Below are 55247 nucleotides of genomic sequence, written 5' to 3'. Positions count from 1 at the left end.
GCCCGGCTCCCGAGGTCCCCGACGCGACACCCGGGGCATCGTCGACGCCCCCGAGCTGTTCACACACGTACGCTTCCGGCGCCGGGAGCCGGCCCCCGCGCTGCGCCCGTACCTGGAGCACTACTGGCTGATCGACTGGGATCTGCGCGAGCCGTACGCCTCCCATCTGGTCCCGCACCCCAGCGTCAACCTGGTCTTCGAGCGGTACGCGGGCTGTGGGGACGAGGACGCCGGGTTCGCGGAGGTCTCGGGCATCGGCCTGGAGCTCTTCACGCAGAAGCTGGAGGGGCGGGGACGGGTCTGCGGCGTGCAGTTCCGGCCGGGCGGCTTCCGGCCGTTCGCACCGGACCGGCCGGTGTCGGACTGGACGGGCCGCCGGGTCCCGGCCGCCGAGGTGTTCACGCCGCCCGCCCCGCCTTCGGCCGTACTGGACCCCGGGCAGGAGGACGCACGGGTCGCGGCGCTCGACGCGTACCTGCTGGCACTCGGCCCGGAACCGGATCCGCAGGCCGAGCGGGCGATGGCCCTGGTCGACCTCGTACGCACCGACCGTACGGTCCGCCGCGTCGGTGAACTGGCCCGCTCCGAGGGACTGTCGGCGCGTTCGCTGCAACGGCTCTTCGCCACGTACGTGGGCGTCGGACCCAAGTGGGTCATCCTCCGCTACCGCATCCACGAGGCGCTGGAGCGCGCCGAGTCGGACCCGGCGGTGGACTGGGCGGGACTCGCCGCGGATCTCGGCTACAGCGACCAGGCGCACCTGGTCAGAGACTTCACCGCGACGGTCGGCGTCCCGCCGACCGTGCTGGGTGCCCGCTGAATGTCAGTGGCCCGTCCTACAGTTCCGGCATGGAGCGCGCCGAAGCACCATCCGTAACGATCGAGCCCTGGTCGGACAGCGACCTGGAACTGCTCCGCCGTGCCAACGCACCGGAGCTGATGGACCATCTGGGCGGCCCCGAGTCGGAGGAGCAGCTCATAGGGCGTCACGGCCGCTACGTGGCGCTGAGCGCGGACCGGACGGGCCGGGGCAGGATGTACCGCATCGCGCTGCCCGGAGAGGCCGGGGCCGTGGGCACCATCGGTTTCTGGGAGCGCACCTGGCAGGGCCGCGAGGTGTACGAGACGGGGTGGGCCGTCCTCGCGGAGTTCCAGGGCCGGGGCATCGCGTCGGCCGCGACGGCGGCCGTGGCCGGGCAGGCGCGCGCCGCGCGCAAGCACCGCTACCTGCACGCCTACCCGTCCGTGGACAACGCCGCGTCGAACGGGGTGTGCCGCAGGGCGGGGTTCCTGCTGATGGGCGAGTGCGAGATCGAGTACCCGCCGGGGCACCCGCTGCTGACGCATGACTGGCGGCTGGACCTCCACCCGGAACGGGGGTAGGGCGTCCCAGGTTCGGGGAAACACTGTTCCGTCAGGCGAACCACGCATACGCTCAGCCTCCCGGGAACGGGCGCCGGCTCCCCGCCCCCGACCGAAAGGCGGCCCCATGGCCACGGCGACCCTCCTCTGTATCGCCCTGACACAACTCGTGCTGTCGGCAGTGGCTTTCGGGGCGGGACGGAGCGCCGGGCGGTGGACCTGCCTCCTGGGATGCGGCCTCGCCTATGACTCGCTCGTCGTGGCGACCGGGGCGGCCGTGGGCGAGGGGGCGCCGCTGGAGACGCTGAACGCGGGCCGGTTCGTCGTCCACGCCGTACTGACTCCGGCCGTGATCGTCTGCGGAGCGCTGCTGCTCGGCCCCCGACGGCGGACGCTGGTGGCGGCCTGGCTGGTGGCCGGAGCGTCGGCCGTCGCCGGCGCACTCCTCACGCTGCCCGGGCTCACCCTGGAACCGCGCCACTGGGCGGGCACCCTGAGGTACGTCGCCGCCGGGGACCACGGCGCACCCGCGGCTGCCGTGTTCTGCATCCTGGCGCTGCTCGGGATCGGGGTGCGGGCCTGGATCAGGGACGCGGTGCCGTGGATCGCGCTCGGCGCGGCCGCCGTGTTCGTCGCGTCCGCGTTCGCCTTCTCCGTACCGCTCCTCGGGAACGCGGGGGAGGCGCTGATGCTCGCGGGCCTGGTGGCCGCGCTCCGGGATCACCGCACGGCCGGCGCCCGACTGCCGGTGCCGTCCACCGGGTGAGGCCGACGGGCGGCGGCGCGCATCCGCCGAGGAGCCGCCCGCCCCGCACACTCCCACGACGTCCGCCGCGCAGGGACCCTTCGCGGATATTTATGTGCGCCACGCAGCCAATGTGTGGCACAGTCGATTCGGCGGTGCCGCACGGCACCCGTTCCCCGTCGCCCCACCCTGGAGATCCCTCACCATGCTCACCCTCGTCACCGGCTGCCGCGGCCGCGTCGGTTCCGCGCTCCTCTCGCTCCTGCACGGGGGCGGCCACGCCGTGCGCGCCGGATCCCGCAACCCCGCCGAACTCTCGCTGCCGGCCGGCGTCCCGTCCGTGGCCTGCGATCTCGGTGACCCCAGCACCTTCGCGGCCGCCCTGGAAGGCGTCGACTCCGTCTTCCTCTACGCCGAGCCCTCCCACATCACCGAGTTCCTCGCCGCCGCACAGAGCGCCGGCGTGACACACATCGCCCTGCTCTCCTCCAGCTCGGTCCTCGACCCGGACGCCGGGTCCAACCCGATCGCCGCCTCCCACCACACGGTGGAGCAGGCACTGACCGCCTCGCCCCTCACCACGACCCTGCTGCGCCCCGGCGCCTTCGCCGGCAACGCCTACCAGTGGTCGGAGTCCATCCGGTCGGGCCGCCCCGTCGAGCTGCCCTACCCGCACAGCGGGACCAGCCCCATCGACGAGGCCGACATCGCCGAGGCGGCACTCGCCGTCCTCACCGACGCGCGGCTCCAGGGCTCGGCGTACCACCTGACCGGCCCCGAATCCTTCACCGCCGCCGAGCAGGTCGAGCTCCTGGCCGCCGCGTCCGGCAGCCCCGTCACCGTCCGCACCGTGACCAGGGCCGACTGGAAGGCCGCCGTCTCCCCCTACATGCCGGAGGAGATCGCCGAGGGGCTGCTCGACTACTGGGCCGCCACGGACGGCTCGGCCGCCGAAGTCACCGGCGACACGGAGAAACTGACCGGACGTCCGGCCCGCTCGTTCGCGGCCTGGGCCGCCGGACACGCCTCCGCCTTCCGCGCCTGACGCCCGCGCGACCCGGCCGAATCCCGTGGCTGCGACCCCCGCCCCGATGGCATCCTGACCACGTGAACGGACCCGAGATCCACCTCGAAGTCGCCCCCGAGCTGCGCCTCTTCGTCGCGCACGAACGCCGCAGCGGCCGGACGGCCGTGACCACCGACGGCTCGTCCACCCTCGGCCACGTGGTGGAGTCGCTCGGTGTGCCGCTCACCGAGGCCGGGCAACTCCTCGTCGACGGAAACCCCGTGCCCGTGTCACACATCCCCGCGGCGGGCGAACAGGTCGAGGTCCGGGCCGTCCGGCGCCCTCAGCACGTACCGGGCGCACCCCTGCGCTTCCTCCTCGACGTCCACCTCGGCACCCTCGCGCGGCGGCTGCGGCTGCTCGGTGTCGACGCGGCGTACGAGAGCGAGGACATCGGCGACCCCGCACTGGCCACCCGCTCGGCCCAGGAGCGGCGGGTCCTGCTCTCCCGGGACCGCGGGCTGCTGCACCGGCGGGAGATCTGGGCGGGGGCGTACGTCTACAGCGACCGCCCCGAGGCGCAGTTGCGCGACGTACTGGAACGGTTCGCGCCGGACCTCGCCCCGTGGACACGGTGCACGGCATGCAACGGACCGCTGGCGGCGGCCGACAAGGACTCCGTCAGCGGGCAGCTGGAGCACGGCACACAGCAGTCCTACGACGTCTTCGCGCAGTGCACCGAGTGCGACCGGGTGTACTGGCGCGGCGCCCACCACGCCCGCTTGGAGGCGATCGTCAACGAAGCCGTCCGCGACTTCGGGAACGCCCTGGCCGGCCCCGGTCCGTCGGGCGGCTGAGCCACACCCCTGGTCAGGTGGCGCCGCCGTCGCGCAGCCGCTCGACCTGAGCGGCGCTCAGCTCCGCCGTCCGCCGCATATGAGCGATGAGGAAGGCGACCTCGTCGTCGTCGTACGCCTCGAACAGGGCCGCCCAGCCACTGTTCAACCGCTCCCAGACCGCACCGAACTCCGCCATCCGCTCCGGAATGGTCGTGACCAGCACCCGCCGCCGGTCGGCCGTGTCCCGCGCACGGGTCACATATCCGGCCCGCTCCAGCCGGTCCACGAGCCGGGTCGCCGAGCCGGTGGTGAGCCCGGTGAGCTCCGCGACGCGACCCGTGGTGACGGGCTCGGTCTCCAGACCGAGCAGATTGAGGCACTGCAGGTCGGTGGGGTGCAGCCCCAGGTGGTCGGCCACGGCCTGGTTGAACAGCGCGTACGAGGCCATGTAGCGGCGCGAGGTGACGGCCAGCTCGGCCAGCAGGGTGCTACGACGGGGGGCGGATGACTTCTGCGGCATGCAGAGAGTGTACGAAGCAGACATCACGCCCCGACCGCTCAGAACACGTACTCGTCCCCCGTCGCGGGAGCCAGCACCTCGTGCTCACTGTTCTTCGCGTTCCGGTCCGTCGCCCCGCCGTTCCACACGGTGTCGATCCGGACGATCACCTCGGCCGGCCGCCCGGCGAGCTGCAGTTCGAGGGCGAGCTGTCGCTGCTCGGAGCCGTCCGCGTGCAACGCGCCCGTCCGGCACAGCACGGTCGTCAGGTCGGCCCGCAGGCACTCCTGCGGCAACTGCTGGCGGCCCGCCAGCGGTACGGAGACCCGCAGCCGCACGGTCGCTCCGTCCAGATCAGCCGGCCCGCGGTTCTCGCTGCGCAGCCAGATCCCGAGCCCGGTACCCCACAGCGAGACATGCCCGTGGAGCGAGACATCCGCCTCCGGTGCGATGTTCCGCCCCGCGGGCGTACCGAAGGGCGCGCCGACCGCGGCGGCCGTCCCGCCCACACCGAGCGCCACCGTCGACGCCATCGCCGCCGCAGCGGCCACCCCCAGCAGAGCCTTACGCGTCACTACCATGCCCTGAAGATACAGATCATCACCAATTATCCATATTTACCCATCGGTTCGGCGCGTCTCGGGTACGCGGCCATGGCACGCTTCGCCCCATGTCCGTGATCCGCTCCATCGCCCTCTTCGTCGTTGCCGCCCTGTTCGAGATCGGCGGCGCCTGGCTCGTGTGGCAAGGGGTCCGGGAGCACCGCGGCTGGGCCTGGATCGGCGGGGGCATCATCGCCCTGGCCACTTACGGTTTCGTCGCCACGCTCCAGCCCGACGGCGAGTTCGGGCGGGTGCTCGCCGCGTACGGCGGGGTCTTCGTCGTGGGGTCGATCGCCTGGGGCATGGCCGCCGACGGCTACCGACCCGACCGCTGGGACGTGACGGGTGCGCTGATCTGTCTGGCCGGCATGGCCGTGATCATGTACGCCCCCCGCAACCACTGACCGCACCCCTGCCTATCCTGGGCCCGTACCGATCAGCTGTCCGAGGAGCCCGCCATGGCCGCCGCATCCCCCATCGCCGTCATCACCGGAGCGAGCAGCGGCATCGGTGCCGCGACCGCCAGGCAGCTGGCGGCAGCCGGCTTCCGCGTGGTGCTGACCGCCCGCCGCAAGGACCGCATCGAGGCGCTCGCCGCCGAGATCACCGAGGCGGGCCACGAGGCCACGGCCTACGCCCTGGACGTCACCGACCGCGCCGCGGTCGACGAGTTCGCCACCGCGTTCCGCACCCTCGCCGTCCTCGTCAACAACGCCGGCGGCGCGCTCGGGGCCGACCCCGTGGCCACCGGCGACCCGGCGGACTGGCGTCAGATGTACGAGACCAACGTCATCGGCACGCTCAACGTCACCCAGGCCCTGCTCCCGGCCCTCACCGCGAGCGGGAACGGCACGGTGGTCATCCTCTCCTCGACCGCCGGCCTCTCCACGTACGAGGGCGGCGGCGGCTACGTGGCCGCCAAGCACGGCGAGCACGTCCTGGCGGAGACCCTCCGCCTGGAGATCGTCGGCACCCCGGTCCGCGTCATCGAGGTCGCCCCCGGCATGGTCAAGACGGAGGAGTTCGCCACCACCCGCTTCCGCGGCGACGCCGAGAAGGCCGCCAAGGTCTACGCGGGCGTCGACGCCCCCCTCAGCGCGGACGACGTGGCCGACACGATCACCTGGGCCATCACCCGCCCCAGCCACGTGAACATCGACCTCCTGGTGGTCCGCCCCCGCGCCCAGGCCTCCAACTCGAAGGTGCACCGCACGGTGTGAGGGCACCTGAGCCCTGGCCCGGCCGTCACCCGTCCGGGGGAACGCGCACGATCGCCGAGCCGCCTTTCGCACTCTCGGCCTACGGTTGATCACAACTTCACACAGAACGGCTCCCGGCCGGATTGCAGTCCGGACCGAGAGCCTCACCACCAAGGAAGTGGAGCTTCCCCGTGGCTGAGCACGACCCTAACGCCCCAACGCTTTTCGAAGTCGACGCTCTCGTGGCCCCATCAACGGGGTACATGGATCTCACCGATCCCCGGTACGCCTACATGTTCGGCTTCGTGCAGGCGGACGGGCACCTTTCGGCCGGGCCGGGCCGGAAAGGCCGCCTGACCGTGGAGATCAACGTGCGGGACATCGCGATCCTTCGCGAATTCCAGCAGTTGACCCCGTACAACAGCAGCATCACGGAGCGCATCCGCTCCACCAACTTCTCCGAACACCATCACTCGGCGATCTGGACCGTCTGCTCCCTCGAAGCCAGGGCCTTGATCAATGAGCTGGGGGTCCCGTACGGACCCAAGTCACGGCGCATCGCACCGCCCCGTGTCGACTTCTCGGCCCGCGACTACCTCCGCGGAGTCATCGACGCCGACGGCTCGGTAGGCGTCACCGGTCAGGGGTTCCCGTTCGTATCCCTGACCACGGCCAGCACGGCCGTAGGGGCCTACCTCTGCTCCTACGCGAAACAAGTGACCGGGGCCCAGCGCTACATCAGACGCAATGCCCGTGATGGCATCTACAACGTCATGTACACCATGGAAGCCGCGGTGCGACTGGCTGAGCACCTCTACTACCCCGGCTCACTTGCGCTGCGTCGCAAGCAGGAGGCCGCCGAAACCGTCTTCGCCTGGCAGCGCCCTCCGGGAGTGAAACCCCGTGGGAAGAATCGGCGTTGGAAGGTGTGGGAGGACGAAACGCTCCTCCGGCTCGACAGCGCCGACAGCGCGGCACCCGAACTCGACCGCAGCGTGGCCAGTTGCTCGGTCCGTCTGTGGCGGCTGAAATCCGGCCAGGTCCCGGTGCCGGCAGACTCGCCACCCGGTAAGTGACCGGAGCGTGGGCGGAGGCAGCGGCCCCGAGAGGCGGACTCACCGCCCACGCTTCAGCCCTTCACGCAGATGACCTGCTTCAGCTTCGCAACGACCTCGACCAGGTCGCGCTGCTGCTGCATGACCTGCTCGATGGGCTTGTAGGCGCCGGGGATCTCGTCCACGACGCCGGAGTCCTTGCGGCACTCCACCCCCTGGGTCTGCTCCACCAGGTCACGTGTCGAGAACCGCTTCTTGGCTGCGTTACGGCTCATGCCCGCCCCGTGCGAGGCGGAATTGAACGCCTTCTCGTTGCCAAGGCCTTTCACGATGTAGGTGGCCGTTCCCATGGAGCCCGGAATAATCCCCAACTCGCCGCTGCCCGCCCGAATCGCCCCCTTGCGGGTGACCAGCAGGTCCATACCCTCGTACCGCTCCTCCGCCACGTAGTTGTGGTGGCAGCTGACTTCCTGGCCGAAGTTCACGCTCGCCTTCTTGAACTCCTTGCGAACCACGTTCTTCAGGAGCGCCATCATCGTCGCGCGGTTGTACTTCGCGTATTCCTGCGCCCAGAAGAGGTCGTTTCGGTAGTCCGCCATCTGCGGGGTGTCCGCGAGGAAGACAGCCAGGTCGCGGTCGACCAGGCCCTGGTTGTGCGGCAGCTGCTGCGCCTGACCGATGTGGAAGTCGGCAAGCTCCTTGCCGATGGCCCGCGACCCGGAGTGAAGGGTCAGCCATACGGCACCGGCTTCGTCCAGAGACACCTCGATGTGATGATTTCCCCCGCCGAGCGTTCCCATCTGCTTTGTGGCACGTTCCTGACGGAATTTGACCGCTTCGGCCACCCCGTCGAACCGCGCCCAGAAGTCGTCCCAGCGCGGCGCCGCGAGGTCGTGCAGCCGGTCCGGGTCCACCGGGTCGCTGTGCATACCCCGGCCCACCGGAATCGCCTGCTCGATCTTCGACCGGAGCGGGGACAGGTCCCCGGGCAGGTCGTTGGCGGTCAGCGATGTCTTCACCGCGGACATTCCGCAGCCGATGTCCACGCCCACCGCCGCCGGGCAGACCGCTCCGTGCATCGCGATCACCGAGCCGACCGTGGCGCCCTTGCCGAAGTGGACGTCCGGCATCACGGCCAGACCCTTGATCCATGGCAGGGTGGCGACGTTGCGCAGCTGCTGCATGGCGACGTCCTCGACCGAAGCCGGATCGGCCCACATACGGATGGGGACCTTCGCTCCCGGCACCTCTACATACGACATAACCCCTCGATTCCCCCGAAAAGACTGAAAGCGCAAAACCGGTGCCAAGGTCGGCAAATGAGTCGGTCGACCGGCGTTCACGGCGGCGCGTGCGATACACATTGTGTCCACCGGCCGCCATCGAGCGGCAACCGTTTTTCGCGCGAAGGGAGCCCAGGACCGTGCGACGAATGGCGTACGTACCCGGCGCCGTGCTGATCGTGGCACTCGTCGCCGGCTGCAGTGCCGGCACCGAGGGCGACGCATCCGCCACCGACAGCAAGCCCGGCACCCTGTCCGTCTCCGCCGCGCCCCCGGGCAAGTACCGCACCCTTCCCGAGGCCTGCCGCGCCATCCCGCTCGCCACGCTGAAGGACCTGCTGCCGGGCGCCGCGCAACTGCCCGAGGTCCAGCAGGAGCAGGTGTACGAGGGCACGCCCGCCGGAACGTTCGACACGGACCGCCGCGTCGGCTGCAGCTGGAAGTCCGAGGCGGCCGACGCCTCCCGCAGCGTCACCATCGACTTCGAGCGTGTCGTCTCGTACGACCCGGCCGTGAGCGACGAGGACCGCGCCCGCGAGGTGTACGCGAAGAAGGAGGAGGCCGCGGACCTCCCCTCCGCCTCCCTGCCGCCCGACGGCACGGGGAAGGAGACGGGGAAGGACCCGGTCCCGCCCGAGGGCTCCCCGACGGGCAAGGCGGGCGCCGACGGGAAGACGGACGCGACGCCGGGCGCCGGCGCCGACCCGGAGAGCAGCCCGAGCGCCGACGCGGCCGGGGACACGGGCAGCACCGACGCGGCCGGCGGCACGGATGACACCGCGGACGGTGGCACGGCCGGCAGCCCCGCCGAGAACCTCCAGCCCCGCGTCCTCGACACCCTCGGAGACAGCGCGTTTCTGGACGATCTGCTCACACCGGCAGGTTCCGCCGCACAGCAACGCGCGGTGAGCGTGGTATTCCGCACATCGAACGTCATCGTCACCATCCGGTACACCGCGCAGCCGGCCCTCTCCACCGAGGTCCCCGACAGCAAGGAACTGCAGGAGAAGGCCCAGGCACTGGGCGAGAAGCTGGTCGACGGACTCAGCGAGTAGCCCGGGCCCTGGCCGCCACGGGCCGCAGCCGGGACTCCCGGCCGAGGCGGCATCCAGGACCCGTCCGTCGTACCGTGGCCCTCCGGACCACCCGCCCGACCGCCGCGCCACCCGAGTGAAGGAACCATGCACCGATCAGCCTCGCGACTCACCCGCATACTCGCCTGCGCCGCCGTCCCGGTGATGCTCGTCGTCGCCGGCTGCTCGTCGGACTCCGACGGAAAGAAGGACGGCGCCTCCTCGTCGTCCGCCGCGCCGGAAGCGACGAAGACCGAAGTGGCCGTCGCACCGGCGAAGTTCGCCGAGCTGCCCGACCCGTGCAAGTCGATCACCGCGAAGACGGTCAAGTCCCTGGTCCCCTCGGCCAAGAACAAGAGCGGTACGCGCGGCAAGTCCAGCGACACCGCCGCCCGCGGCGGCTGCTCCTGGAACGGCCTCGACGACAACGGCGTCAAGGGCTCCCAGTACCGCTGGCTCGACGTCGGCTTCACCCGCTTCGCGTCCGACCAGGCCCTGGGCAGCGGCGCGGACCGGGCCCAGGCGGACTACGCGAAGCAGGTCGCGAAGGCCCAGGCGGCCGAGGGCGCGAAGAAGCTCGCCACCGCCCCCGCCCCGGCCGGCTCGATCGGCGAAGAGGCCACCAAGGTCACGTACGACCTCACCAAGACGGGTGAGGACTTCAAGTACGCGACGGTCATCGCCCGTACGGGCAACGTCGTCGTCACCGTCAACTACAACGGTGCGGGCTACGCGGGCGCGAAGACCCCGTCCGCCTCGGACATCCTGAAGGGTGCCGAGAAGGCCGCCAAGGAAGCGGTCGCCTCGGTGGCCGCCGCCAACGACGCCGGACAGCCGAGCGGCTCGCCGAAGCCCGCCGGGTCCGCCTCGGCCAAGGCCTCTGCCAAGGCCTCCGCCTCCGCCACGAAGTCGGACTGACCGCCCCCGGTCCTCTCCTGCGACGAAGCCCGGTCCTCGCCCGAGAACCGGGCTTCGCCCCTCCCCGCGCAACACCACGCTCCGGCATGTGCCAGGCTGTGCCCGCCGGATCTCGAAGTCGTCCCGCTGGAACGGACGTCGGGGACAAAGAATTGGGGAGGGGTCGCGGGTGGCCGCGATGCAGCTGACACGCACTCACCGGATACTCGTCGGGCTCGTGGTCGCCGGTGCGGTGCTCATCGCGGCGATCGGTTTCGCGGGCTCGTACGCGGCCGTGCGCGAACTCGCCGAACAGAAGGGCTTCGGCAGTTTCTCGGTCGTCTTCCCGATCGGCATCGACGCCGGCATCTGTGTCCTGCTCGCACTGGACCTGCTGCTGACCTGGCTGCGCATCCCGTTCCCGCTGCTGCGTCAGACCGCGTGGCTGCTGACCGCGGCGACGATCGCGTTCAACGGCGCCGCCGCCTGGCCCGACCCGCTGGGCACCGGCATGCACGCCGTGATCCCGGTGCTGTTCGTCGTCTCCGTCGAGGCCGCCCGCCACGCCGTGGGCCGGATCGCCGACATCACCGCCGACAAGCACATGGAGGGTGTCCGCCTCACCCGCTGGCTTCTCTCCCCCGTGCCGACGTTCCGGCTGTGGCGGCGGATGAAGCTGTGGGAGCTGCGTTCGTACGAGCAGGTCATCAAGCTCGAACAGGACCGGCTGATCTACCAGGCCCGTCTCCAGGCCCGCTTCGGCCGCAGCTGGCGCCGCAAGGCCCCTGTCGAGTCCCTGATGCCGCTCCGCCTCGCCAAGTACGGCGTCCCGCTCGCCGAGACGGGCCCCGCCGGACTCGCCGCGGCCGGCATCGAACCGGCCCTGCTCCCCCCGGCCCCCGCCCAGGCCGCCGCCGTGGAGACGGCCCCGCAACCGGAACTCGCGTACGACCCCCAGCAGAAACCACAGAACCCGCAGAACCCGCAGAACCAGCAGAACCCCCAGGCGCAGCAGCAGCCGGTTCAGCAGGAGCAGTACGCGAAGACGGTTCCCGGTGAGTGGGCCGAGGAGCAGCAGCTCGCGGAGGGGCCCGGCACGCACGACAGCCCGTGGTTCGCGGCGCAGGTCCCGGACGGGGCGTACGAGGGCTCGTACAACCCGATGTACGTCGAGGGCCTGGAGCCCACCCCGGTGATGATCCCGTCGGGTCCCGGGGGCCGCACCCGGCCGCTGGGCAACGTCGGCACGATCGGTGCGGTGCCCGGCCAGCGTACGGAGCAGCTGCCGATGGCCCCCGAGGCGGAAGAGGCTCCGGAGCCGGAGCTGAACCAGGGACCCGTGCAGGAGCAGTTCCCGGTGCAGGAGCAGCAGCCGAAGGCCGTCGTCGAGGCCGCCGACGAGTGGGCCGAGGAGTGGGCGCAGGAGGACGCGGAGTTCAGCGAGATCGCGTACGAGGTCTTCGCGGCGTTCGTGACCCAGCACAGCACGTACCCCAGCATCGAGGTCCTCGACATACATCTGTCGGACGGGCACAACGTGCGGCACCCGCGCAGTGCGGCCCTGCTCCGCCAGCTGATCCAGGGTTTCAAGAACCGCTACCACGCCGAACTCGAGGCCGACCACATCGCGTGACCGGGCCATAGAACGACGGCAACAAGCGAAGAGAACAACGGCTGAGGGCCGTCACCCGCATCACCGGGGTGGCGGCCCTCAGTCGTGCGCGTTTGCGCAGGTCCACGCGGATCTTCGCGGTCAGCGAATGTCTCGAAAGAGGCATTCCCGGTACGTCCTAGGTCCTCTACATATCGCGCGGCGGCCGACCTAGATTCGATGGTGTGCCGCAGTGGACGCGCCCCCCGGCGATTCACGCGGCACGGAATTCAAACGACCTTGCACCGTTCGCTGCGCCGCCGGAATCCGAATGCTCCGTGCCCCCTTTTCCCCTCACTTCACGGAGTCCGGATCCCGCCGACCCACCATGAGAGGAACACCGTGTCCCGCGCCCTTCCGCTAAGAGCCGTGCTCGCCTCCGCGGCCGTTCTCACGGCGATCGCGCCGATTGCCCTCCCGGCCCCCGCCCTGGCGAATTCGCCCGCCCCGGTGGCCTCGGCCGCCGGCCGACACACCGGTCCGGACGTGATCGACACCCGGGCCGCCGACGTCTACCCGGAGGGCGTCGCCTGGGACCCCACGCGCCGCGCCTTCCTGGTCGGCTCCGCCCTGAAGGGCACCCTCTCGGTGATCCGGCTGGACGGCACCGTCGAGGAGCTCGCGCCGAGCATCGGCATGGTGTCCACCCTCGGCGTCCGGGTGGACACCGCGCGCAATCGCATCCTCGTCGCGTACAGCGACTTCTGGATCCGCCAGCGCCTGGAGGTCGGGGATCAGCCCCCGACCTCGGGTGTGGCCGTCTTCGCCCTGGACACCGGCAAGCTGCAGCGCCGTATCGACGTCGCCCAGGGGCTTCCCCGGACGTTCGCCAACGACCTGACGTTCGACCCGCAGGGCAACATCTACGTCACGGACTCCGTGTCGCAGACCCTGCAGCGGATCGACCTCGCCGGCCATGTCACCCCGGTGGTGAGCGACCCCCGCTTCGCCGCGCAGATCGTCGGTCTGAACGGCATCGTGTGGCATCCGGACGGCTATCTGCTGGCCGTGCGCTACGACGACGGCCGGATGTTCCGGATCCGTCCCGACGCCCCGGCCGGCCGCAAGGTGGCCGAGGTGGACCTCGCTGAGCCGCTGGTGGGCACGGACGGGCTCGGACTGCGCCCCGACGGCTCCCTGGTCGTCGTCACCAACTCCATCGGTGCCGCCGTCGGCGCGCCGGGCGGAGTGGACGCCGTCAAGGTCGTGGGTTCGCGCGACGGCTGGCGCAGTGCCTCGGTCCGCTCGCGGGTGGATCCCTGGCCCGTCGGCGGCCCGACGACCGTGGCGGTGACGCCGTACGGCGACTACGTGCTCAGCGGTGAGGTGGGGACGGTCCTGGTCGGGGAGACCTCGGACCGGATCGTCCTGCGTCGCCTTCCCTGCTCGGGCCCGGTGCGCCACGGGCACTCCACGAGCAGCAACTCCACGAGCAGCAAGGGGATCATCCGATGACGACAACCAAGAGCCGAGGCGTTCTCTGGGCGTTGGTCGCCACCTCTCTGCCCATGTTCATGGTCTCGCTGGACAATCTCGTCGTCACCAACGCGCTGGCGGAGATCAGCCAGGACTTCGACGTGAAGCAGTCGGAGCTGCAGTGGGTGATGAACGGCTATGTGCTGGCCTTCGCCGGTCTGCTGCTGGCCGGCGCGGCACTGGGTGACCGGTTCGGGCGCCGCCGGGTGTTCCTGGGCGGCATCGCCCTGTTCACCCTGTCCTCCGTGGCGTGTGCGATGGCCGGTTCGGTCGTGACGCTCGTCATCGCCCGGGTGTTCCAGGGCGCGGGCGCGGCGGCCATTCTTCCGGTCTCGCTCACGCTGGCCGTCGGCGCGGTGTCGCGGGCGCAGCGGAACCTGGCCGTCGGTGTGTGGGGCGGTGTCAACGGTCTCGGTATCGCGGCGGGTCCGCTCGCGGGCGGTCTGGTGACCGAGAAGATCGAGTGGAGCTGGATCTTCTGGATCAACGTGCCGGTCGGTGTGATCGCTCTGCCGCTCGCCCTGTGGGCGGTCAGCGAGAGCCGCGGCAAGGAGCGGAGCCTGAACGTCCCGAGCATGGTGCTGGTGACCGCTTCGGTCGTGTCGGCGGTCTGGGGCATCGTGTCGGCGGCCGACCACGGCTGGACGCACCCCACCACTCTGACCGGGCTGTCCCTCACGGTGGTTCTGGCCGTGGCGTTCATCGTGTCCGAGCGCAACAGCAAGCACCCGCTCATCCCGACGCACATGTACCGGGCGCCGGCCTTCGTGCTGAGCAACGTGGTGTCGATCACGATGTACTTCGGTGTCTTCGGGTCGATCTTCTTCCTCACGCAGTTCCTTCAGGGCCCCATGGGCTACTCCCCGTTCGAGGCGGGTCTGCGCACCATCCCGTGGACGCTGGCGCCGATGTTCGTGGTGCCGGTCGCCAGCCAGTTCGTGGACCGGATCGGCGGCGGGGTGCTGCAGGCGGCGGGCTGCGCCCTTCAGGGTGTGGGCCTCGGCTGGATCGCCCTGGTCGTCACGCCGGACGTCGGGTACGGCGCGATGGTGCCGGCGCTGGCGCTGGCCGGTATCGGTATGGGTCTGGTCTTCGCGGGCAACCCCGCCACGGTGATCTCGGCGGTGCCGGAGAACGAGCAGAACAAGGCGTCCGGCGCCAACAACACCAGCCGTGAGTTCGGCGGCGCGCTGGGTGTGGCGGCACTGACCACCGTGTTCAGCCGCCAGTTCGCCGACAACACCTCGGGCGATCCGGCCGCGGCGTTCACCGACGGCCTGGAGGCCGCTCTGTGGATCGGTGTGGCGGTCGTGATGATCGGCGCGGTGAGCGGCATGTTCATCCGGCGGAGCGCGGAGCGGGCCGGCGACGAGGCGGCCGAGGACAGCGCGGTGTCGGTCCCGGTCGGCTGACCGGCAAGAGGCCCGGCAGACCACCCCGAGAACTGGTTCGGAGGAACCGATGACCACCCAGGTGCTGGAAGACGCCACGACGTCCGTGGCTCCGGCGATCGAGTACGGCCGCACGATCGAGCGCTCGCTCGCCCACCGTTCCGCCATCTCCGAGGTCTTCGTCACGGACGTCAGGAGTCTGCGGCCGATGGCGGTGACCGCGGGTATCCACCTGCCGCTCACCCACCTCTACTACAGCGACCACCGGCAGCAGCCGAAACTGCACGACTCCCTGCTGCTGCTGGAGGCGGGCCGGCAGTCGGCGATCGCCGGTTCCCACACCAACGCCGGTGTTCCGGCGGGAACCATGGCCATCGTCCACGCCTTCCAGTTCTCTCTGCGGAACCTGCACGCGCTGCGGATCGGCGGCGAGCCGGGGCCGCCGAGGGTCGACACGGACTTCTTCGGCAAGACCGCCCGGCACAGCGGGCGTTACCGCAAGGGCCGGCTGGAGCAGCGGATCTTCATGGGTGACGTGCATGTCGCCGACCACTCCATGGACGTGCTCTTCCTCAAGGGGGACGAGAACGAGATCCTGCGCCACGCGCAGCGCGGCACGCCCGCGCCGCTCAGCTCGGACTTCACCGAGGCGCCGGGTGACGTCGGGCGTGTGGCGCCGGAACTGGTGGGCCGTGACAACCCGTTGAACGTCGTGCTCACGGAGCCGGAGTTCACCGCGGGGTCCGTCACGGCCCGGGTCGCACCGCGGTTCGACAACCCGGCGCTGTTCGACCACGTCTACGACCATCTGCCGGCCATGACGCTGGTGGAGGCGGCCCGCCAGCTGGCGCTGCTGACGGTGGCGTCCGCCGGTACCGGCCGGGCCGCGGCGTCCGGCTCGGGCTCGCTGTGTGCCATCGGTTACGAGGGCGGGTTCGAGCGGTTCGCGGAGCTGGACATCCCCCTGACGGCGACCGCGACCCCGGCTCCCGCGGGTGCCGGGCAGCACGCGATACGGGTCCGTTTCCACCAGGACGCGCAGGAGATCGCGGAGCTCACCGTCGCCGTGGCCGATGTCTCCCACCTCCACGGATCCTCCAGGAGCCGGCATGCCTGACACCACACCACCGCGTCTGGCCGTCTGGTCGGACTTCGGCGGGGTTCTCACCCCTCCGCTCGCCCACACGATGAAGACGTTCTGCGCCTCGATGGGCCTCGACCAGGAGGTCCTCGGCCGCGCCCTGGCCACGGTCACCGCCCGTTACGGCACCTGCGACATCATGGAGCCGATCGACACCCCGGTGGTGACCGAGGAGGCGTGGCTCCAGGAGATCGGCGATGTGCTGGAGGCCGAGCACGGCGTCACGCTCCGCCTCACCACGATGGCGGACGCCTGGTTCGACGGGCGGGAGACCAACCACGACTGGGTGGCCCAGCTGCGCAAGGCGCGCGAGCGCGGGGCGTTCGTCGGGATGCTCTCCAACATGGTGCCCGCCTGGGACCCGTACTGGCGGCGCATGATCGAGCCCGACGGGCTCTGGGACGACGTGATCCTGTCGTTCGAGGTGGGCCACCGCAAGCCGTCGCCGGGCATGTTCGAACTGGCGGCGCGGCGGGCCGGTGTGCCCCCGGAGCGCTGTGTGCTCGTGGACGACCTCGCACAGAACTGCGCGGGTGCCGAGGCGGCCGGCTGGCAGTCGGTGCTGTTCGTCGACGCCGAGAGCGCCGGTGACCGGCTCGCCTCCCTGTGGGAGGACTTCGCGTGACGCACCGTCCGCCGACCTCGACCCCGACCCCGACCTCGACCCCGACCGCTGTCCGGCCCTGTCCGGCCGGCCCGCGGCACCCCACCAGGAGGAAGTGCATATGAGCCGCTCCGTACTCGTCACCGGCGGAAACCGGGGCATCGGGCTCGCCACCGCGCGGGCCCTGGCGGCCGAGGGACACAAGGTCGCCGTCACCTACCACAGCACGGAACCCCCGCCCGGCTTCTTCGCCGTACGGTGCGACGTCACCGACCCCGCGCAGGTGAAGGCCGCCGTCGAGGAGGTGTCCATCCAGCAGGGGGCCGTCGAGGTCCTGGTCTCCAACGCGGGCATCACCCGCGACCAGTTGCTGATCGGCATGCCGGAGGACGACTTCCGGGCCGTGATGGAGACCAACTTCCAGGCCGCGGTCACCGTCACCCGCGAGGTGGTCCCGGCGATGATCAAGGCCCGCTGGGGCCGGCTGATCTACATGTCGTCCATCAACAGCATGTCCGGTGCGCCGGGGCAGACCAACTACGCGTCCGCCAAGGCCGCGTTGATCGGCTTCGCCCGCTCGCTGGCCATCGAGCTGGGCCGGCGCAACGTCACCGTGAACGTGGTGGCCCCCGGAATGATCGAGACCGACATGGTCGAGCACGTCACCGACGCGCGCCGCGAGGCCGCCCTGGCCCGGACCGCGCTGGCCCGGACCGGCACCCCCGAGGAGGTGGCCGCGGCCGTGCGCTTCCTCGCAGGCGAGGACGCCTCGTACGTGACCGCCGGGGTCATTCCGGTGACCGGCGGTCTGGGCGCCGGGCACTGAGCAGCCGCGCCGGGCAAGCGAACGCCAGATTTCCGGGGTATCTCCCCGGGTTCCCTCCCACCGTTCGAGGAGCAAACAGATGAGCACCGAAGCACTCGACCTCTCCATCAACATGGGCCTGATCTTCAACGACCTGAGCGAGGAGGCCGCGCTCAAGTACGTCGCGGACGACTTCGTCGACTACGAGGCGCAGGCCGGCGTCCCGAACGGCCCGTACGGCTACCTGGGCACCGCGCGCTGGGTGCACAGTGCGTTCGAGGGCGCCAAGTGGGAGCACCTGGACAGCTTCTCCGAGGGTGACCGCGCCGTCCTGCGGCTGCGCTTCACCGGCAAGCACACCGGCGACTTCCTCGGCATCGCGCCGACCGGGCGCGACGTGGACGTCGAGCAGTCCCACATCTACCGGATCGAGAACGGCAAGGTCGTCGAGCACTGGGGCTTCCGCCAGGACCTGCTCCTGCTGACGCAGATCGGCGCCATCACCCTCGTGCCGCCGACCCCGGCCGCCGTCTGACCACCAGGCCGTTCCGGACCGTTTCCTGAGACCTGTCGCGCTACCCCTTCACGTTCGCTCCTTACGAAAGGACCCACCATGACCGTGCAGACCGTGGAACTGGATGCCGAGCTGCGGACCCGCGTCATCGACATCGTCAACGAGGAACTGGAACTGGAAGACGGTGAGCTGACCGAGGACGGTCTGTTCATCGAGGACTACGACAGCGACTCGCTCACGCTGATAACCGTGGTCTCCCGAATAGAGAAGGAACTCGGTTTCGTCCTTCCCAAGGAGGAGCTGGAGTCCCTGACCACGCTCCGCACGCTGCTGCTCGCCGTCGAGGGATGCGCGCGGAATGCCTGAGCCGACCTTGCGCCGAGTCGTCATCACGGGGCTCGGAGCGGTCAGCCCGGTCGGAATCGGCGTGCGGGACTTCGCCGATTCCCTCCGGGCGGGCCGGGTCGGCATCGGGCCGGCCCGCAGCTTCGACGCCACCCCCTTCCCCAGCCGCAAGGCAGCCGAGGTCGACGACTTCGACCCGGCCGCCCTCCTGCACCACCTCGACCCTGACCGCTGGGGCCGCAGCGCGCTCCTGGCCGCCGCCGCCTCCCGGCTCGCGGTCGAGGACTCCGGCATCGACCCCCTGCTGCTCTCCGCCGGCCGGTCCGGCTCCATCATGGGCACCACCAGCGGCGAGTCCGCGGTGGCCCAGAGCCTGGGCGGCCAGTGGGTCACCCAGGGCCTGAAGGGCCTGGAGCCCCGCCTCGTCGGGCAGTTGCCCGCGGGCCAGATCGCGGGCGCCGTCAACGCCGAACTCGGCCTGAGCGGCGACGCGCAGACCATCCCGACCGCCTGCTCGGCCAGCAACTACGCGCTGGGGTACGCCTTCGACATGGTGCGCCTGGGCGAGGCCGACTTCATGCTGGCCGGCGGCGCCGACTCCGTGAACCGGCTGACCCATGCCGGCTTCTACGCCCTGGGCGCCATGGCCCAGGACCTGCCGCAGCCGTTCGACGCCAACCGTTCGGGCATCATCACCGGCGAGGGCGGGGCCGCGCTGCTGCTCGAACCGCTGGAGCACGCACTGGCGCGCGGCGCCCGCATCTACGCCGAGGTGCTCGGATACGCGGCGAACTGCGACGCCTCCCACATGGTGCACCCCGACGCCACGAGCATCGCGGACTGCATCAAGGCGGCGCACCGCAACGCGGGCGTCGTCCCCGACCAGATCGACTACATCTGCGCCCACGGCACCGGCACGCCGACGAACGACGCGACGGAGGTCCGGGCGGTCCGCCAGGTCTTCGGCGACCGGCTGCCTCCGATCAGCTCGATCAAGTCGATGCTCGGCCACACCATGGGCGCGGCCAGCGGCTTCGGCGCCATCGCCTGCTGCACCGCCCTGGAACAGGGCTTCCTGCCACCGACCGCGAACCTGGTCGAGACGGACCCGGAGCTCGGGCCCGGCGTGGACTGTGTCCCGGGCCGGGGCAGGGACGCGCGGGTGGAGATCGTCCAGAACCACGGCTTCGCCTTCGGCGGCAACAACGTCATCACCATCCTCGGGAGGTACCTGTGACCACGGCCGCGCCCGTGCAGCCCCTGCCGGTCGTCGGCGCCGGAGTGGTCTCCAGCGCGGGCTACGGGCTGGCGCCCCTGGCCGGAGCGCCGGCCCCGGGCGCGGCGCCCGAGCCCGCTGCCGGGGCGGACGCGGCCTACCCGCCGCGTCCGCTGCGGCCCGTCCCCGGCTTCAAGGCCGCCGACCACCTGGGCCGCAAGGGCATCAAGAACCTGGACCGGCTCGCCCAGCTGAGCCTGGTCGCCTGCAAGCAGGCCCTCGAAGCCGCGGGACCGGCCGCGGCCGGTACGGACCCGGCCAGGACCGGCGTGGTGCTGGCCACCAACACCGGCTCCATCGCGGGCTACTCCGACCTGCTGTACGAGACCCTCACCCTCGACAAGCCCTACCTCATCAACCCGGGCAAGTTCGCGGGCAGCGTCATGAACTGCAGCGCCGGCCAGATGGCCATCCGGCACGGGCTCAAGGGCCTGAACGCCACGGTGGCCGGCGGCCGCAGCGCCAGCCTCTACGCCTTCCGGCACGCGAGGCTCGCCATGGCGGCGGGCCGTGCCGAGGAGCTGCTCGTCGGCGGTGCCGAGGAGCTCAGCGCCCCGACGGCCTGGGCCTGGCACCACGCGGGAACGCTGCGGGAGGCCGCTCCGGTCGGCGAGGGCAGCGCCGTCTTCGTCGTCAGGGCCGAGGAGACCCCCGGCGAACCGGTCCTCGCGGAGCTGCTGGCCTGCGAGGTCGGGTTCTTCGGCTGGACCGGGGTCAACCGGCGGGCCGGGCTCGGCCGCGGTCTCACGAACGGCCTGGTCACCGCGATCAACCGGGCCCTGGAGCGCAGCGCGGTGGCCGCGGATGACGTGGCCGACGTGTCCCTGGGCGCCGGTGACCACATCGGGCTCGACCGGGTGGAGGAGCGTGCTGTGCGGCTCGCCCTCGGCCGGCTGCCGGACCCGGTGCGGGTCACCGAGGTCCTGGGCGAGACGTACAGCGCCGGCGGGGCCATGCAGCTCGCGGCTCTCCTCGCCCGCTGGCAGGGCTCCCCGGGCAGCGGGAAGCCCCGTATCGGTCTGATCACCTCGGTCGGCCACGACGGCAACGCCGGTGCGCTGGTCGTACGCGAGCGGGTCTGACCCGCGACAGGAACGTCAGCCCCGCCTCGGTCCTGTCTGGAGTTCCAGCGCGGGCGACGCCGCGGGGGAACTCCGGACAGGACCTACAGGAACAGGACGGTTGAGCCGCATGGTGAAGCGGGATGAGTGGGACGCCATCGTCGTCGGAAGCGGCATGGGCGGCCTGGTGTGTGCGGCGTACCTGGCCGTGAGCGGCCGCCGCGTCCTCGTACTGGAGCAGCACGACGTGGCGGGGGGAAACAGTCATGTGTTCCGCCGCCGCCGGGCCTACGAGTTCGACGTGGGCGTCCACTACCTGGGTGACTGCGGCCCGGGCGGGCTGCTGCCGGCGATCTTCTCCGGCCTGGGGCTCGAAGGCCGGGTGACCTACCGGGAGATGGACCGGGGCGGCTTCGACCGGATCGTGCTGCCCGGTCTCACGGTCGACGTGCCCGTGGGCTGGGAGGCGTACACGAAGCGGCTGACCGAGGCGCTGCCGTCGCAGCGCGAGGGCATCGAGCGGTTCACCCGGATCTGCGCCGCCGTCGGCGCGGAGACCCGTTCGATGATGCTGTCGGACGGTGAGCCGTCCCTGGCCGACTTGCTGGCGCGCACCCCGGTCACCGCCGAGTGGGGCCGCCGTACGCTCTCCGAGCTGTTCGACCACTGCGGGCTGGACCCGCGGGCCCGTACCGTGCTCGCCGCCCAGTCGCCCAACTACGGGATGGGTCCGCGCCAGGCCACCGTCTCCACCCACGCGGCCGTCACCGACCACTACCTGCGGGGCGCCTACTACCCCGAGGGCGGCGGCCAGGTCCTCGCCGCGGCGCTCGTCGAGGCGCTGGAGGCGCACGGCGGGGAGCTGCGGACCAAGAGCCGGGTGGAGCGCATCCTCGTCGAGGACGGCAGGGTCACCGGGGTGGGGATGACGGGCGGCGACGTCCACAGCGCTCCCCTGGTGGTGTCGAACGCCGACTACTCCCGGACCGTGCTCGACCTCGTGGGAGAGGAGCACTTCGGCCGCCGGGTGGTGTCGAGGACCCGGCAGGCGAAGATGGCGCTGCCGCTCGCCACGCTCTACATCGCCACCGACAAGGAGCTGCCGGCCCGTCCGAACGCCAATCTGTGGTGGTACCGGGACGACGACATCGAGGCCTACTACGAGCAGGTGGCGAAGGAGACCATCAGCCCGTTGCCGTTCCTCTTCGCTTCGTTCGCCTCGCTGAAGGACCCGGGCACCGCTGCCGTCTGCCCGCCGGGGCACAGCAACTTCCAGGTGATGACGCTGTGTCCGCCCGGATACGAATACTGGGGCGTGGACAAGGGCCCGGCGGCCGGTGAGCGCTACCGGCGCAACGAGGGCTACCAGCGGCGCAAGGCGGAACTGACCGAGGCGATGCTGAACACGGCGGAGGAGGCGCTCGGCCCGTTCCGGGAGAACATCGTGCACCTGGAGACGGCGACCCCCATCACCCACGAGCGCTACACCCTGGCCACCGGCGGGACACCGTACGGGCTGGCCGAGTGGGGCGGTACGGGCAGCCGCCCCGACACCCGCACCAGCATCGAGGGCCTCCACATGGTGGGGACCAACACCCGGCACGGCACCGGCATCACGGGCTCCGCGGCCGGCGGGATGGCGCTGGCCGGCCAGCTCCTGGGCCGCGGCCTGATGGCCGAGGTACACCGGGGCGCGCTCCTGGGCGACCCGGACCTTCTCCCGGAGCGTGCGGAGGGCTGGGACCCGCTGGCCGTCTCCCGCGGTTCCGGCCGGCAGGGCGCCCGTGGTCTGGCCCGGATCGGCTGATGCGGGGAAGGGAAGCGGGGAAGCCCCGGGGAGATGCTCCCCGGGGCTTCCCCGTTTCCTGGCGGTTGGTGCGAAGTACGTTGCCTGCCCGGCTACTTGGCCCGGCCGAGGCCGAGCTGCCCGGCCCATCCGCCGTCCACACGCAGCAGTTCGCCGGTGATGTACGTGGAGTCCTCGCCGGCCAGGAAGGACACCGCGCCGGCCACCTGCTCGGGGGTCGCGAACTCGCGCAGCGGCAACTGCCGTTTGATGGCTTTGCCGCCGTCCTTCTCCAGCAGTCCGCCGATCAGGTCGGTGGTGGTGAACCCGGCCAGGACCGCGTTGACCCGGACCTCGAAGCGGGCCAGTTCGACGGCGGCGGCCCGGGTGAAGGCGTTGACGGCGCCCTTGGAGGCGGAGTAGTTGGACTGCCCGACCCAGCCGCCCTCGCCCATGACGGAGGAGATGTTGATGACGTTGCCGTCGCGCTGGGACATGAAGTGGCCGGCGACCGCCCGGGTGCAGTGGTAGACGCCGCCGACGTTGACCTTGAGCACCTCCCACCAGTCCTCCGGCGACTGGTCGAATATGAGCCCGTCCTGCGCCACGCCGGCGTTGTTCACCAGGATGTGCAGCCCGCCGAGCCCTGCCATGGTCTCGTCCACCAGTCGCTGGGCGGCGTCCGGGTCCGACACGTCGGCCTGCAGGGCGATCGCCCGCCCTCCCAGGGCGGTGATCTCCTCGACCGTGCGCTCGGCCTCGTCCTTTCGGGAGCGGTAGTTCACGGCGACCGCGGCACCGTCGGCAGCGAGACGGAGCGCGATGGCCCGTCCGATGCCGCGGGAACCACCGGTGACCAGGGCGGCCCGGCCTTCGAGGCTCATCAATTGACTCCTTCTCCAGGTGAATTCCACGGGTGCCGCAATTCCGAATACGTCGAACAAGCGTGTCCAGCATGCCTGTTGACAATGCCGCGGGCCGATACCACCTCGGCAGCCGCACATGTTCCTTTCGAGGCACGAACAGGCACCACCAGCCGCGGGAAATCCTTCCAAGTGGTCCGCCAGGGGTCCGGAGAATTGGCCTGGAAGTCTCTCCCGGCCCGCTGCGAAGCTCCTTTCACTACGACAGCGAAGGGCGGTAAACAGATGAGGAAGAAAGGCAATTCACCTTCCGTCATCGTCGGATACGGACACGCGGGCCGCGATCTGCACCATCGCGCGCTGCGGGACATCACGGGCGGCCGGTCGACGGTGATCGCCGTCGATCCCCGCCCCGCCGAGGTGGCGGGAGGGGAATGGGTGCCTGACGTCCGCGGCGCCGTCACGGCGCTGTGGGCGGCGGGCCACCGGGTGGCCGACGCCGTCTTCCACGTGGCGGTGCCGCCCGACGCCCACCGGGACTGCCTGGAGCAGCTCCTGCACGCCGGAGCACAGCGCTTCATCCTGGAGAAACCGATCGCGCACACCGTGCAGGAGGCCGCCCATCTGGTGGACCTGACGGAGGCCACCGGGGCCGTGGTGCTGCCGATGAGCGTCTGGCCGGCCAGCAGGGTCACCGAGGCCGCCGAGGAGCTCGTCGCCTCGGGGACGATCGGTGAGCCGGTCTCGTACCACATGGAGCAGAGCAAGCCGCGCTTTCGCCGTTCGCTGCAGACCCAGGGGCACGGCAGCGCCTTCGAGGTGGAGCTGCCGCACCAGCTGCTGCTCGCCCTGCATCTCGCCGGGCCCGTCGCGGAGGTCACCGGCTCGCGCGGCTGGGACCTGCCGCTGCCGTCCGGCCGGCTCGCCCGGCTGGGTGGTGCCGAGGTCACGCTGCGGCACACCTCCGGCGTACGGACCACGCTGTACACCGATCTGGCCTCGCCGGTACGCCGGCGGCGGCTGCACATCCACGGCACCGAGGGCACGCTCGTGGCGGACTATCCCGTCTCCGGTGACGACGACTTCGGCCAGGTCCGCATCGCCGGACGGCCGGTCCGCAAGGTCGTCCAGGACGCCCCGCTGACCCGGTTCATCGAGCAGGCGTACGCCCACTTCCGCGGTGAGGCCCCGGCGCCGCGCAGCAACCTCGCCCTGCACCTGGAGTCCATGGAGCTCCTCGACACCGCCCGCGCCGCCGCGTTCGCGGACTCCGGCACCCCGGCCCCGCAGGAAGCAGCATGAGCACCGTTCTGATCATCGAGCCCCGCTCCTCCGGACTGGAACTGGTGACCCGCGCCCACGAACTCGGGCACACCGCCCTCGTGCTGACCGCAGGCACCGGGCCCGGCACCGCCCCGGCGAAGGCCGACCGGGTGATCACCGCGGACACCTCCGACCAGGCCGCCGTACTCGACCTCATCCGCACCCTGCACGCCGAAACGCCGCTGGACGCGGTCCTGCCCGGCTTCGAGCACTTCGTCTCGCTCGCCGCCCACGCCGCCGCGGCGCTCGGCCTGCCCGGCATCGACCCGGCGGGAGTGGAGTTCCTGCGCCACAAGCACCGGATGCGCCGGGCCGTGGACGCGGCGGGCCTCGACCAGCCCCGGTACCGGATCGTCTCCGGCGCACGGTCGGCCGCCGCCGCCTACGCGGAGCTCGGACCGGTGTGCGTGGTCAAGCCGGTCGACCAGTCGGGAAGCCTCGACGTCCGCAGGGCCGGCTGCGAGGCGGAGGCCGTGGCCGCGTTCCGCAGGGCGCTGCGCTCCGGCCGGGCCGACGGCTCGCGCGGCGGCCTCGGGCTGGTGCTGGTCGAGGAGTACGTCGAGGGGCCCGAGTACAGCGTCGAGGGGTACGTCGAGGACGGCCAGGTCCACATCCTCGGCATCACCGAGAAGATCCTCGGGGCCGAACCGCACTTCGTCGAGGTCGGCCACATCGTGCCCGCCCAGCTGAAGACGTCGGCGGCCCGGGAGATCAGGACGTACATCGCCCGCGTCCTGGACGCCGTCGCCCTGGGCATCGGGCCCTTCCACGCCGAGCTGCGGATGTCCGCGCGCGGCCCGCTGCTGATGGAGGTCGCGGCCCGGCTGCCCGGCGACCGCATCCCCGACCTGCTGCGCCTGGCCTGCGGCCACGATCTGTACGAGATCATGCTGCGCTGCTACCTGGGCCTGCCCAACCCCGAACCGGCCGTGTCCCGTACCGGAACCCGGGCCGGCATCCGCTACTTCCTGCGGCCCGGCCTCGACACCTACCGCGAGTTCCGCGTCGACCCGCTGATCGAGTCCGATCCGCGGGTGCGGGAGATAGGCGTCCTCCTGCCGCCGGGCAGCGCCCTGCCGGATCCCGGCAGTTCGGCCGGCCGGCTCGGTTACGTGCTCGCCGCGGGCGCCTCGTACCGGGAGACGGCGAGGGTGCTGCGACGCGCCGAACGTGCCGTGACCTTCAGCTGAGCCATCCGCAGGACTGCCCACGAACCATCCGGAGACCCGATGAACCGCCATGTCCTCATCATCAACCGCTGGACCAACTCCTTTGCGGAGTACCACCGTTACATCGACCACACCGCCGACCGCGTCGCCTATCTGACCACTGCGGCGGGCCGTCCGCCGCTCGACGGGGAACTGGCCGAGGACATCCGCGTGCTGTCCGATCTCTCCGACACCGCCGACGTCCTGGCGCAGACGGCCCGACTCGTCGAGCTGTACGGCCCGTTCACCCATGTCCTCGCCCTCTCCGAGTTCGACCTGGAGCCCGCGGGCGAGATCCGCCGGCACTTCGGCATCCCGGGCCGCGGCCCCGAGGAGGTCGCCGCCGTCCGGGACAAGGTCGTGATGAAGGGCCTGGTCGCGGCGGCCGGACTGCGGGTGCCCGCCTTCCGGGAGACGCCCACGGCCGGCCTGGTGCGGGAGTTCGCCGCACGGCACGGCTATCCGTTCGTCCTCAAGCCGCGCGCGGGCGCCGACAGCCAGGGCGTGCACGTGGTGCGCTCCGAGGCACAGCTGGACACCCTGCTGACCGGCGCCGGCCTCGCCGACGCCCAGTGCGAGGAGTTCATCGACGGGGCGCTCTACCAGATCGACGGGGTGGTGAAGGGCGGCAGGCTGCTCACCTCGCGGGCCTGGCGCTGCGGCGGCAGCTGCCTCGACTTCGCCACCGGAACCGCCTTCAGCTCGGTCGCCAACGACGACCGGGACTTCGAGAAGCGGGTGACCGACTTCGCCGAGCGCGTGTGCACCGCCCTGGACCTCACCGACGACGTCTTCCACCTGGAGGTCTTCCGCGCCCCGCGGCCCTCGGGCGACGGCGACGACCTGGTGTTCCTGGAGATCGGGGCACGGGCCGGCGGCGGTCAGGTCCGGGTCATCTGGGAGGAGGTCTACGGGGTCGACCTGGTCGCCGCCTCCGCACGGGTGCAGCTCGGCGACGACGTGACGATCGCGCCGATGGACCTGGACGGTCCGGTCGCCGGGTACCTGATGATGCCCGAGCCGCCCGTGCGCCCGGCCGTCGTGGACGCGGTGACCTCGCTGGTGGGCCAGGTGCCCGCGCTCTGCTCGGAGACCCTGCCGCCTCCCGGCACGGTGCTCAGCGGCAACGGCGGCGCCGTCCACACCGCCGGCACGTTCCGCTACCGGGCCGAGCGCTCGGAACAGGTCGAGGAGGCCATCCGGCAGACCCTCGCCGCCTACCGGCTCGACTGGCACCCGCAGGGCGAGCAGCCCGCCGGCGCCGGAGGGCCGGCGACCCGGGAGGCCGTCCATGTCGTCGGCTGAGATCCTCGACCGGGCCGGGCCCCCGGCCCCGGAACCACCGCCCCGCGGACTCTGGCACCACCGGGACTTCCGCAGGCTGTGGGCCGGACAGACGGTCTCCCTGCTCGGCTCCCGGGTCACCGAACTGGCCCTGCCGGTCACCGCGATCGTGCTGCTCGACGCGAGCCCGGCCCAGCTGGGGCTGCTGAACAGCGCCCAGTACCTGCCGGTGCTGTGCGTGACCCTGTTCGCCGGGGTGCTGGCCGACCGGGTGCGCCGCCGTCCGCTCCTGATCACCGCCAACCTCGGGCGTGCCGCGATCCTCACCGCGGTGCCGCTGCTCGCCTGGCTGGGCGGGCTCGGCATCTGGGCGCTGTGTGCCGTGGCGTTCGCGACCGGGGTGCTCACCGCCCTGTTCGACGTGGCGTACCAGGCCTATGTGCCGTCCCTGGTGGCCAAGGAGCAGCTGGTCGAGGGCAACAGCAAGCTCCAGGCCAGCCGTTCGGTCGCGGAGACCGCCGGGCAGGGCCTCGGCGGGACACTGATCCAGGTGCTCACCGCACCCGTCGCCATCCTGGTCGACTGCCTGGGCTACCTCTTCGGCGCGGCCATGCTGCTGCGGATCCGCACCCCGGAGACGCGGCCGGTCCGCGCGGACGGTGCCCGGTCCTCGGTGCGCAAGGACATCGCCGCGGGGCTGCGCATGACGCTGAACAGCCGGCTGCTGCGCGTGATCATGCTGCACGCCTCCCTGTACAACCTGCTCTGGGACGTCGTCCTGGTCGTCTTCCCGCTCTACGCCATCCGCGTCCTGCACCTCGGCCCGGCCGGCCTCGGCCTGGTCATCGCGGCCGGCAGTATCGGCGCGTTCGGCGGCGCACTGTCCGCGGGCCGGCTCGGGAAGCGGCTCGGGGTGGGCCGCGCCATGGTGTCCGGCATGGCGATCGCCTCCTCGGCGACCCTGCTGCTGCCGCTGGCGGCCGGGGCCGGCACCGGGCCCGGATACGCGCTCCTCGCCACCGGCTACGTCCTCAACGGCTTCGGCATCGCGATCTTCAACATCCACTCGATCACGCTGCGCCAGGCCACCGTGCCCCCCGAGCTCATCGGGCGGGTCAGCGCCACCTTCCGGTTCCTCACCTGGGCGGTGATCCCGGTGGGCGGGCTGCTCGGCGGGCTGCTCGCGTCCGCGGCCGGTCCGCGGACCGCGCTGGCCCTGACGGCGGGCGGGCTGACCGCGGCGGCAGTGGCCTTCCTGTGCTCCCGTACCGCTGTCCGGTCATGAGGGCCGGCCCTGACAGCATGGATGGCCCCGACAGCAACGATGTTCCCGTCAGCACCGATGTTCCCGTTCCGGATCCAGGAGAAGACATGTACGTCAAGGTGTGCGGCCTGAGCCGCCCGCAGGATGTGGCGGCCGCGGTCGAGGCCGGGGCCGACGCGATCGGCTTCGTCCTCACGCCGAGCCCCCGCCAGGTCGCCCCCGCCGACGTCCGCGCGCTGGCCGCACTGGTGCCGGAGGGGACCGCCACGGTCGCCGTGTTCCGCGGGGAGCCGCTCGACGAGGTGCGCCGGGCCGCCGCCGAGGCGGGCGTCGACACCGTGCAGCTGCACGGGGCGGAGCCCCCCGAGGCGTTCGCCGCGCTGCGCGCCGACGGGTTCCGGCTGATCCGGGCCACCTCCCCGGAGGGCGGCGCGCCGCTGGAGACCGGTGCGTACGGCGAGGACCTGCTGATCATCGACTCGCCCCGGCCCGGCTCCGGCGAACGCTGGGACCCGGCCGCCCTCGGCGTCTCCCCCACCGGACCGTGGCTCCTCGCCGGAGGTCTCGCCCCGGACAACGTCGCCGGGGCCGTCGCCGGCCTGCGGCCCTGGGGAGTGGACGTCTCCAGCGGCGTCGAGCGCACCCGCGGCGTCAAGGACCCGGAGCTGATCAGGCAGTTCGTGGCCGCGGCCAAAAAGGCGGCCGCATGACCGGCACGGTCCCCGGCGCACTGCCACCAAGAGCGAAGGGACTGTCTCCTAAGGCTAATTGAGGGCGCATCGGTGCGGACCGCAGTATCGGATAGCCGCTTCCCGGACGCGTACGGGCGCACCCGGCCACAGGCCCGGTGCACGGCACTGACGTCCACCGCACCCGCCGAATCACCTGGGGGATCCATGTGGCTGCCCACATCCGGGAAGCACCGCGACTTCATCGAGCGCTATCTGACGCTGCACGACCGGTACACCGCGGGTGAACTCGGTGAGGAGGAGTGGCGTACGTGGGCGCAGCGGCAGCTGCGCGAGGTCGTCGCGCTCGCGCAGGACGGCTCGCCCTTCTACGCCCGGCACCTGGCCGGCGTACCGGCCGCCCGGCTCACCCTCGACGACGTGCGCTCGCTGCCCTTCACCACGAAGGACCACCTGCGCACGGCCATGTCCGACGTCCTGAGCCGTGATCTCGACGAGGCCTGCTTCTTCTACGAGACCACCGGCACCACCGGACCGGCCACGCCCTGTCCCCGTGACCCGCGCGAGGTGGTCGCCTCCAACGCCCATGTGACGGAGAGCTGGCGGAACATCTTCACGGACGTCTTCGGCGACCGGGCCCCGCGCGTCGGCGTGATGGGCCCCACCGAGGTGCACTCGCTCGGCGACACCCTGGGTGACGTGGCCCGTAACGTGGGTTCGGCCGTCGCCAAGATCTGGCCGTACTCCCCCGTCATCGGTTTCCCCAAGGCCCTTCAGCTGATGCGGGACCTGGCCCTGGACGTCGTGTTCTGCACGCCTAACGTGGCGCTCTCGCTGGCGCGGGCCGCCCGTGACCAGGGACTCGACCCGCGCCGCGACTTCGCGGTGAAGGTCTTCCTGGTCACCGGTGAGATGTGCACCCCCGACCTGGCCCGCCAGATCGACCAGGCCTGGGGCGCCCGGACGTACAACGCGCTCTACGGCTCCCAGGAGACCCTGGTCATCGCCTCGGCCTGCGCACACGGCCGGCTCCACCTGGCCCGGCCCAACTACATCGCCGAGCTCGTCGATCCGGACACCGGTGCCGCACTCGGCGACCGGGGCACCGGCGAACTGGTCGTCACGATGCTGATCGACGGCATCAAGCCGCTCATCCGCTACCGGACCGGCGACCTCGTCGAGCTCTCCGACAACGTGTGCGGCTGCGGCATCCGGGGCCCGGTCATGCGGGTCGTCGGACGCACCCGCGACCGGATCGTGCTCGGCGGTCACAGCTTCCAGGCCTGGCAGATCGAGCAGGCCGTCCTGCGCCGGATCGACCACAGCTACGGCTACCAGGTCGTCATCGACCGGGCCGAGGACGGCGAGGACCTGATCACCGTCCGGCTCGACCTGCCCGACGGGCCCGTGCCGGGGCTGGAGGCCGCGCACGCCGCACGGGTCGCCGACGCGCTGGGGGTGCGCTGCCGGGTGGAGCTGCCGAGCGAACTGGACCCGGTCACCACGACCGGCGCCTTCGTCAGCTGGAAGGCCGCGCGCATCCACGACCGGCGCACGCCGGTCGACCACGAGACGGCCGCCGCCCGCCGGCTGGCCGGGGCCCGGGGGCACCGCGCATGACCGAGCCCCTGCTCCGCGCCCAGGGCGCCCTCGGCGCCGGCTCCGACGCCGACTCCGACACGACGCCGTTCCCCATCCTGTGGGAACCCGCCCGGATACCCCACTCGCCGCTGCTGCGGCCCGGCACCCTGCGGGTCGGCACGCTCGGCCCGGCCGGCACCACCTCGATGGTCGCCCTCTCCCGTCTCGGATACCGGCTGGCCCACCTCGGCGGCCCCGTGGTGGAGCCCGTGCCGTACGACTCCTTCGAGGAGCTGCTGGCCGCCGTCGGCAGCCGCGGCGGTCCCGCCTACGCCCTGGTGCCGGGGGCCGCCGAATGCGCGACCCGCTTCTTCTGGTCGCCCCGGCTGCGGCTGGACGCCACCTTCTCCTCACCGACCCCCGAGTACGGCATCGCCTCCGGTCCTGCGGGGCTGCGCGAGGGCATCCTGCGGCTCGCGACCCTGCACGAGACCCGCCGTCTGGTGGAGCTGCTCGACGGGGCCGAGGGCGGCCGGGGCGGTTACGACATCGCCTGGGTGCCCGCCGAGTCCACCATCCACGCCGCCCAGCTCGTCGCCGAGGGACGCGCGGACGCCGCCGTCACCAACGAACCGGGGCGCGTCGCGCACCGGCTGGAGTTCCAGGTCTCGCGGCCGGGCGTCCCCATGGTGTGGATGGTGTTCGGGCCCGCGGTACTCGCCCGTCCCGAGGGTGCCCGACCGTCCACGGGGAGCCGGCCGTGACCGCTGACCACCGACTGCTGCTGCACGACGTCACCGTCCAGGAGGGGCTGGGCCGCGCCTCGTCGCCCGCCCGCTCCGTGCTGGTGTCGGGCGACCGCATCGAGGCCGTGCTGCCGGCCGCCGAGGCCCCCGCCGAGGGCGACTTCGTCCGCTGGGACCTGGCCGGGGCCGCCGTGATGCCCGGCATGACGCTGGGCCACACCCACATCGCGTACGTCAATGTCACCACCGGCCGCGAGACGCTGTTCAAGTACCGGGTGCCCGAGGTCGCGCTGCATGCGGCCCGGCACGCGACGGACCTGCTGAGCTGCGGCTACACGGCGTTCGTCGGGGCCGGATCGGTCGCCGGGATCGACATGGCGCTGAAGAACGCCATCGGGGCCGGCGTCATCGCCGGTCCGCGCATCACCCCGTGCAGCCGCGACCTGATGGTTTCGGGTCCGCCGGGACGGCGCTCGCCCGAGCTCAAGGAGAGGATGCCGCGCGAGCTGATGCCGGTCGTGGACGTCCTGGGCGATCTGGTGAAGTACACCGAGGAGGAGATCGACGAGGGCGCCGAGATCATCAAGGTGTTCTCGTCCGGGGACGACACGTTCCCGAACGCCCGCTCCGACGAACTCCTCTTCACCCGTGAGGAGTTGTCACTCGTCGTGGAGACCGCGCACCGGCGCGGTGCCCGGGTGCGGGCGCATTCCCGGGGCCTGGCCGGCATCCGTAACGCGCTCGCCGCCGGGGTCGACGTCATCGACCACGCCACGTACGCGGACGACCGGGCGCTCGACGAGATCGCCGAACGCGGCGTGTTCGTGGTGCCGAGCCTGTTCCAGCCGGACCGGCTGCTGGCGCTCGGGGAGCGGTTCGGCAAGGCTCCCGACTATCTGGAGTCGCTGGACTTCCGGGACGAGATCGAGAACACCCTGCGCTTCCTCCCGACGGCCGAGGGCCGCGGCATGAAGATCGTGCCGGGCGACGACTTCGGCTTCGCCTGGACCCCGCACGGTACGTACGCGGACGAGCTGGTGATGTACGTGGAGCGGGCCGGGATCGCGCCCGAGACGGTCATCAAGTGGGCCTGCGCCAACGGGGCCGAGCTGGCCGGGCGCGGTGCGGACGCCGGGGTGGTGGCCGCGGGCCGCCTCGCCGACCTGGTGGTGTGGGACCGCGACCCGGCGGCGGACCTGACGGTGCTCCAGGACCGGAGCGCGCTGCGTTCGGTGCTGGTCGGCGGGTGCCACGTGGCGGGCCCTGTCGCACCGCCCGCCGTGTGAAGTCGATGTGACGGCCGGGCTGTTCACCCCGCGGGGCTGAGCAGCCCGGCCCTTTCGTTGCGGGGCAGCGACAGCAGCCGTGCGGTGTCGCCGCGGCCGCCGTGCGGCAGGAGCAGGATCCGCATCAGGTCGATCATCCGGTCCATCAGTCCGCGTGCGGCGGCCAGGCCCTCCTGGTCCTCGCCCGGGGCGAACTGGTCGTGCACGAAGGCGGGGAAGCCACTGCCCGGCACGATCATGCGGTTGAGCAGGACGTTGTCGATGAGCTGCCCGTAGACCCGGTCGTGGCTGTAGCGGCGGCCGGTGACCACGACGCCGGCCACCTTGTTGGCGAGCGGGCGGTCGAAGCGCAGGTGGCCGACCCCGGCCCGCTCGATGAAGTTCTGCATGACGCCCGCCAGCCCGAAGCCGTGCACCGGCGCCGCGTACAGCACCCCGTCGGCCCGGACGAGGCGGTCCACCAGGGCCGGCACGTCGTCGTCAAGGGCGCACGGCAGCGGGCGCACGTTGCAGTCGCCACAGGGCCCGCAGGGGGTGATGTCGTACTCGGCGAGCGGGATCACATCGAGGTGCACCCCGTGCTCGGCGGCCTGGGCCGCCAGCATGCGCAGCACCCTTCCGGTGAGTCCGTCGGGCCGTTCCGAGCCGTTCAGGGCGGCTATCGACGCCCAGGGACCGTGGTCGACCATGGCTGTATCCCTTCGAGGAAGTTGGCGATGAACGCGGATCCGGTCTGTGTGGTGATGCTTTCGGGGTGGAACTGCACGCCCTCGACCGCCAGCCGGCGATGGCGCAGCCCCATCACGCAGCCGTCCTCGCGGGCACGCGCGGTCACCAGGAGTTCGGCGGGCAGCGGGTCGGCGACGGCCAGTGAGTGGTAGCGGGTGACCTCGGTGCCGTCGGCGAGTCCGGCGAGGATCCCGGAGCCGTCGTGGTCGAGGCGGCTGGTCTTGCCGTGCACGGTGCGCGCCGCCCGCTCGATCCGGCCTCCGTAGGCGAGCCCGATGGCCTGGTGGCCCAGGCAGATCCCGAGGAGCGGTACCCGTCCGGCGAAGTGGCGTACGAGTTCCGGGTGGCCGGAGTCGGCCGGGTGCCCGGGGCCGGGGCCGAGGACCACCGCGTCGGGGCGGCGGGCGTCCAGCTCGGCCGGGGAGTGCGTGAGCGCGGTGACGACGTCCGTGCGGGCGCCCTGCTCGCGCAGATAGTGGTCGATGATGTGGACGAAGCTGTCGCGTGCGTCGACGAGCAGGATCCTCATGCCGTCAGCACCTCGCCCGTCAGGGCGGCGTACACCGCGCTCATCTTGATCAGGGTCTCGCGCCATTCGCCGTCGGCCGAGGAGTCGGCGACGACGCCGGCGGACGCCTGCAGCGCGTACGTCCCGGTGTCGGGGTCGTGGACGGCGGTACGGATGCACAGGGCGAGGGTCGCCGCGTGGCCGCGTACGTCGATCAGGCCCAGCGCGCCCGCGTAGGCGCCGCGCGGCCGGCCCTCGATCTCCTGGATCAGTTCCATGGCGCGGACCTTGGGCGCCCCGGTCATGGTGCCCGCGGGGAAGGTGGCGCGCAGGGCGGACCACACGTCGGCACCGTCGGCCAGTTCGCCGCGGACCGTGGAGACGAGGTGGTGGACCTGGGCGAAGTGCTCGACCGCCAGCATCCGCTCGACGGCGAGGCTGCCCGGCACGGACACCCGGGCCACGTCGTTGCGGCACAGGTCGACAAGCATGATGTGCTCGGCGCGTTCCTTCTCGTCGGCACGCAGCGCGGCGACCCGGCGGGCGTCCTCGGCGGGGTCGGCGGACCGGGCGGTCGTGCCGGCGATGGGCCGCATCGCCAGGGTCCGGCCCTCGATCCGCAGCAGCAGCTCGGGGCTGGCCCCGACCAGGGTGCGGCCCGCCCACGGCACCAGGTACATGTACGGCGACGGGTTGCTCCGGCGCAGCCGGCGGTAGGCGTCGATGGCCGGCAGCGGGGTCCTCACCTCGATGCGGTGGCCGATCTGGATCTGGTAGACGTCGCCCGCCCTGATGTGCTCCAGGCAGCGGCGCACCCGGTCGGTGAACTCCTCCCGGCCCACCGTGCGGCGCACGCTGTACGCCGGCGGGGCGGGCGGCACGGGGGCCGCCTCCGGCTCGGGCGGCAGGGTGGACACGAACGCGGAGAGATCAGGTCCCAGGATGCCGGGGCCACCGAACTCGGGTGCCTCCGACAGAAGCTGGTGGCTCTCGCCGGTCGCCAGGTTGTAGGTGACGACGTAGCGGAAGAGGGTGAGGGTGATCTCCGGGTCGTGGCCGGGGGCGCGCGGCGGCAGCTGCTCCAGGTGCCAGGCGGCCTCGTAGCCGAGCACGGCCAGGAACCCGAAGGCGTAGGTGTCGAGGGGGACGTCGGTCTCCACGGCGAAGGCCCCGTTCACCGCCTCCAGCAGGTGCCGGACGTCACCGCGGGCGCGGTCGGTGAGCGGACGCAGCCGCTCCACGAGCTCCGGCACGCCGTCCAGGCCGATCCGTCCGTCCCGCACGGTGATCCGGGCCAGCGGCTCGGCGCCGACCGCGGCGAAACGGCAGTCCTCGTCGGGGCCGGCCAGGCTCTCGAAGAGGAACACCTGGTCCTCGCCGAGCAGCCGGCGCAGCTCGGCGCCCAGGGCGAGCGGGGCATGCGGCGGCAGCGGGGTGCGCGCCACGGTCACCCGCAGGGGTGCGGCGTCCGTCCCGGGTGGTGCTGCGGCGGGCTCGACGGCGGTCATGGTCATCGTGGGCGGTCTCTTTTCGGTACGAGGGTCGGTCAGCGGCTCGATCCCAGCCAACCAACAGCGCGTACCCGCCAGGCAGTCCACTGCTCCGGGCCGGCGGCGGACCACTTGACCGCCCTGCCCGGGAGACCCCCGGGGCCGCTACCGCGCCGCTGCGCCCAGGAGCGCCGCGGCGGCCAGCAGGGCGTCCCGGCAGGTGTCCTCGTCCACGCCGGGCACCGAACAGGCCAGCAGCAGCACCCGGCGGGTCTGCGCCGTCACCGCCTGGTGGACGCCGTCCCGGTGGGCGAACTGCGACAGCACGCGCTTCTCGTCGGCGAGCACCAGACCGCCCGCCTCCAGCGTCACCGGCCCGTCCGCGCCGAGTGCCGTGAACTCCTCGGTGCCGTCGGTCAGTCGCAGCGCCACCTCGCCCTCCAGCATGTCCCGGTCGAACAGGCCGAGCGCGACGAGGTCGCGTACCGCCACCGCGTTGACCGCGTCGACGGCCGGGTTGATCTTCGGCCAGGCGCCGAGCGGCTTGGCCCGCAGCCCCCGGTCGATCAGCGCCTGCACGGAGGGCGGCCGCTTGTCGGGATGGCTGCCGATCAGCCGGCTCAACTCCCGGTAGGCGGTGACGTTCGGGGCCGCACGCACCTCGGCGCGGCTCGCCCCGGTCCACTGCGCGTGCGCCTCGGCCCAGACGTCGTCGGCCGGTGCGGGGCCGGCGGCGGAGATCTGCGCCTCCAGGGTCAGCACCTGGACGCCGGGCACGAGAGCGCGGGCCTCGGGTGTCACGGCGACCTTGCGGAAGGTGGGGGTGGTCATCGGGTTCCTCCGGAGAAGGTGAAGGTGTCCAGCGTATGCAGGTCGAGGTCCTCGGCCGTGAGGACGCGTTCGGTGTCGATGAGGATGTTGTAGTGGTTCGGCGCGTGGCACTCGTCGAATCCGGCCACCCGTCCGATCGGCCCGTGCGGGCCCGACACCACGTCGCCCCGGTCGATGACCGTGCCGGACGGGAACTCGGCGAAGCCCAGGAATCCGACGTGGTCGACGCGGTCCCCGGTGGCGGAGGGCCGGTCGGTGGTGGTGACCAGCTCGTGGACGTCGCCGGCCCGCACGCAGCGTGACTGCCAGGGCGACAGCCGCATCCCGCGGTCCGTACGCCGGTGGAACAGCAGCTTCACCAAGTGGGCCGAAACCGGCTCCTTGGCGGCCATCCGCAGCCGCTGCTCCTTGGTCCGCCCGATGCCGTACGCCTCCTCGACGAGGTCGACGATGTGCGGGCCCCGGTCCGGTCCGCTGCGTCCGTCCCGCACGACCCGGTGGAAGTCCGCCATGATGCCCGCGTACTCGTGGTCGAGGGAGGACTTGAACGCCTCGAAGCCGTCCAGCATGTCGGCGTGCAGCTCCCGGCCGTCCTTGAGGTGCACGGTGATGTCCTTGCGCTCACCGGTCTCCAGGGCCCAGTCCAGGTCCACGTGGACGGGTATGCCGCCGGCCGTGGCCAGGCTGAGTTCGGCGCAGAACTCGACGCCGGACCTGACGTCCCCGATCGTGGCGTCGGTCAGCGTGAGGGGGCCGAGCACGGTCTCCAGGGCGTCCAGGGCGTTGGGGCCGTTGTCGATGATGCAGCCGCCGCCGCAGCGGTCGAGGTCCTGGTACCAGCGGTCGGCGCCGGTGTGCTCCTCGATCTTCTCCTGGTAGCGGCTGGTGACGTGCGAGATGAGCTCGGGCTCCGGGAGCCGGTCCGCCAGGTCCTGGACATGGGTGTTGTAGCGGCGGTGGAAGGCGGTGAACAAGGTCGTGCCGTGCTCGTCGGCCAGCTGGACCAGCCGGTGCGCGTCGGCGGCGTGGACGGTCAGCGGCTTCTCGCAGCAGACGTGCACACCGGCCCGCAGGGCGTCGGCCACGACCGGGGCGTGCGCGTGGTTGGGCAGGGTGACGACGACACCGTCCACCAGACCGGAGGCGAGGAGGTCGCGGTGGTCCGTGAACATGACGGTCCCCGGCGGGAATCCGGTCAGCTTCGACTGGTCGAGGTCGCAGACGGCGGTCAGCCTCAGCTCCGGGTCGTCCTCGATGGCCTGAAGGAAGAAGGGTGCGATGACGCCCACTCCGATGACTCCGATACGCATGATGGTTCGGTCCTCTCCGTGTCCGTGGTGGTTTCGGGTGGCGGGGCCGCGAGGCCCCTCGGCGCTTCAGGCGACCGGCTGGAGGCTGCGCCCGGTCAGCGCGGCGGGTGCCTGGACAGTCAGCTGCTCGGCGAGCGCGGCCAGGCCCTCGGCCACCGGTCCCGGCAGCTCGACGCCCTCGCGCTGCGACTGCGCGTACCGCAGGGCCTCGGGGGCTCCCGGGTAGGTGACGCCCCGCGTCGCGTACGCGGCGGCCGGGGAGTTCGCGACCGTGTCGAGCAGGATCCGGTTCTCGGCGGCGATGGCGTGCGCGGAGCCGAACGCCGACGGGTCGATCACGATCGCGGTGTGGCCGACGTTGTCGTCGCCCGCCGGCTCGCCCTTCAGCACACCGGGCCGGGGACCGTACGCGGCGCCGGAGAGCGGGCCGCACAGCAGGTCCACCAGGAGTGCGAGCCCGAAGCCCTTGGCGCCACCGGTCGCGGCGGGGCCGCCGAGCCAGGCGACGTCCGCCTCCTCGGCCATGAAGTCGGCCGGGTCGGAGGTCGGGGTGCCGTCGTGGCGCACCAGCCACTCCTGCGGGACCTCCTGGCCCTCCCGGTGTGCGGCCTTGATCTTTCCGGTGGCGACCACGGTGGTGCTCATGTCGAGGACGAACGGCGCGCCCTCGGTGACCGGGACGGCCGCGCTCAGCGGGTTGGTGCCCAGCATCCGGACGGTGCCGCCGAGCGGCGGGGCGACGCCCTGGGCGCCGCAGTTCGTCATCGCCAGGCCGATCAGCCCGGCGGCGGCCGCCTTCTGCGTGTAGTAGCCGGCGCTGCCGAAGTGGGTGCTGTTGCGGACGGCGACCATGCCGATGCCGGTCTGCCGCGCCTTGGCCATGGCGATGTCCATGGCCAGGTCCATGGTGACCAGGCCGAGCCCGCGGTCCCCGTCGAGCAGGGCTGCCCCGGCGGTCTCCTGCACGATGCGTGGTGCGGCGCCCGAGTCGATCCGGCCGTCGAGCAGGCGGGGGGCGTAGATGTTCACCAGTCCGTTGGTGCCGTGGGTGGTGAAGCCGTTCGCGTCGGCGTACGTGATGACGTCGGCGGCGGTACGTGCCGAGTCGGCGTCCAGGCCGCACTCCGTGAGGACGTTGCGGACGAAGGCGGTGAGCTCGGCGAGGGGAACACGGACGGTCATGGCAGGTCCTCTGATTCGCAGGAGATGAGGGATACGGGGACGAAGGCGGAGGTTCAGGCGGTGTGCGCGGCGAACGCGTGCACCAGGTCCTTGATGCGCAGGGCGTACGTGTCCAGGTCGTCCAGGTGCACGAACTCGTCGGCGGTGTGCGCACCGTTGGCGTCGAGGCGGCCGGGACCGCAGGCGACGACATAGCGGCCGGGGCCCGGCGCCCAGATGGCGTCACAGGTGAAGGCGGAGCCGTCGGCGAGACCGTCGTGCCGGAGGAACCCGGCCTCGTTCAGCAGGAGTTCGGCCTCCGGGTCGCGGTTGTTCAGGGTGGGCAGGCCCTGCTTCAGCCAGTCGAGGCGGACGATCCGGCGCCAGTCCTTCACCGTGCGGCGGCTGAACGGGTCATGGGCGTGCAGATGGGCGAACTCGGTACGGGCCTCCTCGATCAGCACTTCGAGGGAGGCGGCGAGCAGCTCGGCCTGCTCGGTCGCCGGGTAGGCGATGTTCAGGAGCAACTGGCCCGAACCGTAGACGCGGTTGTGTGCGTTGCCGGTGTGCAGGCCGGAGACGCACAGCTTGGCTCCCATGCCGTGGGCGAGCGGTCCGAGCCGGCGGGCGAGGAAGTCCGCGAGGAAGCCCAGCAGCACGGTGGCGTTGTGCCCGTCCGCGGGGTGGTCGTCGGTGGAGTCCTGGCCCGTGACCGTGATCCGCGGGGTCATCGCCGCGGTGCAGCCGTCCATGAAGGTGTTCCCGGTCGGCTCGGCGAACACCATCAGGCGCCCGGTGTACCCGGCGTCGATCAGCGCACGCGTCCCGTAGGTGCCCATCGCACCGCCCTCCTCGCCGGGCACGGACGCGATCTGCACCTCGATCCGGCCGTCGAGTCCGGGGTCCTCGGCGAAGGCGGCGGCGATCCCGGCCGCGGCGGCGACACCCGGCCCCTTGTCGTCCACGGCGCCCCGGCCGTGCAGGACCCGGCCCTCCAGGCGCGGCGGGACGTGCGGGCCGACCGTGTCCATGTGGAAGTTCACGACCAGCCGGCGCTCCTGCGGCTGCGGGGATCCGTGGGCGACGACCACGGAGGGCTGACCCTCCAGGAACGCGGACAGGTCCCGGCCGGCCACCTCCCGTACCGTGGCGGGCACTTCGGGGCGCTCCAGCAGTTCGGCCGCGGGCGGCCCGTGCAGTGCGGTGCGGAAGCCGCGCTCGGCGGCGCCGGCCAGGAACACCCGCTGAGCGCGGGCCGCCCCGTCCAGGGGGCCGCCCTCCAGGGGTGAGACCGAGTCGACGGCCATCAGCTCGGTCAGCCACTGGAGGTCCGCGGCCGCGAGGCCGCCCTCGGTGCGGGTCGTGCGGGCCGTCTCAGCCATGGTGGCTCTCCTCCCAGTACGTGCGGCTGTCCGTGATGTCGATGCCGAGCAGCGAGGCGCAGCGCCGGGTGTACGCGCGGTAGCCGTCGGCGAGTGCGGCCGGATCGCCCGAAAGCCCGAGATGCGGGATGTGGGCCAGATGGGGCTCCAGGCTGTAGTAGCCGCGGTAGCCGTGCTCCTCCAGCAGCCGCACGCACGCGGCGACGTGGGCCGAGCCCTCGCCGGGCATCGTGAACTCGGCCTGTCCGCCGGAGCGGATCCCGTCCTTGATGTGCACGTGCTCCACCCACGGCAGCACCCGGCGCAGGAAGTCGAGGGAGTCGTAGCCGTAGGCGAGTCCGTTGCCCGTGTCGAACAGCAGCCGCAGGCGGGGGCTCGCGACCTCCTCCAGCATGTGCACGGTGTGCGCGGCGCTCTGCCCGCCCCAGCCCTGGCAGTTCTCGTGCAGCAGGGTCACGCCGAGCCGCTCGGCCTCCCGGGTCAGCGTCCGCATCCGGCGCAGCGACTCCGTGCGCCATTCGCGCTCCGGACGGCCGTCGTTGGGGTACGACATGACGCGCAGCCGGTCGCAGCCCAGCAGCGCCGCCACCTTCGCGGAGCGCTCCAGCGCGGCGAGCTCGCCGTCCATGCCCGTGCCGACGGTGGTGGACCAGGAGCCCACCGGAGTGTCCACGACCGGCACCCGCAGGCCCGCGACGATGGTGCGCCGGGCCAGGTCGGCGGCGTCGCCGGGGGGCAGCTCGTGCAGTCCGAGGCCGTCCACGGTACGCAACTCGATGGCGCCCATGCCCAGTTCGTGGTGGATGGCCAGCTGGCCCGCCAGATCGGGGGCGGCCTCGTCCCCGATGCCGCACAGCCGGTCCGCGGTGACGCCCAGGAGGTTCGGCACAGACACCACGCTCACCTCCCCGCCGCGTAGAAACGGCTGACGGCGGCCACGACCTGCTCGGCCGCCCCCGGCGCCATGTCCGGGTGCAGGGGCAGTGCGAGCGCCTCACGGGAGAGCTGCTCGGCCACGGGGAAGTCACCGGGGCCGTACCCGAGGTGCGCGAACGCGGGCTGCAGATGCAGGGGGCGCGGGTAGTACACGGCTGTCTCGATGCCCTGGCCTGCCAGATGGGCGCGCAGTTCCTCGCGCTGCTGGGCGCGCACCACGTAGGTGTAGACGGAGCGGCCCTCGAACCCGGCCGGCGGGGGAAGCAGCGCCGGGGCGAGCGGGCGCAGGCCCTCCTCGTAGACGGCGGCGATCTCGCGGCGCCGCTCCAGGAGCCGGTCCAGGTGCGGGAGTTTGCGCAGCAGGAAGCCGGCGGTCAGCTCGTCCATCCGGCAGTTGAAGCCGAGCAGCTCGTGGTAGAAGCGCTTGCCGGCGGGCTGGCCGTGGTTGCGCAGCATCCGGGCTGTACGGGCGAGCTCGTCGTCGTCCGTGACGATCATCCCGGCGTCGCCGATGCCGCCGGCGGGCTTTGCCGGGAAGAAGGAGTAGACCCCGGCGTGCCCGTGCCGGCCGGCGGGCTTGCCGTCCACCTCGGCGCCCAGGGCGATCGCGCTGTCCTCGACCAGGTGCAGCGAGTGCCGGGCGGCGATCTCCGCGAAGGCGCCCATCTTCGGGGAGCCGCTGAACAGATAGGCCGGCAGCAGCGCCCGGGTGTGCTCGGTGACGGCGGCCTCGGCGGCGGCCGGGTCGAGCAGGCCGGTCTCGTACTCGACGTCGGCGAAGACGGGGCGGGCTCCGCGCAGGGCGACGGTGGAGGCGGTGGAGACGAACGAGAACGCGGGGGTGACGACCTCGTCCCCGCCCCCGAGGCCGAGCGCGGCCAGGATCACGGTGAGCGCTCCGGTGCCGCTCGCGACGGCGACGGCGTGCGCCGCTCCGGTGCGGTCCGCGATCTCCGCCTCCAGCCGCTCGACCCGGGACTTCAGGATGAACTCGTCGCTCTCGGCGACCTCTTGGAAGACCTCCACGATGTCGTCGGCCCAGTCGGCCGAGCGGGCGGGCCAGTCGAAGTACGGGATGACGGTGGTCACGATGCGGCTCCGTAGAAGGCGTGGACGAGGGCGGCGACGCGGTCGGCCTGCTCATCGGTGAGGTCGGGGTAGAGAGGCAGCGCCAGGGCGCGTCGAGCGGACGCGTCGGACACCGGGACGGGGTGGCGGGAGCCGGGCAGCGGGGCGAGCAGCGGCTGCTGGGTGAGCGGGCGCGGGTAGTACGCCTCGGTGCCGACCCCGTTGGCCTCCAGGTACGCGGCCAGCTCGTCCCGGCGGTCGCACTCGATCAGGTACACGTAATAGACCTGGTTGCTCGGCGTCTTGGCGGGTGCCATCCACGGCGTGGTCACCGTCCCGGCGAGCGGGGCGAGCAGCCGGTCGTAGCGGGCGGCGAGCTCGGCGCGCCGCCCGATCTCGTCGCCGAGGCGCTCCAGGCGGTGCAGCAGGAACGCCGACTGCAGTTCGTCGCAGCGGCTGTTGTAGCCGATCTCCTGGTAGACGTACGCACCGTCGGTGTCGTACGCGCCGTCCGTGCCCTGGCCGTGCAGCCGCAGCCGCCGGGCGGACGCGGCGATGTCGTCGTCGTCCGTGAGGAGCATGCCGGCGTCGCCGAGCGAGCCGAGGGTCTTCGTCGGGAAGAAGGAGAGCACCCCGCCGCTGCCCCACAGGCCGGCGTGCACCCCGCCCGCCCGCATGTCGATGCCCTCGGCGCTGTCCTCCAGCAGGAGGAGCCCGTGCCGGTCGGCCAGGTCCTTCAGCGCCTCCATGTCGGCCATCTGCGAGAACAGGTGCACCGGCATGATCGCCTTGGTGCGCTCGGTGATCGCGGCCTCGGCGCGAGCCGGGTCCATCGCGTAGCTGCCGGGCAGCACGTCCACGAGGACCGGCTCGGCGCCCACGTGCAGGACGCACGAGGCGGTGGCGAAGAAGGTGTAGGCGGGAACGATGACCTCGTCGCCGGGGCCGATGCCCGCCGCCCGGAGGAGGATCACGAGGGCGTCGGTCCCGTTGGCGACGGCCACCGCGTGCCGCGCGCCGGTGCGTGCGGCGATCGCGGCCTCCAGTTCGGCGGTGACCGGGCCCGAGGTGAACCGGCCGGAGGCGGCGACCTGGCGGACCATGGCCTCCAGCCGGGTCCGGTCCCGGCGGGCAGAGGCGGCCCCGCTGAAGAACGGGATGGCGGTGGCGTCACTCATCGCGTGGCCGCCTTGAGGGAGGAGATCAGCCCCGTGACGGCCTGGCGGCGGCCCGCCGCGTCCCGGGCAGCGCCGATGGCCTGGAGCAGCGCGCTGCCCACGATCACGCCGTCCGTCTTGCCGTGCAGCGACGCCACGTGCTCCGGGCGGGAGATCCCGAAGCCGACGGCCATCGGGGTGTCGCCCGCCGCGCGCACCCGCTCCAGATAGGCGTCGAGGCCCGGGTCCAGGTCCTTGCGGACTCCGGTGACGCCGTTGGCGGCGAGGACGTACAGGAATCCGCGGGAGGCGGCGGCGGAGGCCGCGATGCGCTCCGCCGAGCTGCCGGGAGCGGTGAAGAACGTCTGGCCCAGCTCGTTCGCCTCGGCGTGCGCCAGCCATTCGGCGCCCTCGCTGACCGGCAGGTCGGGGACGACGAACCCGTCGACGCCGGCCGACCTGGCGTCGTCGTACAGCTGGGTGAGGCCGTAGCGCAGGAACGGGTTGCAGTAGCCCATCAGCACGATCGGCGCCTCGACCCCGGCGGCTCGTGCCTCGGCGACCACGTCGAGGGTGGCGGCGGCGGTGGTGCCGGTGTCCAGGGCGGCCTGGCCGGTGGCCTGGATGACCGGGCCGTCGCCCAGCGGGTCGGAGAAGGGGACACCGAGCTCGATCACATCGGCGCCGGCCTCCACCGCGGCGGAGATCAGGCCGACGGTCTCGCCGAGCAGCGGGTAGCCGGAGGTGATGTAGGCGACGAGGGTCGTCTCGTCCTTGGTCCGGTTGTCGGTGAAGGTCTGTTCGATGCGCTTCATCGGGCGTTCTCCTCACGCTGCTTGAGGGCGGCCATGGCGGAGGTGAGGTCCTTGTCGCCGCGGCCGGAGAGGTTGACGAGGACGGTGGAGCCGGGGGCGCACTGGCGGGCCACCTTCAGGGCGCCGGCCACCGCGTGCGCGGACTCCAGGGCCGGGAGGATGCCCTCCTGGGAGCTGAGCGCGACGAACGCGTCCAGGGCCTCGTTGTCGGAGGCGGAGATGTACTCGACCTTGCCGGTGTCCTTGTAGTGCGAGTGCTCGGGGCCGACGCCCGCGTAGTCCAGTCCGGGGGCGATGGAGTGGGTGAGCTGGATCTGCCCGTCGTCGTCCTGGAGCAGATAGGTGCGGGTGCCCTGGAGGACGCCCGGGTCGCCGTAGAGCAGCGGGGCCGCGTGCCCGCACTGCCCGCCCTTGCCCTCGCCGGCGGCCTGTACGCCCACGAGGCGGACCGGGTCGTCGAGGAAGGCGCTGAACATCCCGGCCGCGTTGGAGCCGCCGCCGACACAGGCCACGACCGCGTCGGGCAGCCGGTCGTTCTCCTCCAGGAACTGGGCGCGGGCCTCCCGGCCGATGACCGACTGGAAGTTGCGCACGATCGTCGGGAAGGGGTGCGGGCCGACGACCGAACCGAGCAGGTAGTGCGTGGTGTCGGGGCGCGCGATCCACTCGCGGATCGCCGCGTTGATGGCGTCCTTCAGCGTCGCCGTGCCCAGGTCGACCAGCTCGACGCGGGCCCCGAGCAGCTCCATCCGCTGCACGTTGGGGGCCTGGCGCTCGGCGTCGACCCGGCCCATGTAGACGGTGGCTTCGAGGCCGAGGTAGGCACAGGCCGCGGCCACGGCCACACCGTGCTGGCCGGCGCCGGTCTCGGCGATGATCTGCTTCTTGCCGAGGCGGCGGGCGAGCAGCGCCTGCCCGATCGAGTTGTTGATCTTGTGCGCGCCGGTGTGGGTGAGGTCCTCGCGCTTGAGCCAGAGCTTGACGCCGTTCTCCGTCGCCCCGAGCCGGTGCAGTTCGGTGATCGGCGTGGGCCGGCCGACGAACATCTTGAGCAGCTTGTCGAGCTCCGCGGTGAACTCCGGGTCCAGGAGCGCCTTCTGGTACTCCTCCTCCAGTTCCTGAAGCGGGCCCACCAGGGTCTCCGCGACGAACTGTCCGCCGTACTCGCCGAATCGGCCGTTCACGAGGCCACCTCCAGAATCTGGACCCCGGTGTAGGACCGCAGCTGGGCGGCGGGGTCGGGGTTGCTGAGCAGGGACTCGCCGATGAGCGCGGCGTCGAAGCCGTGCGCGGCGATGCGTTCGATGTCGGGGCGGCCGGACAGGCCGCTCTCGCTCACGGTCAGCACGCCGCGCGGGATGTCGCGGCGCAGCCTGGCCGAGTTGTCCAGGTCGACCGAGAAGGTCTGCAGATCCCGGTTGTTGATGCCGACGATGCGGGCGCCGGCGGTCAGGGCCCGGTCCACCTCGTCCTGGGTGAAGGTCTCCACCAGCGCGTCGAGGCCGAGGCCGTGCGCGGTGCGCACCAAGTCGGTCAGCAGCGCGTCGTCGACGGCGCGGGCGATGATCAGGATGCCGTCGGCGCCGCTGTCGTGGGCGAGCGTCACCTGGCGGACGTCGACCAGGAAGTCCTTGAACATGACGGGGACGGTGACGTCCGGGTGCTCCGCGACCGTGCGGACCAGCTCGGGCGAGCCGCCGAAGTAGGGCGTGTCCGCGAGTACGGAGATGGCCGAGGCGCCTCCCGCGATGTAGCTCCGGGCGGTGGGTACGGCCAGCGCGGGGTCGAGCAGCTGTCCCTTGGAAGGTGACTTGGGCTTGATCTCGGCGATGACCGAGATGTCGGGGCCGCCGAGTGCGGCGGCGAACCGCCCGGGTACGGCGGGCGTCCTGCGGCCGCGGGCTGCGGCGTCGGCTGCCGCCGGGCCGCTCCAGGCCGCACGTTTGGCGGCGACGATGTCGTCGAGGTGCGTGGCCATCAGCTGTTCTCCGGGGTGATCGGGGTGGTTGCGGCGGCCGGGGTGAGCGGATGGGTTCCGGCGGCCGGGGTGATCGGGGTCAGGGCGAGCCGGTCGGCCAGAGCGGCCGGAGCTCCCTGCCGCACGGCGTTCCGTGCGAGGGCGATGCCGGACTCCATGTCCGCCGCGTGACCGGCCAGTTGGAGCACGGCCGCCGCGTTCAGCAGCACGGTGTCCAGCAGCGGGGCGGGGGCCGTCCCGTCGAGGACCTGGCGGGCGAGGACCGCGTTGCGTGCCGCGTCACCGCCCGCCAGCTCGGCGCGGCCGGCCGGCCGCAGCGGCAGCCCGGCCGGGTCGACGGTGAACTCGGTGAGCTCGCCGCCGTCCACCTGGAGCACCCGCGCGGGGCCCGCGGTGGTCAGTTCGTCCATCCCGTCGAAGCCCTGGATGACCCAGGTCCGCCGGTAGCCGAGCAGCTGGGCGGCCTGCGCCAGGACCTCCTGGTCCTGCCGGGTCGCGGTGCCCACGAGCCGGCCGGTCAGCGGGACCGGGTTGGCGAGCGGGCCGGACAGGTTGAACAGGGTGCGGAAGCCGAGCCGGCGGCGGACCGGGGCCAGCCTCCGCAGCGCCGGATGGAGCGCGGGGGCGAAGAGGAACGCGAACCGGTGCTCGGCCAGCAGCTCCGTGAGGCGCTCCCCGGGGTCGAGGTCGATACCGAGGGCCTCCAGCAGGTCGGCGCTCCCGCACTGCGAAGTCGCCGCCCGGTTGCCGGCCTTGGCCACGGTCGCCCCGGCGGAGGCGGCGACCAGACCGGCCAGCGTGGAGATGTTGACCGAGCCGCTGCCGTCACCACCGGTGCCGACCACATCGACCGCCGGGCCCGTCCAGGCGACCGGCCTGGCCACCGCCAGCACCGCCTGGACCGCTGCCGCCACCAGGACCGGGCTCGCCCCGCCCACCGCGACCGCGGTCAGGAACGCAGCGGCGTCCACCTCGTCCGTGGCCTCGTCCAGCAGCTCCGCCACCGCCGCCCGGGCCGCCTCGGACGACACCGTACGACCGGCGACCGCGTCCCGGGTGACGGTGGGGAGCGCACGGCCGGCGAGCAGGGTGGCCGCCATCACAGCACCGCCACATTGCTGGCCGCCGCGAGCTTGTTGTGGGTGTCGAGGACGACCGGCGGGATACCCCACAACAGGTCCTGCTCCAGGCCGGGTACGGGGGTGACCATCACCGCCGCGTCCAGCTGCGCCAGCTCCACCACCGCCCAGTCGGCCGCGGTGACCGGCTCCCCGTCGACGACGAGGCCCGGGACCAGCGGATCGTGGTACGAGACGACGGCGCCCGCGGCCCGCAGGCCTCGGATGACGTCCAGGGCGGGCGCGTTGCGCAGATCGGCGACGCCCGACTTGTAACTGACGCCGACCACCAGCACCTTGGCGCCGCGCAACGAGGAGCCACGCGCCTCGACCAGCTCCGCGAGCCGCTCCACGACCTGCCACGGCCGCTGCTCCACCCGCTCGAACGCGGCGGCCACCAGCTTCATCTCGGTGCCGGCCCGGTCCGCGGCCTCCCGCAGGAACAGCGGGTCGACCGGGATGCATTCGCCGCCCACGCCGGGCCCGGGGTAGTGCGGGAGGAAGCCGTAGGGCTTGGTCGACGCGGCGTCGATCACCTCGCGCACCGGTATGTCGAGCTTCCGGCACAGGTCGGAGAGTTCCAGCGTGAGGCTGATGTTGACCAGCCGGAAGGTGTTCTCGAAGACCTTGGACAGTTCGGCGACCTCGGTACGGGACACCGGGACCACCGTCTCGCAGACCAGCCCGAACAGGGCCGCCGCGCGGCGGGTGCACTCCTCGGTGAGGCCGCCCACCACCTTCGGGGTGTTCGACAGGTTCCAGCCGCTCGTGTTGGCGGGGTCGACCCGCTCCGGGGCCATCGCCACGTGGAAGTCGGTGCCCGGCTCCAGGCCGGTGGTGCGGGCCAGGGCGGCCGCGGCGGCCGCCGTGGTGCCCGGCGGGACCGTGGACTGCAGGATCAGCAGCATCCCTCGGCGCAGCAGCGGAGCCACCGAGTCCATCGCGGCCTGCACGTAGTCCAGGTTGGCCTGCTGGTCGCCGGTGACCGGAGTCGGCACGCAGACGATCAGGACGTCCGAGCCGGCCAGCTCCCCGGACTCGGTGGTCGCCTTCAACCGGGCGGCCACTGCGGCAAGTTCACTGTCGCTCACATCGGGCAGATACGAACTGCCGCGTGCCACCCGGTCGACCCGCTCGGCGTCGGTGTCCATGCCGAGCACCGGAAGACCGGCCGTGGCGAATCCGAGACCGAGCGGCAGACCGGTGTATCCGAGGCCGACGATTCCCACGCGCAGGGTGCGGCGTTCGATCTTCTCGTCGAAGACGCTTGCGCCGTCCCGCCCATGGATCACGGGAGCGAGTACGCCAGTCATTTCAGCCATGGGGTTCTCCCTCTGAGTGCTATAAAATAAGGCCGTTGGCGTGATCAAGTAGGCCAGTGGGCGAGGGAGACCACCCAGACCACTGCGGGGGAGACGGAGCAGACCAGATGGCCTGGCATCTGTCGGTGCAAGTGGACCGGGACTCGGCGGTGCCACTCACCGCGCAGCTCCAGAACGCCATCAAGACCAGGGTCGAGGACCGGGTGCTGCACCCCGGCTCACGACTGCCGTCGAGCCGTCAACTCGCCCTGGACCTGGGTCTTTCGCGCAGTGTGGTGGTCGAGGCGTACGAGCAGTTGATCGCCGAGGGCTATCTGGACGCGGTCCGCGGATCGGGCACCCATGTCGCCCGGAAGATGCCCGACAGCGTCGGCGACACCTCCCTGCTGGACTCCCGTCCGGCGACGAGTGCGCGCTGGGATCTGCGGGTCGGCATAGCGAACCTGTCGAACTTCCCGCGCCAGGAGTGGCTCAACTCCTATACGAAGGTGCTGCAGAACGTCGGCCGCGAAGGCATGGACTACCCCCCGGTCGCCGGCATCGCCGAACTGCGCAACGAACTCTCCGGCTATCTGGGCCGGGTGCGCTCGGTGCACACCGAGCCCGGGCAGGTGATGGTCACCGCGGGGTTCGCCCAGGGCCTGGCCCTGCTCTCCGACTCCCTCCAGCGCCTCGGCATCCATGAACTGGCCATCGAGGAGCCGGGACACAGCGGCCAGCGCCGGTTCATCCTGGACACCGGGCTGACCCCGCTGCCGGTCCCCGTCGACGAGGAGGGCCTGGTGGTCGAGGCCCTGGAGCGCTCGGGCGCCCGCGCGGTCCTGGTCACCCCCGCGCACCAGTTCCCGACCGGGGTCATGATGTCGCCGGAGCGCCGCAAGCAGCTCCTGGCCTGGGCGCGGGCCCGGGACGGCTGGATCATCGAGGACGACTACGACGGCGAGTTCTGGTTCGACCGCGGGATCCGGCCCACCGCACTGCAGGAGGGCGACCCGGAGCGGGTGGTCTACGCGGGCACCACGAGCAAGGTCCTGGTCCCCGGTCTGCGGCTGGGCTGGCTGGCGATACCCCCGAAGCTGTACCCCCTGATGGAGCGGGTCCGCTCCCGCCAGGACCAGGGCTCCGACACCCTCACCCAGCTGGCCTTCGCCGAGCTGATGCGCAGCGGTCTGCTGGACCGGCACCTGCGCCGGGTCCGCTCCCGCTACCGCTCCCGCCGCGAGGCACTGGCCGCGGCCGTCCACGAGTCCCTGCCGGAGGCCCGCATCATCGGCTGCGCGGCCGGCCTGCACAGCTACGCCGTACTGCCCCCGGGCACCGACGAGGCGGCCGTGGTGCACGGCGCACTGCGCCGCTCGGTCCTGGTCCGCAGCGGCGCGGCGTTCCGCTTCGGCGGGCCGCCCGGTGAGCCGGGCCTGCTCCTGGGATACGGCTCACTGCCCCTCACCGGCATCTCCGAGGCCGTGGCGGCCATCGGCGCGTCGTACGAGGAAGCCCGCCGCGGCTGAGCCCGCACAGCGGCACGAGGAGGCCCGCCGCGGCGGGCCTCCTCGTGCCCCCCTCTCGACGGGCCACGGGCGACGACCCGTCAGCGCATCGAGCGGCCCCGGGGTGCCGCGATCAGCTTCTGGGCCAGCGCCTTGTTCACCGCGTCGATGCGCGACACCGCGTCCAGCTTGTCGAAGATATTGCGCAGGTGACGCTTGACGGTGCCTTCGGTGATGCCGAGCCTGGCCGCGATCTGCCGGTTGCTCATGGCCTCCGCGACACACGTCAGGACCTCGCGCTCGCGCGGCGACACCGGCCCGGCCTCCTGGTCGTGCGCCTGGTCACCGCCCGCCGTGTAGCCCGAGCGCGGCACCAGGATGGTGATCTGGTCGTCCTCCCGGGCGGCGTTGCGGACCGCGCTCAGCAGGGCCGCCCGGGAGACGCTCTTGTGCAGATAGCCCCGGGCGCCCAGCTGCAGCAGCTCATGGACGAGCGGCTGGTCGTCGTACATGGTGAGGATGATGATCCGCAGGCTGGGGAATCGTTCCAGCAGCCCGCGTACCGCCGCCCTGGGGTGGTGGTCCGGCATCTCCACGTCGAGCAGCACCACATGCGGCTGGTGCCGCTCCACCAGCTCGACGAGCCCCCGCCCGCTGCTCGCCTGGGCGACGACCTGCAAGTCGTCCTCCGCGTTGAGCAGTTCGGCCAGCGCCGTACGCAGCAGAGTGTGGTCGTCGGCCGCCAGGATGCGGATGAGTTCAGGTCGCGCGTTCAACGGAATCACCTGGGAGGTCCATCAGGGGGATCGTGAGCGTGACCCGAGTGCCCTCGGGTGCACTGGCGAACAGGATGGTGCCGCCGAGCAGTTCGACCCGCTCGGTGCACGACGCGATCCCGTTGGCCCGGCCCGCCGTGGCGACCTCCGAGACGTCGAAGCCGCATCCGTTGTCCTCGATCAGCGCCTGCAGTTTGTACGGTGCGATGTCCACCGTCGCGAGCACATGCTCGGCCTCGGCGTGCGCCAGGGAGTTGCGCAGGCACTCCCGCACCACGAGGAACACCTCGTCGAGCACGTCCTGCGGGGCCCACTCCTCACTGCCGTTGACCTTGATCCGGACCTTGGAGGGAGTGATCTCCATCGATTCCAGGAACGCGGTGAACGCCGACTCCAGCGTGCCTTCGCGGTCGGCACGGCGCAGCTGGGTCACCAGGTCGCGGATGATGCCGAGGGCCTCGGTGAGGGTGTCCTTGACGGCTCCGATCCGTACGGCGACCTCGTCGGGGCTGGATTCCCAGGTCAGTTCGTGCAGCTCGATACGGCGCAGGGCGAGGCTGACGTGGTTGCCGAGGTGATCGTGTATCTCGCGGGCGAGCTGCCGCTGACTGGCGGCGTTGACCTCCCGCACCGTGTTCAGCAGATAGGTGTCGTGGCCGATCGCGCCGGCCTCCAGCCGTCTGCCGATCCCCTGCTGCAACGTACGCACGCCGGCCTGGAAACCGTCGAACGCGGCGGGTGAGTCGACCATCGCCTTCCCGAGCGCGTCGAAGACGATGTCGAAGAGGATCATCCCGGCACGGATGGAGTGGACGGCGTCGATGCCCTGGGTCGCCCGCGCCACCCCCAGGCCCTCGACCTGCTGGATCAGCCGGTCACGCACGTCGGCCCGGCCGCTGCGCAGGCTGTCCGCGCAGTCCCGGATGATGCGTTCGGCCTGGAGGGCACAGGTGTGCCAGGTCTCTTCGTTTGAGACCAGGGGACTTTTGATCTTTTCGAGCCGGCCCCGGTAGTCGGACAGTAATTCATGCGTCCGGCCCAGGAGTTGTTCGGCTGTGTCGGATTCAACAAAACCGGAATGCATCAAAAGAGCCCCCACCCTCATCCGAAACCGACTGTCGGATCATCATCGTACGGTTACAGAATGTCAACATGGCTCCACCCGTCCCACGTTCTGAGACAAGTCGTGCGACGGCCACGAGAAAACGCTTACCGCAGCCTGTGGGATCGCCGTGGCAACGCAACCCACATATCCGTCGGGGCAGTCCACATCGTGAACGTACCAGTCGGCGGAATCACCTGACCGGTGCGCGCGCCGCAGTCCGCCCGCCTCGGGAGCACCGACCGACACCGGTATACGCAGACCCGTTCCCGCCGCTTTGCCCACCGCCTCGACCGCGGTCCAGGTACGGAATCCAGCAATCCGGTCTTGCGGTCCCACCGCGGGCACCCGGCCCCAGTCGAAAGTCGTACGGACCCGCTCGACGTCCACACCGACCGCGCCCGGCTCCCCGGCCACACCCACCAGGGCGGCGGCTCCGGAATGAGACAGGCTGAAGCCGATATCAGGCCAGGGCCCGTCCACGAGCACGGGCCGTCCGCGGCCGCAGCCGCCGCACACCTCCGGCTCGGGGCAGCGCCGGGTGAAGCGGGGCAGTCCGGGCGCGACGCCGAGGTAGCCGCCGAGCACGGTACGCAGCGCGAGGTGCGCCCGGCGGTAGCGCCACTGCGCGCGGGGATGACGGATCCGCGCCGCACGGGCGCGTTCGCCGGGATCGAGGACCATGTCCGCACGCTCGGGCGGCACATGGTCCAGCGGGACGGACCAGACATGGACCTCACCCGGCGCGAGAACCGCGACGCTCGGGAAAGGAGACGGGAAGGGCGACGAGGAGGGCAGGGACGAGGAGGGCAGGGACGGGGACAGGAGGGTACGCATGATGGCTTCCCGGGGTCGGAAACGGACCAGGGCTGCCAACGGCCCATAACGGGAAGCGGGGTGCCGGAATCGACGGCGCCCGCCTGCTCACCAGCGAAGCGCGGGCGGGAGACGGGCGGGGGGTCCACTTCGGCGGTGGACCGGCGTACCAGAACGGAGGCACAGGACTCCGGCGCTGGACCGGCTTACCAGAACGGAGGCACAGGACTCCGGCGGCGGACAGGCTTACCGCAACGCGGGCACAGGACTCCGGCGGCGGACAGGCTTACCGGAACGCAGGCATAGGACTCCGGCACAGCCGGCTCCGGCGCCGGAGGAATTCGGAATCCGACCCGCCGGTATTGCATGCCTCTTTAGTGGTAGCCATGGCTCATTTGCAGAACAGTCAGGTACCCCTGCCCATGCCTAGGCTCCTGGGCATGCCTATGGCGACGATACGGCCACTGCCTGTGACTGCACCCAGTGGTCCGAAGTACCGGATTCCAAGCATTCTGCGACTCTGCATCGAAGAATCCCGCCCCGCCGTTCTGATCGCCTTTCAGCTCCGCTATTTCGCCGGTATCGCACTGGCGCTCGCGGTGGATCCGGGCCTCGGCGCCCGGCCGGTCCTTCAGGCGGTGTTCGGCTCCCTCGCATGGTTCGGCGCCATCTTCTACACCTATCTCTACAACGGATGCATGGATTACCACGAGGACCAGGTCAACGGCTCGGCCCGCCCGATAGCGAGCGGCCGGCTGCCCCGTCACACCGCACTGCTCGTCGCCCGCGGTGCGGCCGTCGCCTCGCTGATATCCGCGGCGTGCGCCGGGTTCGGCCCCCTGCTGCTGTGCACGGCCATGCTCCTGCTCGGGCACGCCTACTCCGCACCCCGCACCGTCTGGAAGAACAGCACACCCGCGGCGATGGGCGTCGTGTTCCTCTCCGGACTGCTCACCTACGCCGCCGGGCCCCTCGCCCTGGGCGTCTCGCCCAGCTCGCCCGCGCTGTTCCTCACGGCCCTCGCCATGTCCCTGTGGATGGCGCTCGTCGGCGCGGTCGCCAAGGACTTCTCCGACATCGAGGGCGACACCGCCGCCGGCCGCCGCACCTGGGCCGTGACCCTGGGCGAACGACGCACCCGCGTCCTCGTCGCGGCCGGCGCCGTGGCCGTGGGCACCTTCTTCACCGCCGGAGCGCTGCGCTGGGCACCGGAGCAACTGCCCACCGCCTGCGTGGTCCTGGTGGGCGGGCTGACCCTGGCCGCCGTGACGCTCGCGGGCCACGCCACCGACGACCGCCATCTGCGCCGCCGCCCGTACCGCTTCTTCATGGTCACACAGCACTGCGCACACCTGGCCCTGCTCGGTCAGGCCGTCGCCTGATATTCGGTTCGACACGCTGAACCAGCCCGGAAACACAAAGGAACACCCCCCCTTCCAAAGGCGCATTCAGCCACCACTCAAGTGCAACGCACAGTCCTGACAGGGTGGTTGAAGTGGTTTCATCACCGGAGAAAGCAACGGATCGCAACAATGCGATCCGGACCGCGGTATCCGGGAATGGGAAAGTCACTGACGCCAGTGGCGGGGAACGCGTGTCAGTGGACGGTGACGCGTCACCCACCGCACAGTGAAATATCGCCCCCGGCCGCAGGAAGGAGACGGAAGACGATGGCAAGCACCCGACTGGCGCTCATGTTCCCCGGCCAGGGAGCGCAGCGTCCTGGCATGGGCCTGCCCTGGCACCGCACCCCCGGCTGGTCCGTGGTGGCGGAGGTCTCCGAGGCCGCCGGCCGGGACATGGAGGCCCTGCTGCTGGACGCCGGCACGGAGACGCTGCGGCGCACCGACAACGCCCAGCTGACCACCTTCACCCTGGCCATGGTGGCGCTGACGGAGCTGCGCCGCCAGCACCCACTGGCCGCCTTCCCCGGCGCCTGCGCCGGACACAGCCTGGGCGAGTACTCGGCGCTCGTGGCCGCCGGAATCCTCGACCCGCAGGACGCGGTCCGCCTGATCGTGGCACGCGGCGCGGCCATGCAGACGGCCTGCGCCCGGGCGGACGGAGCGATGGCCGCGATCCTCGGCCTGGACGCCGCACAGGCACAGCACCTGGTCGACGAGACCCACGCCGACGGCGGCCAGGTGTGGGTGGCGAACCTCAACTCACCGCAGCAGACGGTGATCGCGGGCCACGCGGCCGACGTGGAACGCTGCTCCCGGGCGGCGGAACGGGCAGGGGCGGCCAAAGTGGTGGCCCTGACGGTCGGCGGCGCGTTCCACACCCCGCTGATGGCCGAAGCGGTCGAGCCCTTCGCCGCGGCCCTCGCCACGGCACGGTTCATGCCGGGCCACTCCGCGGTCGTCTCCAACGTGGACGCCCGAGCGCACCGCGGCGGGCCGCACTG

At 71.8% G+C, this 55247-nt stretch carries 54 protein-coding genes (1 of these 54 running past the window's edge); 32 read left to right on the top strand and 22 right to left on the bottom strand.

The window, feature by feature from the left end; all coding sequences use genetic code 11:
* From JGS39_RS03995 to JGS39_RS03975, 5 genes are all read left to right on the top strand, one after another.
* Window positions 1-820: the 3' portion of a helix-turn-helix domain-containing protein gene (locus JGS39_RS03995; protein ID WP_219567281.1), read on the top strand. Its footprint begins 2 nt before the window's first position; only the last 820 of its 822 coding nucleotides appear in the window; the start codon is cut by the window's left edge — 1 of its three bases falls inside, at window position 1; its stop codon occupies window positions 818-820.
* A 29-nt stretch (window positions 821-849) separates the two neighbouring features.
* Window positions 850-1383, top strand: a complete 534-nt coding sequence (locus JGS39_RS03990) for a GNAT family N-acetyltransferase (protein WP_219567280.1) — start codon at window positions 850-852, stop codon at window positions 1381-1383.
* Window positions 1384-1489: 106 nt separating this feature from the next.
* Complete coding sequence (locus tag JGS39_RS03985; RefSeq protein WP_219567279.1) at window positions 1490-2128, top strand: hypothetical protein; 639 nt, start codon at window positions 1490-1492, stop codon at window positions 2126-2128.
* A gap of 184 nt (window positions 2129-2312) precedes the next feature.
* Entirely contained in the window at window positions 2313-3152 is an 840-nt protein-coding gene (locus JGS39_RS03980; protein ID WP_219567278.1) for an NAD(P)H-binding protein, read from the top strand.
* 62 nt (window positions 3153-3214) lie between these two features.
* Window positions 3215-3970 (top strand): Mut7-C RNAse domain-containing protein, encoded by a 756-nt coding sequence (locus JGS39_RS03975; RefSeq protein WP_219567277.1) that lies wholly within the window; start codon window positions 3215-3217, stop codon window positions 3968-3970.
* Between the two features lie 13 nt (window positions 3971-3983).
* Here JGS39_RS03975 and JGS39_RS03970 read toward each other — a convergent pair whose 3' ends face one another.
* Both JGS39_RS03970 and JGS39_RS03965 read right to left on the bottom strand, forming a co-directional pair.
* Window positions 3984-4472, bottom strand: a complete 489-nt coding sequence (locus JGS39_RS03970; protein WP_219567276.1) for a MarR family winged helix-turn-helix transcriptional regulator — start codon at window positions 4470-4472, stop codon at window positions 3984-3986.
* Between the two features lie 38 nt (window positions 4473-4510).
* Window positions 4511-5032, bottom strand: a complete 522-nt coding sequence (locus JGS39_RS03965) for a hypothetical protein (RefSeq protein WP_219567275.1) — start codon at window positions 5030-5032, stop codon at window positions 4511-4513.
* An 89-nt stretch (window positions 5033-5121) separates the two neighbouring features.
* Here JGS39_RS03965 and JGS39_RS03960 point away from each other — a divergent pair, with 89 nt between their 5' ends.
* From JGS39_RS03960 to JGS39_RS03950, 3 genes are all read left to right on the top strand, one after another.
* Window positions 5122-5457 carry a YnfA family protein gene (locus tag JGS39_RS03960; protein WP_219567274.1) on the top strand — a complete coding sequence of 112 codons (336 nt, stop codon included), beginning with the start codon at window positions 5122-5124 and terminating at the stop codon, window positions 5455-5457.
* Window positions 5458-5511: 54 nt separating this feature from the next.
* The gene (locus JGS39_RS03955; RefSeq protein ID WP_219567273.1) at window positions 5512-6273 is read left to right on the top strand and encodes an SDR family NAD(P)-dependent oxidoreductase; all 762 of its coding nucleotides are present in this window, start codon (window positions 5512-5514) and stop codon (window positions 6271-6273) included.
* A gap of 170 nt (window positions 6274-6443) precedes the next feature.
* A complete protein-coding gene (locus tag JGS39_RS03950) occupies window positions 6444-7328 on the top strand; it encodes an LAGLIDADG family homing endonuclease (RefSeq protein WP_219567272.1) in 885 nt (294 codons plus the stop codon).
* Window positions 7329-7381: 53 nt separating this feature from the next.
* On the opposite strand, the gene JGS39_RS03945 is transcribed toward JGS39_RS03950, so the two are convergent.
* Window positions 7382-8569 (bottom strand): RtcB family protein, encoded by a 1188-nt coding sequence (locus tag JGS39_RS03945; RefSeq protein ID WP_219567271.1) that lies wholly within the window; start codon window positions 8567-8569, stop codon window positions 7382-7384.
* Between the two features lie 170 nt (window positions 8570-8739).
* On the opposite strand from JGS39_RS03945, the gene JGS39_RS03940 reads away from it, so the two are divergent.
* The 13 genes from JGS39_RS03940 (at window position 8740) to JGS39_RS03880 (ending at window position 22631) form a co-directional block, all read left to right on the top strand.
* Window positions 8740-9645 (top strand): DUF3558 domain-containing protein, encoded by a 906-nt coding sequence (locus JGS39_RS03940; RefSeq protein WP_219567270.1) that lies wholly within the window; start codon window positions 8740-8742, stop codon window positions 9643-9645.
* Between the two features lie 126 nt (window positions 9646-9771).
* The gene (locus tag JGS39_RS03935) at window positions 9772-10581 is read left to right on the top strand and encodes a DUF3558 family protein (RefSeq protein ID WP_219567269.1); all 810 of its coding nucleotides are present in this window, start codon (window positions 9772-9774) and stop codon (window positions 10579-10581) included.
* A gap of 178 nt (window positions 10582-10759) precedes the next feature.
* Complete coding sequence (locus JGS39_RS03930; RefSeq protein WP_219567268.1) at window positions 10760-12193, top strand: DUF2637 domain-containing protein; 1434 nt, start codon at window positions 10760-10762, stop codon at window positions 12191-12193.
* Window positions 12194-12553: 360 nt separating this feature from the next.
* A complete protein-coding gene (locus JGS39_RS03925) occupies window positions 12554-13666 on the top strand; it encodes an SMP-30/gluconolactonase/LRE family protein (RefSeq protein ID WP_308120165.1) in 1113 nt (370 codons plus the stop codon).
* A complete protein-coding gene (locus JGS39_RS03920; RefSeq protein WP_219567266.1) occupies window positions 13663-15099 on the top strand; it encodes an MFS transporter in 1437 nt (478 codons plus the stop codon). The genes JGS39_RS03925 and JGS39_RS03920 overlap by 4 nt, the downstream gene beginning before the upstream one ends.
* Before the next feature lie 49 nt (window positions 15100-15148).
* Window positions 15149-16195: an AfsA-related hotdog domain-containing protein gene (locus tag JGS39_RS03915; RefSeq protein WP_219567265.1), complete on the top strand. Its 1047-nt coding sequence runs from the start codon at window positions 15149-15151 to the stop codon at window positions 16193-16195.
* Window positions 16188-16844, top strand: coding sequence for an HAD-IA family hydrolase (locus JGS39_RS03910; protein ID WP_219567264.1), 657 nt, complete (start codon window positions 16188-16190; stop codon window positions 16842-16844). Before JGS39_RS03915 ends, JGS39_RS03910 begins: the two co-directional genes overlap by 8 nt.
* Before the next feature lie 100 nt (window positions 16845-16944).
* A complete protein-coding gene (gene fabG / locus JGS39_RS03905; RefSeq protein ID WP_219567263.1) occupies window positions 16945-17649 on the top strand; it encodes a 3-oxoacyl-ACP reductase FabG in 705 nt (234 codons plus the stop codon).
* A gap of 79 nt (window positions 17650-17728) precedes the next feature.
* Window positions 17729-18163, top strand: a complete 435-nt coding sequence (locus JGS39_RS03900; RefSeq protein WP_219567262.1) for an ester cyclase — start codon at window positions 17729-17731, stop codon at window positions 18161-18163.
* A 78-nt stretch (window positions 18164-18241) separates the two neighbouring features.
* On the top strand, window positions 18242-18508 hold the full coding sequence (locus tag JGS39_RS03895; RefSeq protein WP_148020103.1) for an acyl carrier protein: 267 nt from the start codon (window positions 18242-18244) through the stop codon (window positions 18506-18508).
* Window positions 18501-19724, top strand: a complete 1224-nt coding sequence (locus JGS39_RS03890) for a beta-ketoacyl-[acyl-carrier-protein] synthase family protein (RefSeq protein ID WP_219567261.1) — start codon at window positions 18501-18503, stop codon at window positions 19722-19724. Before JGS39_RS03895 ends, JGS39_RS03890 begins: the two co-directional genes overlap by 8 nt.
* Window positions 19721-20845, top strand: a complete 1125-nt coding sequence (locus JGS39_RS03885; protein ID WP_219567260.1) for a beta-ketoacyl synthase N-terminal-like domain-containing protein — start codon at window positions 19721-19723, stop codon at window positions 20843-20845. The genes JGS39_RS03890 and JGS39_RS03885 overlap by 4 nt, the downstream gene beginning before the upstream one ends.
* Window positions 20846-20954: 109 nt before the next feature.
* Window positions 20955-22631, top strand: coding sequence for a phytoene desaturase family protein (locus JGS39_RS03880; protein WP_219567259.1), 1677 nt, complete (start codon window positions 20955-20957; stop codon window positions 22629-22631).
* A 92-nt stretch (window positions 22632-22723) separates the two neighbouring features.
* On the opposite strand, the gene JGS39_RS03875 is transcribed toward JGS39_RS03880, so the two are convergent.
* The gene (locus JGS39_RS03875; protein WP_219567258.1) at window positions 22724-23494 is read right to left on the bottom strand and encodes a 3-oxoacyl-ACP reductase family protein; all 771 of its coding nucleotides are present in this window, start codon (window positions 23492-23494) and stop codon (window positions 22724-22726) included.
* Window positions 23495-23758: 264 nt separating this feature from the next.
* On the opposite strand from JGS39_RS03875, the gene JGS39_RS03870 reads away from it, so the two are divergent.
* From JGS39_RS03870 to JGS39_RS03835, 8 genes are all read left to right on the top strand, one after another.
* On the top strand, window positions 23759-24775 hold the full coding sequence (locus JGS39_RS03870; RefSeq protein ID WP_219567257.1) for a Gfo/Idh/MocA family protein: 1017 nt from the start codon (window positions 23759-23761) through the stop codon (window positions 24773-24775).
* Window positions 24772-25986, top strand: a complete 1215-nt coding sequence (locus tag JGS39_RS03865; RefSeq protein WP_219567256.1) for an ATP-grasp domain-containing protein — start codon at window positions 24772-24774, stop codon at window positions 25984-25986. The genes JGS39_RS03870 and JGS39_RS03865 overlap by 4 nt, the downstream gene beginning before the upstream one ends.
* Window positions 25987-26025: 39 nt before the next feature.
* Entirely contained in the window at window positions 26026-27309 is a 1284-nt protein-coding gene (locus JGS39_RS03860; protein ID WP_219567255.1) for an ATP-grasp domain-containing protein, read from the top strand.
* Window positions 27296-28573, top strand: a complete 1278-nt coding sequence (locus JGS39_RS03855; RefSeq protein ID WP_219567254.1) for an MFS transporter — start codon at window positions 27296-27298, stop codon at window positions 28571-28573. The genes JGS39_RS03860 and JGS39_RS03855 overlap by 14 nt, the downstream gene beginning before the upstream one ends.
* 86 nt (window positions 28574-28659) lie before the next feature.
* The gene (locus JGS39_RS03850; protein WP_219567253.1) at window positions 28660-29262 is read left to right on the top strand and encodes a phosphoribosylanthranilate isomerase; all 603 of its coding nucleotides are present in this window, start codon (window positions 28660-28662) and stop codon (window positions 29260-29262) included.
* A 186-nt stretch (window positions 29263-29448) separates the two neighbouring features.
* Window positions 29449-30861 (top strand): phenylacetate--CoA ligase family protein, encoded by a 1413-nt coding sequence (locus tag JGS39_RS03845; protein ID WP_219567252.1) that lies wholly within the window; start codon window positions 29449-29451, stop codon window positions 30859-30861.
* The gene (locus JGS39_RS03840; protein ID WP_219567251.1) at window positions 30858-31586 is read left to right on the top strand and encodes a type 2 periplasmic-binding domain-containing protein; all 729 of its coding nucleotides are present in this window, start codon (window positions 30858-30860) and stop codon (window positions 31584-31586) included. Before JGS39_RS03845 ends, JGS39_RS03840 begins: the two co-directional genes overlap by 4 nt.
* Window positions 31583-32854: an amidohydrolase family protein gene (locus tag JGS39_RS03835; RefSeq protein WP_219567250.1), complete on the top strand. Its 1272-nt coding sequence runs from the start codon at window positions 31583-31585 to the stop codon at window positions 32852-32854. Before JGS39_RS03840 ends, JGS39_RS03835 begins: the two co-directional genes overlap by 4 nt.
* A 23-nt stretch (window positions 32855-32877) precedes the next feature.
* Here JGS39_RS03835 and JGS39_RS03830 read toward each other — a convergent pair whose 3' ends face one another.
* The 15 genes from JGS39_RS03830 to JGS39_RS03760 form a co-directional block, all read right to left on the bottom strand.
* On the bottom strand, window positions 32878-33543 hold the full coding sequence (locus JGS39_RS03830; protein ID WP_219567249.1) for a flavodoxin family protein: 666 nt from the start codon (window positions 33541-33543) through the stop codon (window positions 32878-32880).
* Window positions 33513-34112, bottom strand: coding sequence for an anthranilate synthase component II (locus JGS39_RS03825; protein ID WP_219567248.1), 600 nt, complete (start codon window positions 34110-34112; stop codon window positions 33513-33515). The genes JGS39_RS03830 and JGS39_RS03825 overlap by 31 nt, the downstream gene beginning before the upstream one ends.
* Window positions 34109-35605 carry an anthranilate synthase component I family protein gene (locus tag JGS39_RS03820; protein ID WP_236062904.1) on the bottom strand — a complete coding sequence of 499 codons (1497 nt, stop codon included), beginning with the start codon at window positions 35603-35605 and terminating at the stop codon, window positions 34109-34111. The genes JGS39_RS03825 and JGS39_RS03820 overlap by 4 nt, the downstream gene beginning before the upstream one ends.
* 141 nt (window positions 35606-35746) lie before the next feature.
* The gene (locus JGS39_RS03815; RefSeq protein WP_219567247.1) at window positions 35747-36412 is read right to left on the bottom strand and encodes a phenylalanine--tRNA ligase beta subunit-related protein; all 666 of its coding nucleotides are present in this window, start codon (window positions 36410-36412) and stop codon (window positions 35747-35749) included.
* Window positions 36409-37722 carry a Gfo/Idh/MocA family protein gene (locus tag JGS39_RS03810; protein ID WP_219567246.1) on the bottom strand — a complete coding sequence of 438 codons (1314 nt, stop codon included), beginning with the start codon at window positions 37720-37722 and terminating at the stop codon, window positions 36409-36411. The genes JGS39_RS03815 and JGS39_RS03810 overlap by 4 nt, the downstream gene beginning before the upstream one ends.
* A gap of 66 nt (window positions 37723-37788) precedes the next feature.
* Window positions 37789-38904: an Ldh family oxidoreductase gene (locus JGS39_RS03805; RefSeq protein WP_219567245.1), complete on the bottom strand. Its 1116-nt coding sequence runs from the start codon at window positions 38902-38904 to the stop codon at window positions 37789-37791.
* A gap of 53 nt (window positions 38905-38957) precedes the next feature.
* The gene (locus tag JGS39_RS03800; RefSeq protein ID WP_219567244.1) at window positions 38958-40265 is read right to left on the bottom strand and encodes a M20/M25/M40 family metallo-hydrolase; all 1308 of its coding nucleotides are present in this window, start codon (window positions 40263-40265) and stop codon (window positions 38958-38960) included.
* Entirely contained in the window at window positions 40258-41160 is a 903-nt protein-coding gene (locus tag JGS39_RS03795; protein ID WP_219567243.1) for a sugar phosphate isomerase/epimerase family protein, read from the bottom strand. Before JGS39_RS03795 ends, JGS39_RS03800 begins: the two co-directional genes overlap by 8 nt.
* A gap of 5 nt (window positions 41161-41165) precedes the next feature.
* Complete coding sequence (locus tag JGS39_RS03790; protein WP_219567242.1) at window positions 41166-42290, bottom strand: DegT/DnrJ/EryC1/StrS family aminotransferase; 1125 nt, start codon at window positions 42288-42290, stop codon at window positions 41166-41168.
* On the bottom strand, window positions 42287-43447 hold the full coding sequence (locus JGS39_RS03785; RefSeq protein ID WP_219567241.1) for a DegT/DnrJ/EryC1/StrS family aminotransferase: 1161 nt from the start codon (window positions 43445-43447) through the stop codon (window positions 42287-42289). Before JGS39_RS03785 ends, JGS39_RS03790 begins: the two co-directional genes overlap by 4 nt.
* Window positions 43444-44241 (bottom strand): tryptophan synthase subunit alpha, encoded by a 798-nt coding sequence (gene trpA / locus JGS39_RS03780; protein WP_148020082.1) that lies wholly within the window; start codon window positions 44239-44241, stop codon window positions 43444-43446. The genes JGS39_RS03785 and trpA overlap by 4 nt, the downstream gene beginning before the upstream one ends.
* Window positions 44238-45425: a tryptophan synthase subunit beta gene (trpB, locus tag JGS39_RS03775; RefSeq protein ID WP_219567240.1), complete on the bottom strand. Its 1188-nt coding sequence runs from the start codon at window positions 45423-45425 to the stop codon at window positions 44238-44240. The genes trpA and trpB overlap by 4 nt, the downstream gene beginning before the upstream one ends.
* Window positions 45422-46219, bottom strand: a complete 798-nt coding sequence (locus JGS39_RS03770) for an indole-3-glycerol phosphate synthase TrpC (RefSeq protein ID WP_219567239.1) — start codon at window positions 46217-46219, stop codon at window positions 45422-45424. The genes trpB and JGS39_RS03770 overlap by 4 nt, the downstream gene beginning before the upstream one ends.
* On the bottom strand, window positions 46219-47319 hold the full coding sequence (gene trpD / locus JGS39_RS03765; RefSeq protein ID WP_219567238.1) for an anthranilate phosphoribosyltransferase: 1101 nt from the start codon (window positions 47317-47319) through the stop codon (window positions 46219-46221). The genes JGS39_RS03770 and trpD overlap by 1 nt, the downstream gene beginning before the upstream one ends.
* Entirely contained in the window at window positions 47319-48659 is a 1341-nt protein-coding gene (locus tag JGS39_RS03760) for a nucleotide sugar dehydrogenase (protein ID WP_219567237.1), read from the bottom strand. The genes trpD and JGS39_RS03760 overlap by 1 nt, the downstream gene beginning before the upstream one ends.
* Window positions 48660-48766: 107 nt before the next feature.
* Here JGS39_RS03760 and pdxR point away from each other — a divergent pair, with 107 nt between their 5' ends.
* The gene (gene pdxR, locus JGS39_RS03755; RefSeq protein ID WP_219567236.1) at window positions 48767-50167 is read left to right on the top strand and encodes a MocR-like pyridoxine biosynthesis transcription factor PdxR; all 1401 of its coding nucleotides are present in this window, start codon (window positions 48767-48769) and stop codon (window positions 50165-50167) included.
* An 80-nt stretch (window positions 50168-50247) separates the two neighbouring features.
* On the opposite strand, the gene JGS39_RS03750 is transcribed toward pdxR, so the two are convergent.
* From JGS39_RS03750 to JGS39_RS03740, 3 genes are all read right to left on the bottom strand, one after another.
* Window positions 50248-50922: a response regulator gene (locus JGS39_RS03750; RefSeq protein ID WP_236064333.1), complete on the bottom strand. Its 675-nt coding sequence runs from the start codon at window positions 50920-50922 to the stop codon at window positions 50248-50250.
* Window positions 50906-52006: a sensor histidine kinase gene (locus JGS39_RS03745; RefSeq protein ID WP_219567235.1), complete on the bottom strand. Its 1101-nt coding sequence runs from the start codon at window positions 52004-52006 to the stop codon at window positions 50906-50908. The genes JGS39_RS03750 and JGS39_RS03745 overlap by 17 nt, the downstream gene beginning before the upstream one ends.
* A gap of 63 nt (window positions 52007-52069) precedes the next feature.
* The gene (locus tag JGS39_RS03740; RefSeq protein ID WP_219567234.1) at window positions 52070-52861 is read right to left on the bottom strand and encodes a 4'-phosphopantetheinyl transferase family protein; all 792 of its coding nucleotides are present in this window, start codon (window positions 52859-52861) and stop codon (window positions 52070-52072) included.
* 449 nt (window positions 52862-53310) lie between these two features.
* On the opposite strand from JGS39_RS03740, the gene JGS39_RS03735 reads away from it, so the two are divergent.
* Together JGS39_RS03735 and JGS39_RS03730 are read left to right on the top strand one after the other, a co-directional pair.
* Complete coding sequence (locus JGS39_RS03735; RefSeq protein WP_219567233.1) at window positions 53311-54222, top strand: UbiA family prenyltransferase; 912 nt, start codon at window positions 53311-53313, stop codon at window positions 54220-54222.
* 288 nt (window positions 54223-54510) lie between these two features.
* Window positions 54511-55247: ACP S-malonyltransferase (locus tag JGS39_RS03730; protein WP_219567232.1), on the top strand; the 737-nt coding region annotated here is incomplete at its 3' end.

The organism is Streptomyces poriferorum (genome assembly GCF_019399235.1).
Classification (GTDB): Bacteria; Actinomycetota; Actinomycetes; order Streptomycetales; family Streptomycetaceae; genus Streptomyces; species Streptomyces poriferorum.
This window is presented reverse-complemented; position numbering and strand designations above follow the sequence as displayed.

Bases quoted from the DNA above. Each gene is read 5' to 3' on its own strand.
- JGS39_RS03990 (WP_219567280.1), top strand. From the start codon at position 850: ATGGAGCGCGCCGAAGCACCATCCGTAACGATCGAGCCCTGGTCGGAC.
- JGS39_RS03985 (WP_219567279.1), top strand. From the start codon at position 1,490: ATGGCCACGGCGACCCTCCTCTGTATCGCCCTGACACAACTCGTGCTG.
- JGS39_RS03980 (WP_219567278.1), top strand. From the start codon at position 2,313: ATGCTCACCCTCGTCACCGGCTGCCGCGGCCGCGTCGGTTCCGCGCTC.
- JGS39_RS03970 (WP_219567276.1), bottom strand. From the start codon at position 4,472: ATGCCGCAGAAGTCATCCGCCCCCCGTCGTAGCACCCTGCTGGCCGAG.
- JGS39_RS03965 (WP_219567275.1), bottom strand. From the start codon at position 5,032: ATGGTAGTGACGCGTAAGGCTCTGCTGGGGGTGGCCGCTGCGGCGGCG.
- JGS39_RS03960 (WP_219567274.1), top strand. From the start codon at position 5,122: ATGTCCGTGATCCGCTCCATCGCCCTCTTCGTCGTTGCCGCCCTGTTC.
- JGS39_RS03955 (WP_219567273.1), top strand. From the start codon at position 5,512: ATGGCCGCCGCATCCCCCATCGCCGTCATCACCGGAGCGAGCAGCGGC.
- JGS39_RS03945 (WP_219567271.1), bottom strand. From the start codon at position 8,569: ATGTCGTATGTAGAGGTGCCGGGAGCGAAGGTCCCCATCCGTATGTGG.
- JGS39_RS03940 (WP_219567270.1), top strand. From the start codon at position 8,740: ATGGCGTACGTACCCGGCGCCGTGCTGATCGTGGCACTCGTCGCCGGC.
- JGS39_RS03935 (WP_219567269.1), top strand. From the start codon at position 9,772: ATGCACCGATCAGCCTCGCGACTCACCCGCATACTCGCCTGCGCCGCC.
- JGS39_RS03930 (WP_219567268.1), top strand. From the start codon at position 10,760: ATGCAGCTGACACGCACTCACCGGATACTCGTCGGGCTCGTGGTCGCC.
- JGS39_RS03920 (WP_219567266.1), top strand. From the start codon at position 13,663: ATGACGACAACCAAGAGCCGAGGCGTTCTCTGGGCGTTGGTCGCCACC.
- JGS39_RS03915 (WP_219567265.1), top strand. From the start codon at position 15,149: ATGACCACCCAGGTGCTGGAAGACGCCACGACGTCCGTGGCTCCGGCG.
- JGS39_RS03910 (WP_219567264.1), top strand. From the start codon at position 16,188: ATGCCTGACACCACACCACCGCGTCTGGCCGTCTGGTCGGACTTCGGC.
- fabG (WP_219567263.1), top strand. From the start codon at position 16,945: ATGAGCCGCTCCGTACTCGTCACCGGCGGAAACCGGGGCATCGGGCTC.
- JGS39_RS03900 (WP_219567262.1), top strand. From the start codon at position 17,729: ATGAGCACCGAAGCACTCGACCTCTCCATCAACATGGGCCTGATCTTC.
- JGS39_RS03895 (WP_148020103.1), top strand. From the start codon at position 18,242: ATGACCGTGCAGACCGTGGAACTGGATGCCGAGCTGCGGACCCGCGTC.
- JGS39_RS03890 (WP_219567261.1), top strand. From the start codon at position 18,501: ATGCCTGAGCCGACCTTGCGCCGAGTCGTCATCACGGGGCTCGGAGCG.
- JGS39_RS03880 (WP_219567259.1), top strand. From the start codon at position 20,955: ATGGTGAAGCGGGATGAGTGGGACGCCATCGTCGTCGGAAGCGGCATG.
- JGS39_RS03875 (WP_219567258.1), bottom strand. From the start codon at position 23,494: ATGAGCCTCGAAGGCCGGGCCGCCCTGGTCACCGGTGGTTCCCGCGGC.
- JGS39_RS03870 (WP_219567257.1), top strand. From the start codon at position 23,759: ATGAGGAAGAAAGGCAATTCACCTTCCGTCATCGTCGGATACGGACAC.
- JGS39_RS03865 (WP_219567256.1), top strand. From the start codon at position 24,772: ATGAGCACCGTTCTGATCATCGAGCCCCGCTCCTCCGGACTGGAACTG.
- JGS39_RS03860 (WP_219567255.1), top strand. From the start codon at position 26,026: ATGAACCGCCATGTCCTCATCATCAACCGCTGGACCAACTCCTTTGCG.
- JGS39_RS03855 (WP_219567254.1), top strand. From the start codon at position 27,296: ATGTCGTCGGCTGAGATCCTCGACCGGGCCGGGCCCCCGGCCCCGGAA.
- JGS39_RS03850 (WP_219567253.1), top strand. From the start codon at position 28,660: ATGTACGTCAAGGTGTGCGGCCTGAGCCGCCCGCAGGATGTGGCGGCC.
- JGS39_RS03845 (WP_219567252.1), top strand. From the start codon at position 29,449: ATGTGGCTGCCCACATCCGGGAAGCACCGCGACTTCATCGAGCGCTAT.
- JGS39_RS03840 (WP_219567251.1), top strand. From the start codon at position 30,858: ATGACCGAGCCCCTGCTCCGCGCCCAGGGCGCCCTCGGCGCCGGCTCC.
- JGS39_RS03830 (WP_219567249.1), bottom strand. From the start codon at position 33,543: ATGGTCGACCACGGTCCCTGGGCGTCGATAGCCGCCCTGAACGGCTCG.
- JGS39_RS03825 (WP_219567248.1), bottom strand. From the start codon at position 34,112: ATGAGGATCCTGCTCGTCGACGCACGCGACAGCTTCGTCCACATCATC.
- JGS39_RS03820 (WP_236062904.1), bottom strand. From the start codon at position 35,605: ATGACCATGACCGCCGTCGAGCCCGCCGCAGCACCACCCGGGACGGAC.
- JGS39_RS03815 (WP_219567247.1), bottom strand. From the start codon at position 36,412: ATGACCACCCCCACCTTCCGCAAGGTCGCCGTGACACCCGAGGCCCGC.
- JGS39_RS03810 (WP_219567246.1), bottom strand. From the start codon at position 37,722: ATGCGTATCGGAGTCATCGGAGTGGGCGTCATCGCACCCTTCTTCCTT.
- JGS39_RS03805 (WP_219567245.1), bottom strand. From the start codon at position 38,904: ATGACCGTCCGTGTTCCCCTCGCCGAGCTCACCGCCTTCGTCCGCAAC.
- JGS39_RS03800 (WP_219567244.1), bottom strand. From the start codon at position 40,265: ATGGCTGAGACGGCCCGCACGACCCGCACCGAGGGCGGCCTCGCGGCC.
- JGS39_RS03785 (WP_219567241.1), bottom strand. From the start codon at position 43,447: ATGAGTGACGCCACCGCCATCCCGTTCTTCAGCGGGGCCGCCTCTGCC.
- trpA (WP_148020082.1), bottom strand. From the start codon at position 44,241: ATGAAGCGCATCGAACAGACCTTCACCGACAACCGGACCAAGGACGAG.
- JGS39_RS03770 (WP_219567239.1), bottom strand. From the start codon at position 46,219: ATGGCCACGCACCTCGACGACATCGTCGCCGCCAAACGTGCGGCCTGG.
- trpD (WP_219567238.1), bottom strand. From the start codon at position 47,319: ATGGCGGCCACCCTGCTCGCCGGCCGTGCGCTCCCCACCGTCACCCGG.
- JGS39_RS03760 (WP_219567237.1), bottom strand. From the start codon at position 48,659: ATGGCTGAAATGACTGGCGTACTCGCTCCCGTGATCCATGGGCGGGAC.
- pdxR (WP_219567236.1), top strand. From the start codon at position 48,767: ATGGCCTGGCATCTGTCGGTGCAAGTGGACCGGGACTCGGCGGTGCCA.
- JGS39_RS03745 (WP_219567235.1), bottom strand. From the start codon at position 52,006: ATGCATTCCGGTTTTGTTGAATCCGACACAGCCGAACAACTCCTGGGC.
- JGS39_RS03740 (WP_219567234.1), bottom strand. From the start codon at position 52,861: ATGCGTACCCTCCTGTCCCCGTCCCTGCCCTCCTCGTCCCTGCCCTCC.